At 21.4% G+C, this 57,671-nt stretch carries 48 protein-coding genes and 1 other RNA gene (1 of these 49 only partly in view); 30 read left to right on the forward strand and 19 right to left on the reverse strand.

All coding sequences use genetic code 11. The features are described 5' to 3' along the window. From ndhC to RJT25_RS00575, 13 genes are all read left to right on the forward strand, one after another. Positions 1-46: the final stretch of an NADH-quinone oxidoreductase subunit A gene (ndhC, locus tag RJT25_RS00515; RefSeq protein ID WP_343126638.1), read on the forward strand. The gene continues 296 nt to the left of window position 1, outside the view; the window shows 46 of its 342 coding nt (coding positions 297-342); its start codon lies off the left edge, out of view; its stop codon occupies positions 44-46. A gap of 78 nt (positions 47-124) precedes the next feature. Continuing rightward, on the forward strand, positions 125-772 hold the full coding sequence (locus RJT25_RS00520) for an NADH-quinone oxidoreductase subunit B (protein WP_343126639.1): 648 nt from the start codon (positions 125-127) through the stop codon (positions 770-772). A gap of 162 nt (positions 773-934) precedes the next feature. Further along, a complete protein-coding gene (nuoC, locus tag RJT25_RS00525) occupies positions 935-2,692 on the forward strand; it encodes an NADH-quinone oxidoreductase subunit C/D (protein ID WP_343126640.1) in 1,758 nt (585 codons plus the stop codon). A gap of 34 nt (positions 2,693-2,726) precedes the next feature. Continuing rightward, positions 2,727-3,197: an NADH-quinone oxidoreductase subunit NuoE gene (gene nuoE / locus RJT25_RS00530; protein WP_343126641.1), complete on the forward strand. Its 471-nt coding sequence runs from the start codon at positions 2,727-2,729 to the stop codon at positions 3,195-3,197. Further along, a complete protein-coding gene (gene nuoF / locus RJT25_RS00535; protein WP_343126642.1) occupies positions 3,194-4,501 on the forward strand; it encodes an NADH-quinone oxidoreductase subunit NuoF in 1,308 nt (435 codons plus the stop codon). Before nuoE ends, nuoF begins: the two co-directional genes overlap by 4 nt. A gap of 112 nt (positions 4,502-4,613) precedes the next feature. Further along, positions 4,614-7,355, forward strand: a complete 2,742-nt coding sequence (nuoG, locus tag RJT25_RS00540; protein WP_343126643.1) for an NADH-quinone oxidoreductase subunit NuoG — start codon at positions 4,614-4,616, stop codon at positions 7,353-7,355. Further along, on the forward strand, positions 7,352-8,326 hold the full coding sequence (gene nuoH, locus RJT25_RS00545) for an NADH-quinone oxidoreductase subunit NuoH (RefSeq protein ID WP_343126644.1): 975 nt from the start codon (positions 7,352-7,354) through the stop codon (positions 8,324-8,326). The genes nuoG and nuoH overlap by 4 nt, the downstream gene beginning before the upstream one ends. 12 nt (positions 8,327-8,338) lie before the next feature. Further along, positions 8,339-8,881, forward strand: a complete 543-nt coding sequence (nuoI, locus tag RJT25_RS00550; RefSeq protein WP_343126645.1) for an NADH-quinone oxidoreductase subunit NuoI — start codon at positions 8,339-8,341, stop codon at positions 8,879-8,881. 20 nt (positions 8,882-8,901) lie between these two features. After that, entirely contained in the window at positions 8,902-9,423 is a 522-nt protein-coding gene (locus tag RJT25_RS00555) for an NADH-quinone oxidoreductase subunit J family protein (RefSeq protein WP_343126646.1), read from the forward strand. A gap of 5 nt (positions 9,424-9,428) precedes the next feature. Next, a complete protein-coding gene (gene nuoK, locus RJT25_RS00560) occupies positions 9,429-9,731 on the forward strand; it encodes an NADH-quinone oxidoreductase subunit NuoK (protein ID WP_343126647.1) in 303 nt (100 codons plus the stop codon). Further along, positions 9,728-11,593: an NADH-quinone oxidoreductase subunit L gene (locus tag RJT25_RS00565; protein WP_343126648.1), complete on the forward strand. Its 1,866-nt coding sequence runs from the start codon at positions 9,728-9,730 to the stop codon at positions 11,591-11,593. The genes nuoK and RJT25_RS00565 overlap by 4 nt, the downstream gene beginning before the upstream one ends. A gap of 94 nt (positions 11,594-11,687) precedes the next feature. Next, the gene (locus RJT25_RS00570; protein ID WP_343128846.1) at positions 11,688-13,199 is read left to right on the forward strand and encodes a complex I subunit 4 family protein; all 1,512 of its coding nucleotides are present in this window, start codon (positions 11,688-11,690) and stop codon (positions 13,197-13,199) included. Between the two features lie 10 nt (positions 13,200-13,209). Then, the gene (locus tag RJT25_RS00575) at positions 13,210-14,679 is read left to right on the forward strand and encodes a proton-conducting transporter membrane subunit (protein ID WP_343126650.1); all 1,470 of its coding nucleotides are present in this window, start codon (positions 13,210-13,212) and stop codon (positions 14,677-14,679) included. Between the two features lie 135 nt (positions 14,680-14,814). Here the strand turns inward: RJT25_RS00575 and RJT25_RS00580 are convergent, their stop codons facing one another. Continuing rightward, positions 14,815-15,759 (reverse strand): ribose-phosphate pyrophosphokinase, encoded by a 945-nt coding sequence (locus RJT25_RS00580; RefSeq protein WP_343126714.1) that lies wholly within the window; start codon positions 15,757-15,759, stop codon positions 14,815-14,817. Between the two features lie 435 nt (positions 15,760-16,194). Between RJT25_RS00580 and prfA the strand changes: the two genes are divergently transcribed. The 6 genes from prfA (at position 16,195) to pta (ending at position 21,341) form a co-directional block, all read left to right on the forward strand. Further along, complete coding sequence (prfA, locus tag RJT25_RS00585) at positions 16,195-17,265, forward strand: peptide chain release factor 1 (protein WP_343126651.1); 1,071 nt, start codon at positions 16,195-16,197, stop codon at positions 17,263-17,265. An 18-nt stretch (positions 17,266-17,283) separates the two neighbouring features. Beyond that, on the forward strand, positions 17,284-17,451 hold the full coding sequence (locus RJT25_RS00590) for a hypothetical protein (protein WP_343126652.1): 168 nt from the start codon (positions 17,284-17,286) through the stop codon (positions 17,449-17,451). Between the two features lie 5 nt (positions 17,452-17,456). Then, the gene (prmC, locus tag RJT25_RS00595; protein ID WP_343126653.1) at positions 17,457-18,119 is read left to right on the forward strand and encodes a peptide chain release factor N(5)-glutamine methyltransferase; all 663 of its coding nucleotides are present in this window, start codon (positions 17,457-17,459) and stop codon (positions 18,117-18,119) included. Positions 18,120-18,206: 87 nt separating this feature from the next. Continuing rightward, a complete protein-coding gene (locus RJT25_RS00600; RefSeq protein WP_343126654.1) occupies positions 18,207-19,016 on the forward strand; it encodes a tetratricopeptide repeat protein in 810 nt (269 codons plus the stop codon). A 96-nt stretch (positions 19,017-19,112) separates the two neighbouring features. After that, positions 19,113-20,315, forward strand: coding sequence for an acetate/propionate family kinase (locus RJT25_RS00605; RefSeq protein ID WP_343126655.1), 1,203 nt, complete (start codon positions 19,113-19,115; stop codon positions 20,313-20,315). A gap of 24 nt (positions 20,316-20,339) precedes the next feature. Further along, positions 20,340-21,341 carry a phosphate acetyltransferase gene (gene pta / locus RJT25_RS00610; RefSeq protein WP_343126656.1) on the forward strand — a complete coding sequence of 334 codons (1,002 nt, stop codon included), beginning with the start codon at positions 20,340-20,342 and terminating at the stop codon, positions 21,339-21,341. A gap of 247 nt (positions 21,342-21,588) precedes the next feature. Here pta and gyrA read toward each other — a convergent pair whose 3' ends face one another. From gyrA to ssrA, 4 genes are all read right to left on the reverse strand, one after another. Beyond that, positions 21,589-24,093 (reverse strand): DNA topoisomerase (ATP-hydrolyzing) subunit A, encoded by a 2,505-nt coding sequence (gyrA, locus tag RJT25_RS00615; RefSeq protein WP_343126657.1) that lies wholly within the window; start codon positions 24,091-24,093, stop codon positions 21,589-21,591. A gap of 226 nt (positions 24,094-24,319) precedes the next feature. Continuing rightward, a complete protein-coding gene (locus RJT25_RS00620; protein ID WP_343126658.1) occupies positions 24,320-24,922 on the reverse strand; it encodes a peroxiredoxin in 603 nt (200 codons plus the stop codon). Between the two features lie 147 nt (positions 24,923-25,069). Then, positions 25,070-25,621: a nucleotide exchange factor GrpE gene (gene grpE, locus RJT25_RS00625; RefSeq protein ID WP_343126659.1), complete on the reverse strand. Its 552-nt coding sequence runs from the start codon at positions 25,619-25,621 to the stop codon at positions 25,070-25,072. A gap of 147 nt (positions 25,622-25,768) precedes the next feature. Continuing rightward, positions 25,769-26,155, reverse strand: a transfer-messenger RNA (tmRNA) gene (gene ssrA / locus RJT25_RS00630). Between the two features lie 267 nt (positions 26,156-26,422). Between ssrA and grxD the strand changes: the two genes are divergently transcribed. Next, entirely contained in the window at positions 26,423-26,752 is a 330-nt protein-coding gene (gene grxD, locus RJT25_RS00635) for a Grx4 family monothiol glutaredoxin (protein WP_343126660.1), read from the forward strand. Here grxD and rnt read toward each other — a convergent pair. After that, positions 26,749-27,405, reverse strand: coding sequence for a ribonuclease T (gene rnt, locus RJT25_RS00640; RefSeq protein WP_343126661.1), 657 nt, complete (start codon positions 27,403-27,405; stop codon positions 26,749-26,751). The two genes, grxD and rnt, sit on opposite strands and share 4 nt — an antisense overlap. Positions 27,406-27,957: 552 nt before the next feature. Between rnt and pth the strand changes: the two genes are divergently transcribed. Beyond that, positions 27,958-28,539, forward strand: coding sequence for an aminoacyl-tRNA hydrolase (gene pth, locus RJT25_RS00645; RefSeq protein WP_343126662.1), 582 nt, complete (start codon positions 27,958-27,960; stop codon positions 28,537-28,539). A 56-nt stretch (positions 28,540-28,595) separates the two neighbouring features. Then, positions 28,596-29,684 (forward strand): redox-regulated ATPase YchF, encoded by a 1,089-nt coding sequence (ychF, locus tag RJT25_RS00650; RefSeq protein WP_343126663.1) that lies wholly within the window; start codon positions 28,596-28,598, stop codon positions 29,682-29,684. A gap of 57 nt (positions 29,685-29,741) precedes the next feature. On the opposite strand, the gene thrC is transcribed toward ychF, so the two are convergent. From thrC to dksA, 5 genes are all read right to left on the reverse strand, one after another. Next, a complete protein-coding gene (gene thrC, locus RJT25_RS00655) occupies positions 29,742-31,034 on the reverse strand; it encodes a threonine synthase (RefSeq protein ID WP_343126664.1) in 1,293 nt (430 codons plus the stop codon). 5 nt (positions 31,035-31,039) lie between these two features. Beyond that, entirely contained in the window at positions 31,040-31,966 is a 927-nt protein-coding gene (gene thrB / locus RJT25_RS00660; protein ID WP_343126665.1) for a homoserine kinase, read from the reverse strand. A 32-nt stretch (positions 31,967-31,998) separates the two neighbouring features. Further along, complete coding sequence (gene thrA, locus RJT25_RS00665) at positions 31,999-34,431, reverse strand: bifunctional aspartate kinase/homoserine dehydrogenase I (RefSeq protein ID WP_343126666.1); 2,433 nt, start codon at positions 34,429-34,431, stop codon at positions 31,999-32,001. A gap of 287 nt (positions 34,432-34,718) precedes the next feature. Further along, positions 34,719-35,906, reverse strand: coding sequence for a polynucleotide adenylyltransferase PcnB (gene pcnB / locus RJT25_RS00670; protein ID WP_343126667.1), 1,188 nt, complete (start codon positions 35,904-35,906; stop codon positions 34,719-34,721). A gap of 278 nt (positions 35,907-36,184) precedes the next feature. Further along, positions 36,185-36,637, reverse strand: coding sequence for an RNA polymerase-binding protein DksA (gene dksA / locus RJT25_RS00675; RefSeq protein ID WP_428994267.1), 453 nt, complete (start codon positions 36,635-36,637; stop codon positions 36,185-36,187). Positions 36,638-36,866: 229 nt separating this feature from the next. Here dksA and truA point away from each other — a divergent pair, with 229 nt between their 5' ends. From truA to lpdA, 5 genes are all read left to right on the forward strand, one after another. Beyond that, entirely contained in the window at positions 36,867-37,670 is an 804-nt protein-coding gene (gene truA / locus RJT25_RS00680) for a tRNA pseudouridine(38-40) synthase TruA (RefSeq protein WP_343126668.1), read from the forward strand. Between the two features lie 125 nt (positions 37,671-37,795). After that, positions 37,796-40,393 (forward strand): preprotein translocase subunit SecA, encoded by a 2,598-nt coding sequence (secA, locus tag RJT25_RS00685; RefSeq protein ID WP_343126669.1) that lies wholly within the window; start codon positions 37,796-37,798, stop codon positions 40,391-40,393. Between the two features lie 158 nt (positions 40,394-40,551). Next, complete coding sequence (aceE, locus tag RJT25_RS00690; protein ID WP_343126670.1) at positions 40,552-43,224, forward strand: pyruvate dehydrogenase (acetyl-transferring), homodimeric type; 2,673 nt, start codon at positions 40,552-40,554, stop codon at positions 43,222-43,224. A gap of 13 nt (positions 43,225-43,237) precedes the next feature. Beyond that, positions 43,238-44,497, forward strand: coding sequence for a 2-oxo acid dehydrogenase subunit E2 (locus tag RJT25_RS00695; protein ID WP_343126671.1), 1,260 nt, complete (start codon positions 43,238-43,240; stop codon positions 44,495-44,497). An 88-nt stretch (positions 44,498-44,585) separates the two neighbouring features. Next, positions 44,586-46,004 carry a dihydrolipoyl dehydrogenase gene (gene lpdA, locus RJT25_RS00700; protein WP_343126672.1) on the forward strand — a complete coding sequence of 473 codons (1,419 nt, stop codon included), beginning with the start codon at positions 44,586-44,588 and terminating at the stop codon, positions 46,002-46,004. 154 nt (positions 46,005-46,158) lie between these two features. On the opposite strand, the gene erpA is transcribed toward lpdA, so the two are convergent. The 8 genes from erpA to map form a co-directional block, all read right to left on the reverse strand. Continuing rightward, the gene (gene erpA / locus RJT25_RS00705) at positions 46,159-46,503 is read right to left on the reverse strand and encodes an iron-sulfur cluster insertion protein ErpA (RefSeq protein ID WP_343126673.1); all 345 of its coding nucleotides are present in this window, start codon (positions 46,501-46,503) and stop codon (positions 46,159-46,161) included. Between the two features lie 225 nt (positions 46,504-46,728). Then, positions 46,729-47,883 carry a cell division protein FtsZ gene (gene ftsZ, locus RJT25_RS00710; protein ID WP_343126674.1) on the reverse strand — a complete coding sequence of 385 codons (1,155 nt, stop codon included), beginning with the start codon at positions 47,881-47,883 and terminating at the stop codon, positions 46,729-46,731. A 48-nt stretch (positions 47,884-47,931) separates the two neighbouring features. Beyond that, positions 47,932-49,188, reverse strand: a complete 1,257-nt coding sequence (gene ftsA, locus RJT25_RS00715; RefSeq protein ID WP_343128847.1) for a cell division protein FtsA — start codon at positions 49,186-49,188, stop codon at positions 47,932-47,934. A gap of 414 nt (positions 49,189-49,602) precedes the next feature. Beyond that, a complete protein-coding gene (rsmH, locus tag RJT25_RS00720) occupies positions 49,603-50,526 on the reverse strand; it encodes a 16S rRNA (cytosine(1402)-N(4))-methyltransferase RsmH (RefSeq protein ID WP_343126676.1) in 924 nt (307 codons plus the stop codon). A gap of 66 nt (positions 50,527-50,592) precedes the next feature. Then, positions 50,593-51,063: an acetolactate synthase small subunit gene (gene ilvN / locus RJT25_RS00725; RefSeq protein ID WP_343126677.1), complete on the reverse strand. Its 471-nt coding sequence runs from the start codon at positions 51,061-51,063 to the stop codon at positions 50,593-50,595. Between the two features lie 13 nt (positions 51,064-51,076). Further along, positions 51,077-52,795 carry a biosynthetic-type acetolactate synthase large subunit gene (ilvB, locus tag RJT25_RS00730; RefSeq protein WP_343126678.1) on the reverse strand — a complete coding sequence of 573 codons (1,719 nt, stop codon included), beginning with the start codon at positions 52,793-52,795 and terminating at the stop codon, positions 51,077-51,079. Between the two features lie 282 nt (positions 52,796-53,077). Then, a complete protein-coding gene (gene dapD, locus RJT25_RS00735; RefSeq protein ID WP_343126679.1) occupies positions 53,078-53,920 on the reverse strand; it encodes a 2,3,4,5-tetrahydropyridine-2,6-dicarboxylate N-succinyltransferase in 843 nt (280 codons plus the stop codon). Between the two features lie 127 nt (positions 53,921-54,047). Next, positions 54,048-54,830: a type I methionyl aminopeptidase gene (gene map / locus RJT25_RS00740; RefSeq protein WP_343126680.1), complete on the reverse strand. Its 783-nt coding sequence runs from the start codon at positions 54,828-54,830 to the stop codon at positions 54,048-54,050. Between the two features lie 294 nt (positions 54,831-55,124). On the opposite strand from map, the gene rpsB reads away from it, so the two are divergent. The 3 genes from rpsB to frr all read left to right on the forward strand — a co-directional run bounded on the left by rpsB (position 55,125) and on the right by frr (position 57,396). Then, positions 55,125-55,826 carry a 30S ribosomal protein S2 gene (rpsB, locus tag RJT25_RS00745; protein WP_343126681.1) on the forward strand — a complete coding sequence of 234 codons (702 nt, stop codon included), beginning with the start codon at positions 55,125-55,127 and terminating at the stop codon, positions 55,824-55,826. Between the two features lie 28 nt (positions 55,827-55,854). Further along, on the forward strand, positions 55,855-56,661 hold the full coding sequence (gene tsf, locus RJT25_RS00750; protein WP_343126682.1) for a translation elongation factor Ts: 807 nt from the start codon (positions 55,855-55,857) through the stop codon (positions 56,659-56,661). A gap of 177 nt (positions 56,662-56,838) precedes the next feature. Next, entirely contained in the window at positions 56,839-57,396 is a 558-nt protein-coding gene (gene frr, locus RJT25_RS00755) for a ribosome recycling factor (RefSeq protein WP_343126683.1), read from the forward strand. The last annotated feature ends 275 nt before the right edge of the window (positions 57,397-57,671 follow it).

Here is a 57,671-nt window from a genome sequence, read left to right on the forward strand (position 1 = left end):
TTTATTAATAACTTTATTGTATTTAATACGGATTAAAATTATTTAAGCAAATTATTTTAGTATTTGAAAATTTTTAATAATTTTAATTTAGGTATTTTTTATAATATTTTAAAATGAGTATTTTATGAAATATACATTAACATCAGCTATATATAAAAATAATGCAAGAATAAAAAAAAAAAAAAATACACTAAATCCATTTAAAGAATTTATAAAAAAAAATTATTTTTTTGGAAAATTATCACAGTATTTACATAATTTAATTAATTGGGGGCGTAGAAATTCTTTATGGCCTTATAATTTTGGGTTATCTTGTTGTTATGTTGAAATGGTCAGCGCTTTTACTTCAGTACATGATATTTCACGTTTTGGATCAGAAGTATTACGTACTTCTCCTCGTCAGGCTGATTTTATTGTGATAGCAGGAACGCCATTTTTGAAAATGGTGCCTATAATACAACGTATTTATGATCAAATGTTAGAGCCTAAATGGGTAATTTCAATGGGTTCTTGTGCAAATTCAGGTGGTATGTATGATGTATATTCTGTTGTTCAAGGTGTTAATAAATTCTTACCAGTAGATGTTTATATTCCTGGTTGTCCACCTAGACCAGAAGCGTATATACAAGCTTTTATTTTATTACAAAATTTGATTAAATTTGAAAAAAGACCTTTATCCTGGATTGTAGGAGATCAAAATGTTTATCAGGCTAATATGAAATCAGAAAAGTTTAAAAGAAGAAAAAAACGTATTTTAATGAAAAATATTTAAAAAAAAATATTTTTTATTAAGAAATATTTTTAATTATAAATTTTAAGAATATATTTATTAAAGATAGTGTTATGTAAAATTTTTAGAAAATATGAAAAATATAACATGTTAATTTTTTAGTAAATTTTTAAATTTTAGAAAATTAGTGAGAATCAGTTAAAAATGTTAGAATATTTTAAAAAACCTATTATAAAGAAATTATTTCAAAGATTTGGAAAATCTTTTTTTTTCATACAAGAGACTCTTTTAGATTTTCCAGTATTATGGATTTCAAAAGACAATTTAATTCAAGTTTTAAAATTTCTTTATTTTAATCAACCTAATTCTTATAATTTTTTATTTGATTTGCATGGTGTAGATGAACGTTTACGTAAAAATAGAAAATTTTTACCGAAAGCTGATTTTTCTTTATTTTATCATATTATTTCTTTTATAGATAATAGTGATATTATGTTAAAAATTGCATTATTTGAAAAAAATTTAATAGTTCCTACAATTACTTCTATTTTTTCTAATGCAAATTGGTATGAATGTGAGATTTGGGAAATGTTTGGAATAAGATTTTGTGGTCATCCAAATTTACGTCGTATTATTATGCCTAGTTATTGGAAAGGTTTTCCTATGCGTAAAGATTATCCATGTCGTGCTACAGAAAATCAAAATTTTTTTTTAGATTCAGAATTTGAAAAAAAATCTATGGAATCTTTAAATTTTAAACCTGAATCATGGGGTTTAAAAAACATAAATACTGGATTTGAATATATGTTTTTAAATTTAGGTCCTAATCATCCTTCTTCTCATGGAGCTTTTCGAATTTTATTATTACTAGATGGAGAAAAAATTGTTAATTGTATGCCAGATATTGGGTATCATCATCGGGGAGCTGAAAAAATTGCAGAACGTCAAACTTGGCATAATTATATTCCTTATACGGATCGTATTGAATACTTAGGGGGATGTGTTAATGAAATGCCTTATATTTTAGCAGTCGAAAAATTAGCAAATATTATAGTTCCTAAAAAAGTTGAAATTATTCGTATTATGTTATCGGAATTATTTCGGATTAATAGTCATTTATTGTTTATTTCTACATTTATTCAAGATGTAGGAAGTATGAGTACAGTTTTTTTAGCATTTACTGATAGACAAAAAATTTATGATATTATAGAAATGATTACAGGTGCACGAATGCATCCTGCATGGTTTCGTATTGGGGGTGTAGCAAAAGATTTACCTAAAAAATGGCATCTAAAGCTTAAAAAATTTTTAGAGTGGATTCCTAAAAGATTAAAATTTTATACAAATATAGCGTTAAAAAATAGTATTTTAATTTCTAGATCTAAAGGAGTTGCTAGTTATATTGCAAAGGAAGCAATAGAATGGGGTATTACTGGAGCTGGTTTAAGGGCTACTGGTATAAATTTTGATGTTAGAAAATCACGTCCTTATTCTGGATATCAAAATTTTGAATTTGAAATTCCTATTGGATCAGGGATCAGTGATGCATATACTAGAGTTACTTTAAAAATGGAAGAAATATATCAAAGTTTACGAATTTTGCAGCAATGTTTAGAAAATATGCCTTCTGGACCATTTAAAGCTGATCATCCTTTAACTACACCTCAAGAAAAAAAAGAATCTTTATATAATATAGAAACTTTAATTACTCATTTTGTATCTATGTCATGGGGTATTGTTTTAAATCCAAATGAGAGTTTTCAAATGGTAGAATCTACAAAAGGTATAAATAGTTATTATTTAATTAGTGATGGGGATATTTTTAGTTATAGAACTAGAATACGGACTCCTAGTTTTCCTCATTTACAGCAAATTCCATCAGTTATTCAAGGTTTTTTAATTTCTGATTTAATTGTTTATTTAGGTAGTATTGATTTTGTGATGTCAGATGTAGATCGTTAAATGTATGTAAAATTTGAAGGTATAGGAAAATTTTATGTGTAAATTAAATACAAAAGAATTATCTCAAATAAATGAAATTAAAAAACATTATAAATACCCTCAAGCCTCTTTAATTGAAGTATTAAAAATTGTGCAAGAAAATAGAGGTTGGATTTCTGATTTTATGGTTAAAGAAATAGCGTATATTTTAGATATTTCTAGTTGTGAAGTAGATAGTGTAGCTACTTTTTATAGTCAAATTTTTAGAAAACCAGTAGGAAGAAATATTGTACGATATTGTGATAGTGTTGTATGTTTTTTAAATGGATATTTAAGTATTAAAAAAGCTTTGAAAAAAACTTTAAAAATTTCTCTTGGGCAAACAACAAAAGATTTTAGATATACATTATTACCGACTTGTTGTTTAGGAGCATGTGATCAAGGTCCAGTTTTAATGATTAATAAAGATTTAATTTGTCATGTTAAAGTAGCAATGATTCCTAAAATTTTGGATATTTATAAATGAAAAATATTAAATTAAACCCTGAAACTCATCCATTAACTTGGCGTTTAAATTCTGTTATTTCTCCAATTTGGATTCATGAATATATAAAAAAAAAAGGATATCAAGCAGTTTTAAAAACTTTAAAGAATTTTGAACCAAATGAAATTATTCAATTAGTAATTCAATCAGGCTTAAAAGGTAGAGGGGGAGCTGGATTTCCTACAGGAGTAAAATGGAATTTAATGTCAAATAATAAATTAAAAAAATCTCGTTATTTAATTTGTAATGCTGATGAAATGGAACCAGGAACTTATAAAGATCGTTTTTTATTAGAAAATTTACCTCATCAATTAATAGAGGGGATGATTATTGCTGCTTTTGCGCTAAATGTAAAGTATGGATATATATTTTTAAGAGGAGATTATTATACTGCTGAAAAAAATTTAAATAGAGCATTAAGTGAGGCTAAAAATAGCGGATATTTAGGAGATTATATTTGTAAAAGTAATTTTAGTTTTCATTTGTTTTTACATACAGGTGCTGGACGATATATTTGTGGTGAAGAAACTGCTTTAATTAATTCTTTAGAAGGAAAACGAGCTAATCCTAGATATAAACCTCCTTTTCCGGCTATATCAGGTTTATGGGGTAAACCTACATGTATAAATAATGTTGAAACTTTATCTAATATACCATCGATTATTTTGTATGGAAATACTTGGTATCATAGTTTGTCTCAGAGTGTAGATACAGGTACAAAATTGTTAGGATTTTCTGGATTAGTAAAAAAAGCAGGTTTATGGGAATTACCTTTAGGGATTACAGCTAGAGAAATTTTTGAAAAATATTCTGGTGGCATGAGATCTGGTTATATTTTAAAAGCTTGGCAACCAGGAGGCGCGGGAACTAGTTTTTTAATAAATAAACATTTAGATGTTAAGATGGATTTTATAAGTTTACAGGAAATTGGTAGTAGATTAGGTACAGGATTATCTATGGCCATAGATACTTCAGTAAATATGATATCATTATTAATAAATTTAGAAACGTTTTTTGCTCGTGAATCTTGTGGTTTTTGTACTCCTTGTCGAGATGGATTACCTTGGGTGGTAAAAATTTTAAAAAAGTTAGAAAGAAAACATGGATCTTTAGATGATATAAAATTATTAGAAGAAATTTCTGAAAATTTAGGTCCCGGAAAAACTTTTTGTGCTCATGCGCCAGGAGCTGTTTCTCCTTTAAAGAGTGCAATAAAATATTTTCGTACTGAGTTTGAAGCTGGTACAATTTTGTTTCCAAAATATTTTCAAAATATTTTAGTATAGTTTAGGTTTTTAATTTATAAATTTAAAATTTAATAAATATTTTTTTAAAAAATTATTTTTTTTAAAAAAAATAAAAAATTTATTTAGAGAAATTTTGGAGAATAGATAATTTATGTTTTCAATTTATATTGATGGAAAAAAATTTTCTATCGAATATCAACAAAATTTATTAGAAGTTTTTTTATCTCTTGGTTTTAATATTCCATATTTTTGTTGGCATCCTTGTTTAGGGAGTATTGGATCTTGCAGGCAATGTGCAATAAAATTATATCGAAATAAGGAAGATAATATTGGAACAGTAGTTATGTCTTGTATGATATCTGTTTATCCTGAAATGAAAGTTTCAATTTTAGATCCTGAAGTTACAAAATTTAGGAAAAGTATAATTGAATTTATGATGTTGAATCATCCTCATGATTGTTTAATATGTTCTGAAGGAGGTAAATGTCATTTGCAAGATATGACAATCTTAAATAAACATTATAAAAGACGTTATCATTTTAAAAAACGTACTTTTTCTAATCAATTTTTAGGTTTTTTTATTAAACAAGAAATGAATCGTTGTATTACATGTTATAGATGTGTGAGATATTATAAAGATTATGCAGGGGGTAAAGATTTTGGAGTATATGGGGTTAGTAATAATATATTTTTTGGACGTTTAGAAGATGGATGTTTAGAAAGTGAATTTTCAGGAAATTTAATTGATATATGCCCTACTGGAGTATTTACAGAAAAAGAAAATAAAAAAAAATATTCTCGAAAATGGGATATTAAATATACTCCGAGTATTTGTCAACATTGTAGTATTGGATGTAATATTAGTATAGGGATTCAATATAAAAAAATGTGTAGTATTGAAAATCGTTTTAATTTTGATATTAATCAACATTTTTTATGTGATTTGGGGCGTTTTGGGTATAGTTATTTAAATAATCAAAAATTTTCAAAATTACCTATATTATTTTCAAATAAGGAAAAAAAAAGAATATTATATGAAGATGCGATAAAATTAATTTTACAATGGAAAAAAAAAAATTTATATAATATTGCCGGGATAGGGTCATCAAGAGCTAGCTTAGAAAGTAATTTTGCTTTATATAATTTAGTAGGAAAAAAAAATTTTTCTTCTGGAATGCCTAAAAAACTACAAAATTGTATTTCTTTGATTACAAAAATTTTAAAAAATAGTGATATTACTATTCCTACTATTTCAGAAATTGAAACATATGATGTTATTTTAATTTTAGGAGAAGATTTAACACAAACAGCTTCTCGTGCAGCTTTAGCTGTTCGTCAAGCTATAAAAAATGTTTTTTTAAGAAAAAAAAATATTAATAATATTGAATCATGGAATTCAGAAGCACTTAAAACTATTTTTCAAAATAAAAAAAATTTTTTATTTATTACAAATACTGATATTACTAAATTAGATGATATTAGTCAATATAGTTATTATGCCCCAGTACATGAACAAGTAAAATTTGGTTGTTTAATTTTAGAGTGTTTACAAGAATTATATTTAAAAAAATCTTTAAATATAAAAAAATATCCTTCAAAAGTAATTGAAATTTCTAAAACTTTAATTCTAGCAAAAAAACCTTTATTAATTTCTGGTTCTAGTAATTTAAATATTTCTTTAATAAAAATCACTTATAATATAGCTCTTTTTTTAAAGAAGAAAAAATTTTTAGTGGGTTTAGCTTTATTTGTATCTTCTGTAAATAGTATTGGGGTTTCTATATTTAATGGAATACCTTTAGAAAGTATTTTTAAAAGAATATTAAAAAGAAAAATTAATTTTTTGATTATTTTAGAGAATGATCTTTCTAGATTTTTTACATCAAAAAAAATAGTTAAAATAATGCAGTTTGTTAAAAATATAATTATTTTTGATCATCAGAAAAATAAAATAACTAAAAATTCTAATATTTTTTTTCCTTGTGCAAATTTTTCTGAAAGTACAGGAACTGTAATAAATTATGAAGCTAGAGCTCAAAGATTTTTTAAAGTTTATAATTATAACATTCATAAGAAAAAAAAAATTCTTTTAGAAAGTTGGAAGTGGATACAAGCTATTAAGAAAGAAGAAACTCAGATTATTACAATTAAGAATTATAAATTAGATCAATTGTTATCAAAATGTATAAATATTTTTCCTGAATTATATTTTTTAAAAAAAGCCTCTCCAAGTTCTTCATATCGTATTTTTCATCAAAAAATTTTACGTTCAACAAAACGTGTTAGTGGATTAACTTCTTCTTTAAATATAAATTCTTCAAAATATTTAAATTCTCAAGATTTAGATTCTATGTTTACTTTTTCGACCGAAGGATCAAATCAAACTGGAGAAGATTTTTCGCATATTCCTTTTTCGTGGGAACCTCGTTGGAATTCTTTACAATCTTTTTATAAATCTAAAGCATATTCTTTAAAAAAAAAACTAAAAAATAAAAATGGAAGTTTGTTATTTTCTCATATGAAAAAAGATTTTAATTTTATGTTACCATTTTTTTCAAAAATTTCTTCGTCTTCTCAAATTTCTAAAAAATTTATAATAATACCTTATTATAAATTGTTAGGAAGTGAAGAAATAAGTCAAAATTCTTTTGAAATTAAATGTATTAATATGAAGAGTTATATAGTTTTAAATTTTTTAGACAGTTTATTATTAGAATTAAAAAAAAATGATTGGATAGAATTTACAATCTTATCTAAAAAATTTAAATTTCCTATTTTATTATCAAAAAAAATTAATTCTGGGTATATTGGATTTCCTATTGGTATTTTAAATTTACCAATTTCTTTTATTGGACGGAGAATTTCAAATTTTAAAAAGGTGATAAAGAAATGATTTTCTTTAGTATATTAACAAATTTTCTGTATAAATTTTTTATAATTTTTATAGTTTTGATATGTATAATTTTTTGTGCTTCGATGTTAAGTATTGTTGAAAGAAAATTTTTAGCTTATTTTCAAAATCGTATTGGTCCGAATCGAGTTGGATGGAACGGATGGCTTCAATTATTAGCAGATGGTATAAAAATTTTATTTAAAGAAGATTGGATTCCTCCCTTTAGTGATCAGTATATTTTTTGTATTGCTCCTTTAATTTCTTTTTTGACATTGTTATTTGTATTATTTACTATTCCAATAAAAAAAAATTTTTTTATTGTAGATTTAAATATTGGTATATTATTTTTTTTTATGATGACTTCAATTTCTGTTTATGGAATTTTATTAGCAGGTTGGTCTAGTCAAAATAAATATTCTTTATTAGGTGCAATTCGAGCTTCTGCTCAAATGTTAAGTTATGAAATTTTTTTAGGTTTATCTACAATGGGAGTAATTGCTCAATCTGGTTCATTTAATTTAATAAAAATTATTAATAGTCAAAAAATAATATGGAATGTTATACCTCAATTTTTTGGCTTTATCACTTTCTTTATTGCAATTTTAGCAATTTGTCATCGACATCCTTTTGATCAACCAGAATCAGAACAAGAATTGTCTGATGGATATCATATTGAATATTCAGGAATGAAATTTGGAATGTTTTTTATTGGTGAATATATTTCAATGATTACTGGTGCTTCTATGATTACAATTTTATTTTTTGGCGGTGGAAATGGTCCTATTTTTCCTGAATATGTTTGGTTTATTTTAAAAACTTTTTTTTGTATATTATTTTTTATTTTATGTCGAGCTTCTTTACCTCGCCCTAAATACATTCATGTTATGAAATTTAGTTGGAGAATATGTTTACCATTAACATTATTAAATTTATTTTTTACTGCTTTTTTTATTTTATATTTTAAAAAATAATTAAGGAAATTTATGTTTATTAAAATTTTTTTTTTACAAATATATAGTCAGATTCGTAGTTTATATTTAATATTTTGTAATATTTTTCAAGCTTCTGAAACTCGATTATATCCAGAAGAATCTTTAAAATTATCTTCAAGATATAGAGGTAGAATTGTATTAACTCGAACTAAAACTGGAGAAGAACGTTGTGTAGCATGTGGTTTATGTGCCGCTGTATGTCCTGTTTCTTGTATTTCATTACAGAAAACTGAAGATAAGACTGGTCGCTGGCGTTCTGAATTTTTTCGTATTAATTTTTCTAGATGTATTTTCTGTGGTTTATGTGAGGAAGCTTGTCCTACTTTAGCAATTCAATTAATTCCAGATGTAGAATTAGGTGATTATGAATATAAAAATTTAATATATGAAAAAAAAGATCTTTTAATTTCTGGAACTGGAAAATATGACGATTATGATTATTATAGCTTTTCAGGAGTTACTTTAAAAAAAACAAAAATTAAAAAATTTTTTCATAAAAAAAAAAATGTAGATATAAAATCTTTATTACCATAATTAAATATGAGGATTTTTTTATGAATTTTTTATTTTATTTTTTAACTTTTTTTTCTATTTTTTTTACAGTATTAGTATTATACGTTCGTCATCCAATGTATATGTTATTATTTTTTATTTTATCTTTATTTTCTATTTCTGGAATATTTTTTTTAATTGGGGATTTTTTTGTTGGAGCAATAGAAATTATTATTTATGCTGGAGCTATTATGGTTCTTTTTTTATTTATTTTAATGTTAATTAATATAAAAAAAGAAAGTAAAAAAAAAATTTTCAAAAGAAAAAAAATTTTATATTATATAATTTTAATTATTTTTTTAGTGTGTTTTTTTTGTTATAACATATTTTTTTTATTAAATTATTGGAATATAAAATTTTTTTATAAAACTTTTTCTTTAAAAAGTATTGGTATTTATTTATTTCGTAAACATCTTTATATAGTAGAATTATCTTCGTTAATTCTTTTTACAGCAACAATTTTAGTATGTTTTTTTATCACAATATATAAAAAAAATTTATTAATTTCTAAACAGGATAAATAAAACAAATGATTTCATTATATAATAGTATTTTTTTTTCCTTAATATTATTTTTCTTAGGATTTATCTCTTTAATTATACGAAGAAATTTTTTTTTTATGTTAATTAGTTTAGAGATTATGACTAATTCTATTGCATTTTTATGGGTGATAGTAGGAAAATATTGGGGAAATATTGAAGGTCAAATTATGTATATAGTAATTGTTACTATAGCAGCTTCTGAAGCTAGTGTAGCTTTAATGATAATGTTGAATATTTATCAAAAATATAAAACATTGAATATTAATAAATTAAGTGAGAATAATAAATGATATTTGTGCCTTTAGCTGTTTTGTTTCCTTTTATAAGTTTTTTATGTTTAATTTTTAATCAAAATTTTTATTCAAAAAAAAATGTTTGTATAATTGGAGTATTTTTTGTTTTTTTGTCATTTTTATGTTCCTTAAAAATTATTTTTTTTTTATATTTTAATCCTCATATAATAAAAATTCCATTATGGACGTGGTTAAAATATAAGCAATTTAGTATCAATTTTAATTTTGTTTTAGATCGGAAAGTTTCATTATTAATTAGCATGGTGACATTAGTTGGATTTTTAGTAAATATTTTTTCGATTTGGTATATTCGTAAAAAAGATAATATTTCGAAATATTTTGCATATACAAATTTGTTTATTACTTGTATTGAAATTTTAATTTTATCTGATAATTTATTATTAATGTATTTTAGTTGGGAAGCTGCTGGATTTTGTTCATATTGTTTAATAGGATTTTATTCTGATAATATTAAAAATGGATATTCTGCATTAAAAGCTTATTTATTAACACGTTTTTCCGATTTTTTTTTATTGATAGCTATATTTTTAATTTTTTATAAATTTCATAATTTAAATTTTTTAGTATTAAAAAATATTTTTTTGAAAAATAATTTTATTTTTAAAAATTCTTTTTACAATAATAGTATTGCTTTATTTTTATTATTAGGAGCAATTGGTAAATCAGCTCAAATTCCATTCCATGTTTGGTTATTAGATGCAATGGTTGGTCCTACACCAGTATCTGCTTTGATACATGCAGCTACTATGGTGACAGTAGGAATTTATTTAATTATGAAAACTTTTTATTTTTTCATAATTTCTCCTTATATTTTAAATTTTATGACTTGTATTGGTATTATTACTTTATTATTTTCTAGTTTTACTGCAATTTTCCAAAACAGTTTAAAAAAAATTTTAGCATATTCTACTATTAGTCAATTAGGTTATATTTTTGTAGCATTAGGTCTTAAAAATATTCAAGTTGCTTTTTTACATTTATTTTTTCATTCTTTTTTTAAATCTTTATTATTTCTTTCTGCTGGTTCTATAATAAAATTAATGAATTATGAACAAAATATTTTTAAAATGAGAATTTCATATAAAAAAATTAAAATTATTTATTTTAGTTTTTTAATTGGTTGTTTGTCATTGTGTTCTTTTCCTTTTTTAACTTCTAGTTTTTATAGTAAGGAAAAAATTTTATATTTAGCTTGGAATTCTAAAAATTTTTGTTTGTTTTTTTTATTATTATTAGGTATTTTTTTTACGAGTGTATATACATTTCGTATGTTTTTAAATGTTTTTCATATGAATATTTCAAAAAAATTTTTATTTAAAAAAAATAGTGTTTTTCAAAATATTCCATTAATTATATTAAATATTTTGTGTTTTTCAGAAATATATTTTATAGTTCAAAAATTTTTATATCCAAAAATGTTTTTTTCAGAATTTTGTTTTTTTTCATTCTATATTATGTTTTTTTCATTTTTTGTTTCTTTTTTAGGATTTTTTTTAGTATATTTTTTTTATATAAATCCTAAAAATTCATTTTTTATTTTTTTACAAATTTTTTATCAAAAAACAATACAAAAAATTGTTTTAAAAGATTGGTATTTACAATTTTTTTATGAAAAAATTTTTTTTTATATTTATGAAAGTTGTTTTATTAAAATTAAAAAAAAAAAATTAGAAAAATTTTTTAATATTTTTTCTTATATTATTTTTTTTTTAAATAAAAAATTTTTGAAAATAGAACAAAAAAATATGTTTGGGTATTTTGGAGTATTAATAACTTTTTTATTCATAATTTTTTTTATATGTTTTATTAATAGTTTTTATTTATTTAATAGATTTTAAAATAATATATAAGAATTTTTTCTTTTTTAATTAAAAAATTTTAATAATTATTATATTTTTTATAAGTTTTAAATAAGATTAGGAGTTTTTTAAAATGTTGTTACTTTTTTTTATTTTTGTACCTTTCTTTGGTGCAATTTTTTGTTTATTCTTTTTAAGAATATCTAGTAGATTTCCTATAATTTTAACATTTTTTATTTCTTGTAGTTGTTTGTTATTATCTTGTTTAATATATTATAAAAAATTTTTTGTATTAACTGTTGGAGAAAGAAAAAATTTATATTTATTAGAATATTGTCATAAATGGATTCCAGAATTTGGTATTACGTTTCATTTTAGATTAGATGGTTTGTCATTATTAATGATTATTATGACTTCTTTTTTAAGTTGTATTGCTGTTTTGTGTGATTGGCGTAAAAAATATAAAAATTCTGGATTATTTTATTTTTTATTCTTATTAATATTATGTAGTTTATTAGGATGTTTTATATCTGAAGATTTATTTTTATTTTTCTTTTTTTGGGAATTGTCAATTTTTCCTGTATATTTTTTAATTTTATTATGGGGCGATAAAAATCTTGACATTAAATTTTTACATTATACTTTAAAAAAGTTTCTTATTTATGCTCATATATCTAGTGTACTGTTATTAATATCTATCTTATATTTAGTACAAATATATTATGAACAAACTGGATTATTAACTTTTGATTATTTGATTTTGAATAAAGTAATTTTATCTCAAAAAATAGAATTTTTATTAATGTTAAGTTTTTTTTTATCTTTTATTATTAAAACTCCTCTTTTTCCTTTTTTAGATTGGTATTCTGAAATTCAGATATGCGCTCCAACCAGTGGTTCAATAAATATTTTATATTTTTTATTAAAAGTTTCTCTTTATGGGTTTTTACGTTTTAATTTATATATGTTGTCACAACATAGAGTTTTGTTTTCTAAAATTGGGATTTTTTTAAGTATAATAACAATTTTATATAGTATTAATAAAATTTTTACGTTAAAAAATATAAAAACAATTATTATATATTTATCTGTTATACATATTGCTATTATTTTTTATTCTTTAAATTATTTAAATAATTTTTCTTTACAAGGATCTGTTTTGTCTCTTTGTTCTTATTCTTTAACTACTGCTGCTTTATTTATGTTATTAGGATTTTTAAAAGAATATTATCAGACAAATAATTTTTTAGTATTTAAAAATATTTCTAAAGTTCTATCTAAATTTTCGTCTTTTTTCTTTTTTTTTATTTTTTCAAATATAGGTCTTCCCGGAACAGGTAATTTTAGTGGAGAAATTTTAATGTTTTTAGGATCATTTTTTTTTTCTCCTATCTTAACTACATTTATAATTTTTAGTTTATTATTTTTATCAGGTTTTTTACTATATATTATAGTACAAACATATTATGGATCTTACAAAATTATAAAAATTTTTAAACAATTTACTTTTCTTACATACTTAATATTATTTTTCATAATTTTTTTGATTTTTTTTATTGGTTTATTTCCTTGTATAATTTTAGATCTTTCAGAATATTGGATAGATTGTATATATAAAAAAAATTTATTTTTTATTAAGAAATAAGGTTAAAGAAATGATATTAGATAGTTTAAAAAATTTTATACCAATTTTTTCTATTTTTGTTTTGATGTTTTCAATTATAATAATTTTGTTAAATAAATCATTTTATAAAAATTTTTTAATAAATTATTATATTGTTTTAATAAGTTTAGTTTTTTGTTTTAGTTTTTTATTTTTTTCAGATTATAAAATTTTTTTATGTTTGTCTAAATTTATTATTTATGATGATTATTCGAGAATTTTTTTTGGTTTATTATATATTTCGGGTTTTTTTTCTTATTTTTTTTTATATCATTTTTCTATTTTATCTAATGAAGAAAAAGATGAATGTTGTTTATTGCTTTTAATTTCTATTTTAGGCGGAATTCTTGTAGGATTATCAACTAATATTATATTATTTATTATGGGATTAGAACTATTATTTTTACCTTTGATTGGATTAATAAATTTTTCTAATACATCTTATAGTTTAATTGTATCTTTAAAATATTTTTTTATTTCTATATTAATGACTTTGTTATTATTATTGGGATTTTCTTTATTATATTTAATTTTTGGTAATTTAAAAATTTTTTCAATTTTTTTATATTTTTTTTCGGGTTTAAATTTTTTTACATATTTCTTAATGATAATGAGTATATTATTAATAATTTTTTCTTTATTTTTTAAATTATCTTTATTTCCTTTTCATTTTTTTATTTTAGATATATATAAGTATGTTTTTTCTCCTATTTTAATATATTATTCGGTAGCTTCTAAAATTTCTATAGTATTATTTTTAGTTCGTTTTTTTTCTAAAATTTATTATTTAAGAAATGTTTCTATTTTGTATCAAATATTATTTTTTGTTTTAATGATTTCTATTTTTTATGGAAATTTTATGGCGTATTTTCAGAAAAATATTAAAATTGTATTAAGTTATACTTCAATTTCTCAAATAGGAATTATTTTAATGATATTGTTAAATAATCCTTTTTTAAGTCAAATTTTTCCAGAATTTTTAATAGGTGTTATGAGTTATATTTTAGGTATTATATGTTTTTTTAGTATTTTAAGTATTATTGAGTATTTTCAAATTACACAAAAAAAATTATTAATAGATAGTAATTCTTTAATTGGATTATTTTGGTATTCTCCTTTTTTAGGTAGTGCTTTAGTTGTTTTATTTTTTTTATTTTCTGGTTTTCCTTTAACTTTAGGATTTTGGAGTAAATTATATTTATTGCGATTTTCTATACATGAGAATTTATGGTATTTATTAGGATTTTTAGGAATAAGTAGTTTTTTTAGTATTTTTTGTTATTTACCTTTTTTAAAAAATATTTTTATTTATCCTATTAATTTAAATGAATTTTATATTAAAAAAAAATTTAAAATTTCATTTATTTTTTTAATAATAATTTTCTTTTTAATATTTTTTTTAATTTTTTTAGGGTTTTTTCCATTTTCTTTTATATATATATTTTTTTTAAAAAAAATATAATATTTTTTTATTATATTTTTTTAGTATAAATTTTTTATTATATAAAATATTTTTATCTCTCAAATATTTTTTTGAGAGATTTTATTGCTCAAATTATTTTAATATTAAAAATTTTTTATGTAATGTATTTAAATTTTATAAAGATTTTTCAAACATTTCGGAGATAGATTTTTCTTGATGTATTCTTCTGATAGCTTCCGCTAATAAAGGAGCTACAGTTAAGGTACGTATATTTTTTAATTTTTTTATTTTTGAAGATAATGGAATAGTATTGCATACTATTATTTGGTCAATTTTAGATTTTTTTAAATTTTCTATTGCGTTTCCTGAAAATACAGGATGTGTAGCATAAGCAAAAATTTTTTTTGCTCCTTTTTTTTTTAATTCTTCTGAAGCTTGATATAATGTAGAACTAGTATCAATCATATCATCTATTAAAATACAGTTACGATTTTTTACATTTCCAATAATGTTCATTACTTGAGCAACATTAGTTGCAGGTCTTCTTTTGTCAATAATAGCAATATCAGAATTTTTTAACAATTTTGAAATTTCTCTAGCACGTATAATTCCTCCAATATCAGGTGATATAATAATTGGTTTAGATAAACCAATTTTTAAAATATCTTTTAATAATATAGAACTACCAAACATATTATCTATTGGTATATCAAAGAAACCTTGTATATGTTCGGCATGTAAATCTATTGTTAAAATATGATTGATACCTACATTAGATAATAAATTTGCTATTACTTTTGCTGTAATTGGTACTCTAGAAGAATGTATTCTACGATCTTGTCTTGCGTATCCAAAATATGGAATCACAGCTGTAATTTTACGAGCTGATGCTCTTTTTAAAGCATCCGCTATAATAATTAATTCCATTAAATTATCATTTGTAGGAGCACATGTAGATTGAATTAAAAAGATATCATTTCCTCGAATATTTTCGTTAATTTGAACACTAATTTCTCCATCACTAAATTTACTAACTTTTGATTTTCCTAAATGTATGTTTAAACATTTAGAAATATTTTTTGCTAATTCAGGAATTGAATTACCAGTAAACAATTTTATTTCTGACATATTAGAACCATGAATTTAATTAATAAAATAGAAAAAATAATATTTTATATTTTTTCTTTTTTTTTTAAAAAAATAAAAGAAAAAATTTAATATTGTGTTTTTTTTAAAAAAAAATAAATATTGAGATTTCAGGATTTTAAAATATTTTTTTTGTAACATAAAAATTTATTGTATATCAAAGAAAATTGTAGCATATTTAAAATATAATTTTTATTTTTTCAAAAAAATATATAAAATTTAAAATTTATAATTTTTTAGTGTAATCTTTTTTTTAAAAAATATATAATAAAAATTTCTTTTACATATATTGAATTTTAAGTTATATTATTATAATTTATATTTTCTAAAATTTTTTTAAGATTTTTTAAGATATAAAATATATAGAAAATTAATATTTTATTGTATTGAATAGGATATATAATTTTTATGAATAAGTCTATAATAGAAAAATTAGAAAATTTATCTAAACGTTATAAAAAATTAGATAAATTATTAAAAAATAATTATATGAAATTAACACGTCATGAATATACTAAATTTTCTAAAGAATACGTAAATTTAACTTTTTTATATGAAAAATTTATACTTTGGAAAAAATCTTTAGAACAAATTAAACAAACTAAAATATTATTAAATGATTCTGAATTATCAGATTTAGCTCAAAAAGAATTAATTGTTTTAAAAAAAACTCGAAATCAATTATCTTCTCAAATTAAGTCGCTTTTAATTCCAATTGATCCTCAGGATATTCGTAGTTGTTATATTGAGATTCGTGCCGCTACAGGAGGTAATGAAGCCGCTATATTTTCAGGAGATTTATGTAAAATGTATTTACGTTATTCTGAATCTCAAAAATGGAAATCAGAAGTCATAAGTCAACATATAGGTGAACATGGTGGATATAAAGAAATTATTTTAAAAATTATAGGAAAAGGAGCTTGTGGAAAATTAAAATTTGAATCGGGAGGTCATCGTGTACAAAGAGTTCCCAAAACAGAATCTCAAGGACGTTTGCATACTTCTTCGTGTACAGTTGCAGTATTACCAGAATTTAAAAAATTTAAAGAAGTTATTTTAAATTTTTCAGATTTAAAAATTGATACTTTTAGGTCTTCTGGTGCGGGAGGGCAACATGTAAATACTACAGATTCAGCAGTTAGAATTACACATCTTCCTAGTGGATGCGTTGTAGAGTGTCAAGATGAACGTTCTCAACATAAAAATAAAGAAAAAGCTTTAGGAGTATTAAGTTCAAAAATATATTCTGAAAAATTACGTCAAGAACATAAAAAAAATTCTTTACTTCGTAAAAGTTTGTTAGGTACTGGAGAGCGTTCTGATAGAAATCGTACGTATAATTTTCCACAAAATCGTGTAACAGATCATCGTATTAATTTAACTTTATATAGATTAGAAGAAATTTTATCAGGAAAATTAGATTTGTTAATTAATCCTCTTTTACAAGAGTATCAAGCAGATATTTTGTTAAAACTTTAATATTGAAGGAAATATTTTATGAAAATTGTAGAATGGTTAAAATATTCTAAAAAATTTTTAAAATTTAGTTCTAGTCCTCTTTTAGATGCTCATATTATTTTAAAACATATTTTGAAATTAACTACAATAAAATTCATTTTATTATCAGAAAAAAAAAAATTACAAATACTGAATTTAAAAATTTAGATATTTTGTTAAGACGTAGAATGTTAGGAGAACCTATTGCATATTTAATAAATCAAAAAGAATTTTGGTCATTAAAATTTTATGTAGATGCTAATGTTTTAATTCCACGTCCAGATACAGAATTATTAATTCAAGAAGTATTAAAAAAAGTACAGAATTCTTCTTTAAAGATTTTAGATTTAGGAACTGGTAGTGGTGCTATTGCTATATCTTTAGCATTAGAATGCCCGTATTGCAGAATTTATGGTGTTGATAATAATTTAAAGATTCTTCAAATAGCTAAAAAAAATTCTATATTTTTGAAAGCCAACAATGTTCAATTTATATATAGTGATTGGTTTTTAAATTTGTATAAAAAAAAATTTCATATTATTGTATGTAATCCTCCATATTTATCAATCTTACGTTTTAAAAATTTAAGATCACATTTATTATATGAACCATATTCTTCATTAGTTGCGGGAGATTCAGGTTTAGAAAGTATTCAAATAATTTTAAATAATGCTCCTAATTATTTATATAATCGTGGATGGTTTTTTTTAGAGCATTGTTTTAAACAAACTTTAGCAGTAAGACATTTTTTTAAAAAAAACAATTTTTCTTTTGTAAAATCTTATATAGATGAGAGTGGTCGTTACCGGATTACTCAAGGAAGATTTTATTATTAATTAAAAATTTAAAATTTTTATAATATACTTTATTAGATTTTAAGTTTTTAATATTTTTTTTAAAGAAAATAAATATTTGGAAAATATATGATAGATTTTAAAAAAATTGATTTTTCTAGTATATCCATGTTTGAAATTATAGTAGACGTTATGTCTGAAATTAAAAAAAATTTTTTAAAAAATTTAGTAATAGATTCGATGAATCAAAAAATTTTTGAAATAAAAGATTTAGTTACTGAACAAAAAATTTTATTAAAAAAAATTAAAATTATTTTAAAATTTTTTTATAAAATTTGGAAATTTCGAGAAGTAGAAGGTAAACATAAGATTTCTGAAATTTTATGGTTTGATAATGTATTTAAAAATCTTCAAGGTACTTCTTTTTCTTTAGGAATTATTTTATTACATTTTTTTTTTTATTTTAATTTACCTGTATATCCTGTATTATTTCCAACTCAATTAATTTTAAGAGTTGAAGAAGATAAAGAAAGTTATTATTTTATAAATCCTTTTAATGGAGATTTTTTAAATTCTCATATCTTAGATGCTTGGTTAAAAGGAAATGTAAGTCCAACTTCACAATTATCTTTATCTAATTTAAAAATTTCTAAACCTGTAAAAATTATTCAAAAATTATTAAATATTTTAAAAATTGCATTAATTGATGAAAAAAAAATGGATCTTTCGTTAAAAGTTAGTGAAATTTTATTAAAATTATATCCTAAAGATCCTTATGAAATTCGTGATAGAGGGTTAATATTTTCTCAATTAGATTGCCATCATGTTGCTTTAAAAGATTTAATATATTTTGTAGAGAATTGTCCAGAAGATCCGATTAGTGAAATTATTAAATCTCAAATACGTACTATTGAAAGAAAAATTATTCTTTTTCATTAAATATTTTTTAAAAAAAAATGTATATGGAAATATATTTTTTAAAAATTAAAAAGAAAATTTTTTATATATTAATATAAAATTTAATAGGATAATTTTGTGAAAAAAAAAAAGATTTTGGTTTTAAATTGCGGAAGTTCTACTATTAAATTTTCTATTTTTGATGTTGAAGAAAAAATTTTTTGTTTGATAGGAATAATAGATAATTTAGGAACAAAAAATGTATGTGCTATTTGGAAAATTTTTAATAATAGCGAAGAAAAATTTTTTTTTCAAAAAAATCTTTCTTATGAAAAAAGTTTGAAATTTATATTTGAGTTATTAAAAAATAAATTTTTTGAATATTATAGAAATATTATTGGTATTGGTCATCGTGTAGTGCATGGAGGAGATAAAATTTTTAAAACTGAACAAATTACTTCTAAAATTTTAAAACAAATTAAATTGTCAATTAATTTTGCTCCTTTACATAATCCTAAAAATATTCTTGGTATTGAAAGTTCTTTGAAATTTTTTCCACATTTATCTTTATGTAATTTTGCTGTTTTTGATACTATGTTTCATCAAACTATTCCAAAAGTATCTTTTTTATATGCGATTCCATATTTTTTTTATAAAAATTATAAAATTCGTCGTTATGGAGCGCATGGTATTAATCATTTTTATGTGACAAAAAAAAGTGCATTATTATTAAAGAAAAATATAAATACAATAAATTTAATTAGTTGTCATTTAGGAAGTGGCGCTTCTATTACTGCGATTCGTAATGGAAAATCAATTGATACTTCTATGGGTTTAACTCCATTAGAAGGTTTAATTATGGGGACGCGATGTGGAGATATAGATCCATCTATTATTTTTTATATGTATGAAATCTTAGGATTTTCAATTTTAAAAATTAAAAAAATATTAACTTATAAATCTGGTTTATTAGGCATAAGTGAATTAAGTAGTGATTTTAGAATATTAGAAAAACAATATAATATTAATATGAAAATAAAATTTGCTATTAAAAGTTTTTGTTATCGTATTTCAAAATATATTTCTAGTTATATGGTTGCATTAAAAGGTAAATTACATGCTTTAATTTTTACTGGTGGTATTGGAGAAAATTCATCATTTATTAGAAAAAAAATTATTAAAAAAATACATTTTTTAGGATTTAAATTAGATGTTGTAAAAAATGTAAAAAGAAATTTTCTTTATTATCATAGTATCCATAAAAAAAATAGTATACCTATTTTTGTTATTCGAGCTAATGAAGAAAAAATGATAGCAGAAGAGACGTTAAGATTTTTATAATTTTTAAATTAATATGGTTGATGTATGAAAATTAAAGTTTTAAAAAAATTTAAAGAATTTTTAAAAAAAAAAGTTCAAAGAAATAAAAAAGTTATTATTTTTCCTGAAAGTTATAATAAAAAAATTTTACAGGCAGTATCTATTTGTATAAAATTTAAATTAATGCAGTGTGTTTTAATAGGTAATAAAACTAAAATTTTTTTTTTAGCTCATTCTTTAAATATTTTTTTAGGAAATAATATAAAAATTATTTCTCCTGAAAAAATATATTTAAAATATGTAGATCGTTTAGTTTTTTTACGAAAAAAAAAAGGCATGAATGTAGAGTTAGCAAAAAAAATATTGTTCAATAATTATATTATTTTATCAATTATGATGTTAGAAAATAATGAAGTAGATGGAGTAGTTGCTGGAATTGAGCATACAACTGATGAAATAATTCGACCTGCATTACAAATTTTACAAATTTTTAAAAAAAATTCTTTTGTATCTTCTATGTTTTTTATGTTATTACCTACAAAAATTTTATTATATGCAGATTGTGCATTAAATATTAATCCTAATATTTTAGAATTATCTCAAATTTCTATTCAAACAGCAAATACGGCTACTTTAGTAAATATAAAAGCTAAAATTGCAATTTTATCTTATTATACTGGATATTGTAAAAAATACTCTATTAATAAAAAATTAATTCAAGTTATTCACACTGTAAATAAAAATAGACCTGATTTATTAATTGAAGGACCTATTCAATATGATGCTGCTGTTAGTCCTGAAGTATCAAAATTAAAATATCCTAATTCAATTTTAAAAGGAAAAGCTAATGTTTTAATTTTTCCTGATTTAAATTCTGGAAATATTACATATAAAGCTGTGCAGCGTTCTTCTAAAATAATTTCAATAGGACCTATATTGCAGGGTTTAGAAAAACCCGTCAATGATTTGTCACGCGGGTCTTCAGTATACGATATTGTATATACTGCAATGATTACTGCATTGCAAAGTCGTAAAGAGAAATCTTAAAATATAAATATTATATATTTTTTAAATATTTTTTTTATTTATATTTTATATTTTTTATTTTATTTTTTATATATGCCTCTCTTTTTTAGGTAATATTTTTAAAAAAAATATGTGATTTAAATGTTTTAAATGTAAAATTTTATATTTGAAAAATAAATTTTATATTTTTAAAAAAATTTTTAGATTTAAAAGTATTATAATAAAAAATTAAGGGGCATATATGAAGTTTATTATAATTTTGAATTTTTTATATATTTTCATCGCTAACTTTTTGTAAAGCAACAACTTTTTCTTTTTTTGTAGTTCGAATTAAAATTACTCCTTGTGTATTTCTTTTTAAAATTGCAACTTCAGAGACTCTAGTTCTTACTAAAGTTCCAGCGTTTGTAATCATCATTATTTGATCATTTTTTTGTATTGGTAAAGCACCGATGACAACTCCATTTTTAGGAGTGACTTTAATAGAAATAATTCCTTTTGTGGCGCGAGATTTTATAGGAAATTCTTTAATATGAGTTTGTTTTCCGAATCCATTTTCTGTTACAATTAAAATTTTGTCATTTTTTTTAGGAATTAATAAAGACACTACTTGATCATTTTTTTCAATTTTCATTCCTTTAATTCCAGCTGCTGTTCTTCCCATTTTTCTTACTGTTTTTTCTTGAAAATGAACAACTTTTCCTTTAGATGTAAATAACATTACTTGATTCGAACCATTAGTTAAAGAGACTCCAATAAGTTCATCATTTTCTCGTAATTTAATAGCAATTATACCGGAATTTCTTGGTTTTTTAAATTGTGTTAATGTTGTTTTTTTAACATATCCATATGTAGTAGCCATAAAAATATTAAAAGAAGAAGGATATTTAGATAGTGGTAAAATTGTAGTTATTCTTTCAGTTTTATTTAATGGTAAGAGATTTACTATCGGTTTTCCTCGAGCATGTCGACTAGTTTCTGGTAATTGGTATACTTTCATCCAATATATGATGCCACGACTAGAGAAACATAAAATTGTATCATGAGTATTTGTAACTAAGAGACTTTGAATATAATCTTCGGCTTTAGTTTTTGCGGCAGATTTACCTTTTCCTCCTCTTTTTTGAGCATTGTATTCTGTTATAGGTTGATATTTTACATATCCTGAATGTGATAAAGTAACAACGACGTTTTCTTTTGGAATTAAATCTTCCAGCAGTATTTCTGCAGTATTTTTTAAAATTTTTGTTTTTCGTGAATCTGAAAATTGTTTTTTTAAAAGTAATAATTCTTTTTTTATAACTGAAGTAAGTTTGTGAGGAGTAGATAAAATTTCTATTAGTTTATGCGTTTCTTTTTTTAAAAACAAATATTCTTTTTGAATATTTCGATTTTCTAATGTGGTTAATTTATGTAATTTAATTTCTAAAATAGCGTTAATTTGTTTTTCACTAAAAAAATATTTTTCGTAAATTAGTGTGTTTTTTTTGTGTTCATGAAAAGTATGAATATATTTTTTAGAGATTTTCCAGGATATATTTTTTAATTTTATGTTTGCTTCTTTTTTTGTTAGAGAAGTTTTTATAATTTTAATAATTTTATCAATATTAGATAAAGCAATTGTAAAACCTTTTAAAATATGTAGTCTTTTTTTGTATTTTTTTAATTCATATTGAGAACGACGAAAAATTATTTTTTGTCGATGAATAAAAAATTCATGTATAATATTTTTTAAAGTTAAAATTTTTGGTTGTCCGGAACATAATGCGACCATATTAAATCCAAAAGAAATTTGTAAAGATGTTAATGCATATAATTGATTGAGAATTAAATCTGAAATTGCTTCTTTTTTCATTTCAATAACAATTCTCATTCCATCTTTATCAGATTCATCTCTTATTGTAGAGATACCTTCTATTTTTTTATCTTTAATTAATTCTGAAATTTTTTTTATTAATCGTGTTTTATTTACTTGATATGGAATTTCATGAATAATAATAGATTTCTTTTTAGTTTTTGGATTTGTTTCTAAAGAATTTTTAGAACGTATAGAAATTTTTCCTCGACCAGTTCGATAAGCTTCTTCAATACCTGAACATCCATTAATAATACCTGCAGTCGGGAAATCTGGTCCTGGAATAAATTTCATTAATTTTTTTAAAGAAATATTATTATTTTCTATATAAGCTAAACAACCATTAATAATTTCTCGTAGATTATGAGGTGGTATGTTAGTAGCCATACCTACAGCAATACCGGAAGATCCATTAATTAATAAATTAGGTAATTTAGAAGGTAAAATTTCAGGAATTTTTTCTGTACCATCATAATTAGGTAAAAAATTAATTGTATCTTTATCTAAATCACATAACATTTCATGTGCTATTTTAGACATTCTAATTTCAGTATACCTCATAGCGGCAGCAGAATCTCCATCAATTGAACCAAAATTTCCTTGACCGTCAATTAGTGTATAACGTAAAGAAAAAGATTGAGCCATTCGTACGATTGCGTCATATACTGCGGAATCACCATGCGGATGATATTTTCCAATAACATCGCCTACAATTCGAGCAGATTTTTTATGAGGTTTATTCCATTCATTTTTTAATATATTCATAGCAAATAAAATTCTTCTATGCACAGGTTTTAAACCATCCCTAACATCGGGCAAGGCTCGACCAATAATAACTGACATAGCATAATCTAAATATGAATTTTTTAATTCTTTTTCGATGTTGACGGGAGTAATATTTTTAAAATTTTCTTCCATTAATTTTGATTCTCTACAATATAAAGATTTTATTAATAATAAAAAAATTATATCATATTTATTATATTATATAATCAGAGGATTTTATTTATTTTTAAAAAAATATTTTTGTAAAATAAAAACAAAAATCAGATATATGATTTTAGTAATAAAATCTGATTTTTGTTTCTAATTTTTTTTAAAAAATTAATTATTTTTATATATTTTTTTATAAGAAAAGATTTTTTTAATTATTTATATATTTTTTTGTGAGATATTTTTTGATTCCTTGAGTTGAAGCTTTAATACCTATCGCTCCTGGTGTCCAATTTGCTGGACAGACATCACCTGAATTTTCATAAAATTTTAATGCATCAATAATACGAATTAATTCATGAATGTTTCTTCCTATAGGAAGATCATTAATTGATTGATGTCTTATAATATGATTTTTGTCTATTATAAAAGATGCTCTTAATGCAATCCCTAAATTTGGATGTTCAATTCCATAAGCAGTTTGAATAGTACGATTAATATCAGAAATTAAAGGATACTTCATCTTTCCTATTCCACCGTTTTTTAAGGGTGTATTTAACCAAGCTTGATGTGTGTATACGGAATCTATAGATATTCCTAATATACATACATTTCTTTTTTGAAATTCTGAATATAAAATATTAAATTCTAATAATTCTGAAGGACATACAAAAGTAAAATCCATAGGCCAAAAGAATAATATAACATATTTTTTTTTAGTATAATCAAACATATCGAAATTGTGAATAATTTCTTGATTTGGTAATATTGCGGAGGCTATAAAATTAGGGGCTTTTTGTGAAGTTAATATCATTTTTATCCTTAAAATTAATAAAACTAAAAAATTTTTTAAAATTATATAAAATAAATTTTTTGGTATTTTAAAAATATTTTTATAAAATATTTTAGTTTAATAAAAGAAATTTTTTATATTTTTTTTTAAATAAATTATTGTGGTAAATTATTCTATAATTTTTACTATAGCTTTTTGAATAATTTCTTTTTTAATTATATAACCATTTTTTAAAATTTTTATAAGATTTTTCTTATTTTTTTTAGGATTTTGTAGTATTGATTGATCTAAAATTTGATGTATATTTTCATTATATGAAACATTACTTTGATTAATAAGTTCTATTTTCCAGATTTTTAAATTTTTTTGAAAAGATTTTTGAGTTAAATAAATTCCTTTAATAATAGGATTTTTTGTTTTTTTTTTTTCTTTTGCATAATCTAAAAATTCTATAATATTTTGGAGTATAGGATTTAATTTTTTAAAAAAGTTTTTAAATATTGTATTTTTAATAATTGAAATTTCTTTTTTTGTATTTTTTTTAATATTTTCTAGGGTTGCGTAATATCTTAATTTAAGATTTTTTAAATTATTTTTTAAATCTTGAATTTTAGTTTGACATTCTTCTTCTGTTAAAAGATTTTTTTTTTCTTCTTTTAATAAAATTTTTGATTTATCATTTTTTTTTATATCTTTTATGGTTTTTTCTTTTTGTATCATATTTTTATCTTATATAAAATTTATACTGTAGATTTTATAATTGTATTTAGAAAAAATTTTTATATTAAATTTTTTTGATTATATTTTTTTTAAAAAAAAAATATTTTTTTAAAAAAAATATTATTTATATTTTAAAAATTAAAAATTTTTTGGAGCTGGCGGGATTCGAACCCGCGTCCAAAAATATATTATTTTTTTTTGTTCTACATGTTTAGTTTACTTTTTTTTTCATTATCTAAAATTTAGTAAACAAAATTTTAGTAATAAATCTGATTTTTATTTTTTATATTTAGTATTAGAAAACTAAATACTTTTTTCTTGATTTTCTGTAACCTTTTATATTTTTCTTTTTTATACAAGAATAAAGATAAAAAAATAAAAAAGAAAAAAAGGGCTTTATAACAATTTTTAAGCTGCTAAAGCGTATTCCTGTTGTGTATTTGCGAATATAATTATATGGTTTTTTAACGAGGCAAACCAAATCCTCGACATGCTCAAAAAATTTATATATTCTGTCAATTCCAAAACAACCCCTTAATTAATATTAAAAGAATTTTAATATATTTTTAGATTTTACACAATATTTATATTTGTTTTTTAAAAAAAAATTATATAAAATATAAAAATTTTAAAAAAATTTTCATAAAAATATTTATTTTAAGAATATAATTAAATATGTATTATTTTTTATTTAATTTTAATATAATATTTTAAATTTTTTAGTATAATAAATTTTATTATATTTTTTTTAGTAAATATTTATTTTTTATATTTTTTAAATTTTATAGATGGATAGAAAAAATGAAAAAAACTATTGCTCTTATTAAAAATCAAATACAAAAAAATTTAGTTTTATTGTATATGAAAGGTACTCCAGAATGTCCAAGTTGTGGTTTTTCTTCTCAAGTAGTTCAAATTTTGAAAAATTGTAAAATCAATTATACATTTGTTAATGTTTTAGATAATCTGAATATTCGAAAATATTTACCTCAATATTCGCAATGGCCTACTTTTCCACAATTATGGGTTAAAGGAGAATTACTTGGTGGCTGTAATATTATAGTAGAAATGTTTCAAACGGGAGAATTATTAAAAGTTTTTAAAAAATATAATGTTTTAAAGAAAGATTAGATTTTTTTAAAATGATTAATATTAGGTGGCCATCCGCCTAATCTTTTCCAACGATTAACCAATTCACAAAATAATAAAGCAGTTTGTGTGGTATCATATAATGCTGAATGAGCTTGATTTGTGTCAAATGGAATCCCGGATATTTTACAAGCTTTAGCTAACACTGTTTGTCCTAAAATTAATCCACTTAAGGATGCTGTATCAAAAGTTGTAAATGGATGAAATGGATTTTTTGAAATTCCGGTTCTTTCTATAGCAGCCATTAAAAAAGTATGATCAAAATTGGCATTATGTGCTACAATAATAGCTCTTTTGCAGTGATTTTTTTTAATTTCTTGATGAACTAATGTAAAAATTTTTTTTATTGCTTTATATTCACTGATTGCGCCTCGTAATGGATTAAAAGGATCAATTTTATTAAAAGCTACAGATTCGGCTTGTATTAGTGACCCTTTAAAAGGTTGGATATGAAAATGTAATTTTTCGTCTGGTTGTAACCATCCATTTTCATTCATTTTTAATGTAATAATAGCTATTTCTAATAATGCATCAGTTTGAGCATGAAATCCAGCACTTTCAATATCAATTACTACAGGAAAAAATCCTCTAAATCTATAACATAATGAAAATTTTTTTTCATTTTTTATTGGCATAATTTTCTCTTTTTTATATTTTTTTTTTAAAAAAAATAATTATATATATTTAATGTATTTTAAAGAATTTTTAAATATAAAAAATATTTTATAAATTTAATATTATATTTCTTAGTATAAATCATTTTTTCAAAATCTAGATATATTTTAAAAAAAATTTATAAAGATTCTAAATATTATGTTAATTTTATTTTTGTATAATAATTTTAAATTTAATATTAATAAAAAATTAATAGTATTATATTTTATGAAATATCATATAATATAATTAAAATATATTTTTTAATTTAAAAAAATATTTTTCATTAATATAATTTTTTATTTAATTTTTTAATATTTTTAAATAAATAAAATTTAAAAAATAATTTAATATATTATATGAAGTATGTTTTATTTTTTAAAATTAATCATTAATTTTATATAAAATTGCTTAAATTTTATTTATTAAAAATATATAAAAAAGAGTTTTATAATTTTTTAATTATAAATATTTTTATAATTTTTTAAGATGTATTTAAATTTTTAAAAATTTTGGATGAAAAAGGTTTATTATTGAAAGACATTAAAATGATTGTAGGATTAGGAAATCCTTTAAAAAAATTTAAAAATACCCGACATAATATTGGAACTTTTTTTATATATTATATTTCAAAATTTTATCATGTTTCTTTAATTTTTAACAAAAAATTTTCAGGTTATACGGGAACATTAATATTAAATAATCATAAAATTCATTTATTTATTTCTGATAGTTTTATGAATATTAGTGGCATTTCTGTTTTTTTATATGCAAATTTTTATAAAATTCTTCCAGAAGAAATATTAGTTATTCGTGATGAATTAGATTTAAAACCTGGTAGTTTGATAGTAAAATATAGTCAAGGTCATAATGGACATAATGGGATGAGAAATATTTTACAAATTTTTTCGAAAAATCATTTTTTTTTACAAATGCATATTGGAATAGGTCGTCCGATATTTAAAAGTGAGATTTGTTCATATGTTTTAAAATATCCAACTTCTTTAGAAATAAAAAAAATTGATAGTGTTATTAATAAATTTTTACCTTATTTATCTAATTTGATTTTTGGGAAATTATTAAAAACATCAAAAAAATTTTTTTTATCAATTTAAAATTTTTTAAAAAATATAAAAAAATATTCATAAAATCTTCTAATTGAGAAAATATCGTGGGTTTAAAATGTGGAATTGTAGGATTACCAAATGTTGGAAAATCTTTATTTTTTAATTTAATTACTGAATCAGAAGTAGCTTCAAAAAATTTTCCTTTTTGTACTATCAAACCTAATATTGGTTATTCTATTATTTTTGATCAGAGAGTTGAAGATATTTTTAAGATTATTCCTTCAAAAAAAAAAATTTTTTCTTATCTTGAAATTTATGATATTGCTGGATTAGTTAAAGGAGCTTCTCAAGGAGAAGGATTAGGTAATCATTTTTTAGATAATATAAAAAAAACAGATGCCATTATTCATGTGGTAAGATGTTTTGTGGATGAAAAAATTACTCATATTTATGGAAGAATTGATCCAATAAAAGATATTGAAATTATTAATATAGAATTATTATTAGCGGATTTATCTCTTTGTAAAAATTTATTATTTCAAGTTAAAAAAAAAGTTTTAGAAAATAAAAATTTTGAAGAAAAAATTAAAAAAATATTAAAACGTTGTTATTCTTGTTTAAAATCTGGAATTTTTTTATTTTTATTAAAATTTACAAATTTTGAATTGAATATCATATCTAGATATGGTTTTTTAACTTTAAAGCCTACAGTATATCTTTTAAATATTTCAGAAGATAGAAAGAAAAACGTTTGTTTAAAAAAAGTATTAAGCTTTATTAAAAAATTAAAATGTTTTTCTATAAAAATTAAATTATTTTTAGAAAAATTAGAAAATCAAAAAAATTTAAATAATTTTAAAAAAAAAGATTTGAGTTTTAAAAAATATAATAATTCTTTAAAAAAGATTGTACGTATAGGATATAAATTATTATTTTTAAAGACTTTTTTTACTGTAGGTATTAAAGAAATAAAAGCGTGGACTATTCATATTGATGCTACAGCAAAAGATGCTGCACATATGATACATAGTGATATTGGAAAAGGATTTATACGGGCTGAAATTATTTCTTATCAAGATTTTATTAAATATAAGGGTAAAAATGGTGCTAAAAAATTCGGAAAGTTACGTTATGAAGGTAAAAAATATATTTTAAAAGATGGTGACATTGTTAATATTTTATTTCATATATAAATTTTTTATTTTTTAGAGAGACATAATTCACCTGTCTCTCTAAGAATAATTATTTTTTTAAAATTTTTCTAATAAAATTTTTTTTAATTTTTCAAAATTAGGTTTCATGAAATGAGATAACATTTTTTTTTTATTGTATTTTTTTAAAATTTCAGGTAATTTTAAATTTATTTTTAAAATATTTTCTACAATATTTTTAAATTTTGTTGGATGAGCTGTACCAAAAAATAAGCCATAATCTGTTTTTTTAATTTTTTTTTTTAATAAATAATATGCAATTGCGGCATGTGGTTCTGAAATATATCCTAAATTATATAATTTTTTTAATGTATTTTTAGTATTTCTTTCTGAAACACTTCCGTATTTAAGTGATTTTAGTGACCATTTTTTTTTTAGAAATAATTCTTTTACACGAGGCCAATTATTAGGGCGACTAATATCCATTGCATTTGAAATGGTAGAAATTGTTTTTTTAGGATTCCAAATTCCAGTTTTTAAAAAATTAGGAACTGTATTATTAGAATTTGTTGCAGCAATAAAATTTTTGATTGGTAATCCTAAAGATTTAGCTAATAATCCTGCTGTTAAATTTCCAAAATTTCCACAAGGAACTGAAATAATTAATTTTTTATGGTATTCGAAGGGAGTTTTTGAAAATGCTTCAAAATAATAGCAAATTTGAGCTAATAATCGACTGATGTTAATGGAGTTTGCGGAAGTTAATATAATTTTTTTTTTTAAGTCTTGATCATTAAATGCTTTTTTTACAAGATTTTGACAATCATCAAAACTTCCATTAATTGCAATAGTATAAATATTATTTCCTAACGTACAGAATAATTTTTCTTGAAGTGTGCTTATTTTTTTGTTTGGATATAATATGATTACTCTTATGTTTTTCATTTTATAAAAAGCATGCGCCACAGCGGCTCCTGTATCCCCTGAAGTTGCTGTTAAAATGGTCATAGGAGTATTTTTAACATTTAAAAATTGTAATATATTTGCCATGAATCTCGCTCCAAAATCTTTAAAAGCTAAAGTTGGACCGTGAAATAATTCTAAACATGCTATATTTTTTGAAATAGATTTTAAAATTGGTTTTTGAAATGAAAAAGATTTTTTTACAATATTTTTTAGATCTTTTGAAGAAATTTCGTCATGAAGAAAATAAGATAATATTTTTGTACTACGATCAATGAAATTTAGGTTCATAAGATCTGTTAATGTTTGAGTATTTAATTTTGGGAGTTCTAAAGGAAAAAATAATCCTTGTTTTTTTCCTAAACCTAATTGAACTGCTTTTGAAAAAGATACTTCTTCATGAGAATCTTTTAAATTGTATAATCTCATTAATTTTACCTTAGTTGTATTGCGCCATTATTATTAATTTTACAAATATATACAAATCCTTTTTTATTTTCTAAAAAATTTTTTTTTAACCATATTTGGGAGATTTCTGCGATTTCAGAATTATTACAGATTGAAAAAATTGTTGGTCCAGATCCAGAGATATGACATGTTTTAGCTCCTATTTTTAAAAGATTTTTTTTAACAATATCAAATTTTTTTAAGAGAGGTATTCGGTATGGTTCAGCAATTAAATCTTTCATCATTTTTAATGCTAATTTTTCTTGTTTAGTATATAAAGCATGAATAAAAGTAGATAAATTTCGATTTTGTTGAACGCAAATTTCTCTAGAATATCTGTGAGGTAAAATATCGCGAGAAATTGATGTAGATAATTGAACACCAGGCCAAGCAATAATCCATAACCAATTTTTAAATATAGGAATTTTCTGACTAATTTTTTTTTTATTAATAATAAGTTGTACTCCCCCTAAAAAACTAGGAGAAACGTTATCATAATGTATACTTCCTGAAATGTATCCTTCTAATTTTCCCATAATTTTTAATAATTTTTTTTTGGATAATTTTGTTTCAAAAAATTTATTTAATGCTAGAGTACTAGCGACTATTGAAGAAGCACTGGATCCTAATCCAGATCCTATTGGTAAATTTTTTTCTAAAATAATTGTAATTGGAATTTTTTTTTTTAATATTTTACAAAAAATTTTCCAAGTTTTATAAATAATATTTTTTTGAAAATTTTTAGGTAATTGATAAGAAAATTCTCCAATATTATAGATTTCTAATTTATTTGATGGTTTAATTGTTACGCAGTCACCTAGTAAAGAATTATTTATTGGGGTAATAGCGGCACCAAGAATGTCAAATCCTACACCAATATTTCCAATAGAAGCAGGCGCATAAATTTTTATCATGATTTTATAACATTCCTTTTTGAAAATTTCAGTTATATATTTAGTACATCTGAAAAAATTCCTGCAGCAGTAACATTTTTTCCTGCACCATATCCTCTTAAAATTAATGGAATAGGAGAATAATATTTAGTATAAAATATAAAAATATTTTCTCCATTTTTAATTTTATGTAAAGGATTTTTTTTTGAGATATATTTTATTTTTACTTTACAGGTTCCTTTATTTGTAATACTACCAACAAATCGGAGTACTTTTTTATTTTTTTGGGCTTTTTTATATTTTTTAAAAAATAGAGAATCCAAAGTAGTAAGTTGTAGCATTACTTGTTTAATGTCTGTGAGTTTTAAAATTTCTTTAGGTAAAATTTTTTCTATTTTAATATCCGATAATTCTAAAGAGTATCCTATTTCACGAGCTATAATTAATAATTTTCTTGCGATGTCGATTCCAGATAAATCTTCACGTGGATCAGGTTCAGTGTAACCTAATTTTTTAGCATTTTTTACTGCTTTAGAAAAAGAGAAACCATTTTCTAATAGTCCAAATATATAGGACATAGAACCAGATAAAATACCATAAAATTTTTCTAATTTATCTCCAGTTAATAATAGATTTTTTAAATTTTTGATAATAGGTAAACCGGCGCCTACATGAGTTTCATAAAAAAAATTTTTTTTATAGATAAAAGAAGTATTATGTATTTTTTGATATTCTGTAAAATTTATTGTATTAGATTTTTTATTAGCTGAAACAATATGAAATCCTTTTTTAAATATTTTAATATAATTTTTTGCAATTTCTAAACTAGATGTACAATCTACAAAAATAGGATTTGGGATATTAAAATCTTTTGGTAGATTTAAAATTTTTTTTAAATTAAATTTTTTTAGAGATTTTTTTTTAAAAATATGTAAATTACAGTTTTTAATATGATTTTGGTGAAAAAGAAATTTTTTTGAATTAGAAATTAAATGTACATAAATTTTTATATTTTTTTTTTTTAAAGATTCTTTTTGTATGTTTATTTGTTTTAAAAGAGTTGACCCTATATTTCCAATGCCAATCAAAAAAATATGTATTTTTTTAATAGACAAAAAAATATTATTATGTAAATTTTTAAAAATTTTTAAAAAATAAGAACTTTTTAAAATTATTAAAAATGAATAATTGTATAAATTATGAGAAATTTCAATAATAAAATTTCTATATATTTGTATAGTTTCAAAAATTTTTTTAATAACATATTTTTTTTTGTAAAAATTAGAACTAATAATTGCAATTAAACTTAAGGAATTTTTTTCTTGGATGTATAATATTTTTTTTGTAGTTAATTCTTTAAAAAATATTTTTTTTAAAAATTTTAAAATTTTTAAGGAATTTTTTGTAGGAATATATATAAATATTTTTTTATATGTACGAGAAAATTTTAGAAAAAAAATTTTTATATTATGTTCATGTATTTCTTTTGTGACATAAGAAAAATATTTAAAAATATTAGTTATATGAGAAATTTTAATAATAATTTGTGAAATATGATGAATATATGTAACTCCTTTAACAGTATCTTTTTTTTTAATTTTATTATTAATAATAGTCCCTAAATTATTAGGATTATTAGTATTTTTAATGATACAGGAAATATTTTTTTTTTTTAAAGGAGAGATAGTTTGCGGGTGTAAAATTTTAGCTCCAAAAAAAGATAATTCTTGAGCTTCTTGATAGGATAAATGTTTTAAAAAAATTCCAGTAGAAAGTTTTTGTGGATCACAAGTATAAACACCATTTACATCAGTCCAAATTTCGCAATTTTTAGCATTTATACATACTGATAGAGCGGCAGCAGAATAATCTGATCCATTTCTTCCTAAAACAACTAATTTTTTTTTAAAATTACCTGCAATGAATCCAGGCATTAATATAATATTTTTAGATGGTATTTTAAGTTTTAAGATATTTTTTTGAGAAATTCTTAAAATAATTTTAGATTTTAAATAACTTCCAGTAGTAATAAAACTTTTTTCAGGACGAATAATGGTAATAGGAAATTTATAAGTACTTAAAATATTTTTCATGATGTCAACAGATATTTTTTCACCTATACTAATAATTTGAGCTTTAATAAAGTCTGGACATTTTTTTAAAGTTTTAATTTTTTGATATAAATTTTCTAAAAAATGACATCTTTTTTCAAGTTTAGTTTTTAAATTTTTATATTGAATAGTATTTTTTAAAATTTTTATAGAATTAATAATTTTTATACAAAAAAAATAAATATATTCAGTATTTTTTTTTTTTTTTTGAAAAGTTTCAGGAATAGAATTTACTAAAAAGTTTGTAAGTGTAGCAGGAGCAGATAAAACAACACAAATTTGTTCTTTTTGGATTTTTTTTAATATAATTTGAGAAACGATTTCAAATTTTTTTGCATTAGCAAGTGAAGTACCCCCAAATTTTAAGACCCTCATAATTTTTTTAATCCTATATAAAATGTTTTTTAAGCATGATTTTAAAATCTATAAAAATTTTTATAAATATTTTTAAAATAATTTTTTTTAAAAAAAATATAATATAAACGAAAAGATATAAAAAATTTTGTAAATATGAATAGAATAATATTTAGATTATTTGTGAATTTATGAATTTTATTATTATTTTAATATTGAGAAAAAATTTTATAATTCAATAAAATAAAAGTATATCATATTTTTATAGTTTTTAAATGTTGTAAGATTTTATGATTTTAAAATTTTTTTTAATTTTTCCATTTATTTAGAATTTTTTTAAAATGATTATTTTTTTCAGTTAACATACGTAAATTAAATAATTCTAAAGCATGAACAAAGTTAATATTTTTTTTTTTAGTATAATGTAAATTTTCAATATATTTTTGATATTTCCAAATTTTTGAAATAGAATGTAAAATATTTTTAGGGATACCCAACATAGTTGACATTTTTTTTAAAATTTTTTTTACTGAAATTAGATATGCATGAGTATTAGATAACTTATGAATATTTGTATAATTTTGAATTTTTTCTACTAAAAGATACCATAAAAATGCGGAAAATAAGAAAGAAATATTATTTAAAGTTTTATTATTTAAAACATGTAGATCATTTTTTTTGAAAGCTTTTTTAATGATTTTTTTAGAAAAAATTTTATATTTTTTTTTAATATTTAAAAATAAAATAGGTAGTAAATGTTTTATTAAATTATATTTTTTTAATTTTTTGTAAGTTTGATAACCGTTTCCATAACATAATAATTTAATTGATTCATTAAATAACCTTGAAATAGGAATATTTTTTAATAAATAAGATAATTTTTTTAATGGTTGAGCTGTTTTATTAGTAATTTTCATATGAAATTGAACAGAAAATCGTATTACACGTAACATACGAACTGGATCTTCTCTATATCGAGTTTCTGCATGTCCTATTAAACGAATAATTTTTTTTTTTAAATCTTGTAAACCTCCAACATAATCATAAATACATAAGTTTTTAACATTATAATATAATGCATTAATTGTAATATCTCGTCTATATACATCTTCTTCAATATTTCCATAAAAATTGTCTTTTAATAACATACCATCAATATTTTTCTTTTGAAAATTTTTATTTTTTTTGATATTTACAGTATATGTGGTACGAAATGTAGAAACTTCAATAATTTCATTTGAAAAGAATAAATGAGCTATAATAAATCGACGTCCAATTAGTCTACAATTTTTAAAAATTTTTTGTATTTCATTAGGAGTTGCATTAGTAGAAATATCAAAATCTTTAGGGCGATTTTTTAACAATAAATCTCTAATACTTCCTCCCACTAAATAAGCTTCATATCCTAATTTATTTAATCGATATAAAACTTTGATAGAATTTTTACTAATTTTTTTGAAATTTATGAAGTATTTTTTTTTTATAATCAAAGTCATTTTGATAGTTTTATAAATAATAATATGAGTATGATTTTTGAAAGATTTTCTCTTTAATTTATTATTTTTTTTAATAAAATGTTAATAAATTTTTTATATTTTTTAAAATTCTGTAGAAGAATTAAAATTTTTAATAAATTTTATATTTTTTTTATTTTGTAAAATTTTAAGATGTGATAAAATTTTTATAATATTTTAATATATCTAGAAATATAAAATTTTTAATTTTTAATTTTTTGTTATAAAAAAAATTTTTTATTAAATATTTTTTATAATTTTTATCGATATATTTGTTTTTTTTTTAATTCTTCTAATGTTTTACAGTCAATACATAAATTTGCAGTAGGTTGAGCTTCTAATCTTTTAATTCCTATTTCAATATCACAAATTTTACAATATCCAAAAGTAAAATTTTCAATTCTTTTAAGAGTATTATTAATTTTTGTAATAATTTTGTATTCTCGGTCTCGATTTTTTAATTCTAAATTTATTTCTTCTTCTTGTGATGCGCGATCGATAGGGTCAGGTAAATTAATTGATTTGTCTTGAAGATTAGTAATATTTTTAGATAGTATTTTTAAATTTTTTTTTTTCCAAGTTTCTAAAATAATTTTAAAATGTTTAATTTGTTTTAAATTCATATATTTTTCATTTTTTTTTTGTTGATATGGTTTTAAGCCAGCTTGTGATAAAATATTTAAAGAATTTTGATATATATTTTTTTTTTTCATTTTTTTAATCTTATATATTAATGTTATGAAAAGTTAATTATTAATATTTTAAATTTTTTTTAATAGAATAAGAATACATATTTTTATTATTATGATTTTATAAAAAATATTTATATATTTTATAAAAATATTAAATTGAGAATATATAATATATTTTTTTAAAATTATATTAAAAAAATATTTTTATAAAAAATATTTTAAAAATTATATCATAAAATTAGGATTAAATATGAAATTTGTTTGTGGTGTACAATATAATGGAAGTTTATATAAAGGATGGCAAAAACAACATTCTATACCTACTATTCAGTATTTTTTAGAAAAAGCTATATCAGAAATCGCTAATCATTCTATTCATGTAATTTGTGCTGGACGCACAGATAGTGGGGTGCATAGTTTTGGGCAAGTAGTACACTTTGAAACTCTAGCAAAAAGAAGTTTAATTGTATGGTTTCGAGGAATTAATGCTTTATTACCAAAAGATATTACCATATTATGGATTAAAAAAATTTCTAAAAATTTTAATGCAAGATTTTCTGCAATAGCACGTTTTTATCGATATATTATATTTAATCATACTTTACGTTCTAGTTTTTTTCTAGAATATTATTATTATGTATATAAATTTTTAAATATCTTTAAGATGAAAAAAGTAAGTCAATATTTATTAGGTGAACATAATTTTTTAAATTTTGAAGGTAGCCAGAAAAATTTTAAAAATTGTACATATCGTAAAATTTTTAAAATATGTATATTTCGTATAAAAAAATTTATTATTATTGATATAGTAGCTAATTCTTTTTTGTATCATATGGTGCGAAATATTGTAGGAGCTTTATTATTAGTTGGATTATCAAAAAAATCTGAATTTTGGTTTAAAAATCTTTTATATTCAAAAGATTCTGAAAAAGTTTATACAACAGTTCCTGCATGTGGGTTATATTTAATGGCAGTAATTTATCCGGATTATTTTGGTATCCCAATATATTTTTCAAAAGAAAGATTTAAAGATTTTTTTTCGTTTTTTTATTAAAAAAAATAAAAAAATATTTTTAACATTTTTTTTTAAAAAAATATAATATTTTATTATGAATCTTTTTGTAATCTTAAATTATGAAAATATTTATATCACATTATTAAAGATATGAGACTTGGTAAATGTTAGGTAAATTTTTTAAAGAATTTTTCATAAGTAGTAATCAAAAAATTTTAAATTCTTTTCAACCTTTAATTGATAAAATTAATAAATTAGAAGATTTTTTTAGTAAGTTAACTGATCAAGAATTGCATGATAAAACTTTAGAATTTCGTAGACGTTTTCGAAATTCTGATACTTTAGATATGTTATTACCTGAAGCTTTTGCAACAGTACGTGAAGCTAGTAAACGTGTTTTAGGAATGAGACATTTTGATGTTCAATTATTAGGAGGAATTGTTTTACATTATCAAGCAATTGCAGAAATGCGTACCGGGGAAGGAAAAACTTTAACAGCAACTTTACCTTCTTATTTGCATTCTTTAGCTGGTAAAGGTGTTCATGTAATTACAATGAATGATTATTTAGCTGAACGAGATGCAAAAAAAAATAGTATTTTATTTAATTTTTTAGGTGTTTCAGTTGGACTTAACATACATGGATTATCTGCTTTAAAAAAGAAAATTGCATATCAAGCGGATATTACATATGGAACAAATCATGAGTATGGTTTTGATTATTTACGTGATAATATGATTTTTCAACATTCGGATAAAGTTCAAAGAACATTATATTACGCATTAATAGATGAAGTTGATTCTATTTTAATTGATGAAGCTAGAACTCCATTAGTTATTTCAGGTGCAATACAAGATAATACTGAATTATATAAAAGTATTAATACTTTAATTATTTTTTTGATTCCAAAAAATTTTTTAAATAAATCTTTAAGTGTTAAAAAAAATAAAAATTTTATAATCGATTATAAAAAACGTCAAGTACATTTAACTGAAGCGGGTATGAAAGAAATTGAAAATTTATTAGTAGAAAAAAAATTTTTATCCAATATTGATTCTTTATATACTCCTAAAAATATAAATTTATTATATCATATTTTAATTGCTTTACGTGCTCATTTATTATTTTTTAAAAATATTGATTATTTAGTTATAAATAAAAAAGTAATTATAGTTGATGAACATACAGGTCGTATTGTACCGGAAAGACGTTGGTCTGATGGTTTACATCAAGCTATTGAAGCAAAAGAAAATATATTTATACATAATGAAAATAAAACTTTAGCTTCAATTACATTGCAAAATTATTTTAGATTATATGAAAAATTATGTGGAATGACGGGTACAGCGATTACCGAAGCATATGAATTTAATTCTATTTATAATTTAAATACTGTTGTTATACCCCCTAATAAACCAATGATTCGTAATGATTTGTCAGATTTAGTCTACATTACTGAAAAAGAAAAAATAAAAGCAATAATTCAAGATATTTGTCAATGTGTAAAACGTAAACAACCTGTTTTAGTTGGTACTGTATCAATTGAAAAGTCTGAAATTATTTCTAATTTATTAAAAAAAAAGAAAATTATTCATAATGTCTTAAATGCAAAATTTCATTCTCAAGAAGCACAAATTATTGCTTATGCAGGTCAATTATCAGCAGTTACAATTGCTACAAATATGGCTGGTCGTGGTACAGATATTGTTTTAGGTGGTTCTTTTTTATATGAAATTAAAGATTGTAATTTAATGAATTTAAAGAATTTTCAGATAATACAAAAAAAAAATTGGAAAAAAAAACATAAATTAGTTGTTAAAACGGGGGGTTTACATATTATCGGGACAGAACGGCATGAATCTCGACGAATTGATAATCAATTATGTGGACGTAGTGGACGACAAGGAGATCCGGGATCATCTAGATTTTATCTTTCTTTAGAAGATTCTTTAATGAAATTATTTATTTCTAAAAAAACAATTCAAATGATGTATTCTTTAGGTATTACTGAGGCGCAAGTAATAGAACATCCATGGGTTAGTAAAGCTATTGAAAATGCTCAAAAAAGATTAGAAAATCAAAATTTTAATTTACGTAAACAATTATTAGAATATGATGATATTTTAAATGAACAAAGACAAGTAATATATCATGAACGCAGAAAAATTATGAATAGTAAAAATTTAAAATCATATATTTTAAATTTGATTAAAATTGTTTTAGTTAATATGTTAAAGAAATTAATTTATGTTAAAGAGTTTAAATTTTTGAATGTTTCTAAATTATCTTATATTTTAAAAAAAAAATTTTATTACACCCGTACTTTAGACATTATTATAAAAAATAATAAACTTATTAATTCTAAAATATCAATTTTACAAGATATTTTAATAAAAGAAATTTTAAAACATTATATATATCAAATAAGATCTATAGAATATAAATATAGTTCTATTATTGAAAAACATATTATTTTGCTAATATTTGATTTTTTTTGGCAAGAACATTTAAATATTACAGAATCTTTACGACAAAGTATTCATTTAAGAAGTTATGCTCAAAAAAATCCAAAACAAGAATATAGACAGGAATCATTTTTAATTTTTAAAAATATGTTACATAATATTAAAGAAGATATTGTTAAAAATATTTTTAAAATTTTTTTTATAGATTTTCCAGAAAAAAAATTTTTATATCAAAATTGTATTTTACATAAGGATTTTGAAACTTTAAATTTATTATTAAAAAAAATAAAATTATAAAAATAAAAATTTTAATAATTTTTAAAAAAAATATATGAGTAGTATTTTAAATTTTATATTTTTTAAAAAATTTATAAAATTTTTTTAATAATGTTTATATATTATATAGAAAATATTATATTTTTAGAAGATAAAGTATTAATATAAGGATTTTATTTATGATAACTAATATTTTTCATGATATTGATCCTATAGAAACGGATGAATGGATTAAATCAGTTGAAAATGTTTTATTAAAAGATGGTAAAGAACGTATTATTTTTTTAATACATAAAATTTTAAATATTTTATTAAAGAAAGGATATAAAAATATTTTAAATTTTGAGGAGTTTAATTTTTTAAATACCATTCATTTAGATGATGAACCTAAATATCCCGGAAATTTAGTTTTAGAAAAAAAGATTTGTTCTTTTGTGCGTTGGAATGCAGTGATGTTAGTGTTAAGAGCTTCTAAAAAAAATAAAGATTTAGGAGGTCATTTATCTTCTTTTCAGTCTTCAGCTCTTATTTATGAAGTTTGTTTTAATCATTTTTTTAGAGCTTCTAATGAATTTGATAGTGGAGATTTTATATATTTTCAAGGACATATTTCTCCTGGAATTTATGCTAGAGCGTTTTTAGAAGGACGATTAAAAGCTTCTGAATTAGATTATTTTCGTCAAGAATCATATCAAAAAGGTTTATCTTCTTATCCTCATCCTAAATTAATGCCTCATTTTTGGCAATTTCCAACAGTTTCTATGGGTTTAAGTGCTATTTCGTCTATTTATCAGGCTCGTTTTTTAAAATATTTATTTAATCGAAATTTAAAAGATACATCTCGTCAAAAAGTGTATGCTTTTTTAGGAGATGGGGAAATGGATGAACCAGAATCTAAAGGAGCTATATTAATAGCAGCTCGAGAACAATTAGATAATTTAATTTTTGTAATTAATTGTAATTTACAAAGATTAGATGGTCCTGTATTTGGAAATGGAAAAATTATTCAAGAATTAGAGAAATTTTTTTTAGGAGCCGGATGGTATGTAATAAAAGTTATTTGGGGAAGTAAATGGGATATTTTATTAAAAAAAGATCATTTAAATTTTTTAAAAAAGTTAATGATTGAAACTGTAGATGGAGATTACCAAACATTTCGTTCTAAAACTGGAGAATATATTCGAAAAAATTTTTTTAATAAATATTTTGAAACTTCTCAATTAGTAAAAAATATGACGAATGAAGAAATTTGGAATTTAAATCATGGCGGTCATGATGCAAAAAAAATTTATGCTGCTTTTAATTTGGCATTAAAGATACAAAAAAAACCTGTTGTAATTTTAATACATACGATTAAAGGATATGGATTAGGCTCTTTAGTTGAAGGTAAAAACAATTCACACCAAATTAAAAATATGAATTTTTCTGATTTAAGGAAATTTGCAAAACATTTAAAAATTTCTAATATATCAATAAATTTTGAAGAACTTCCATATTTACAATTTTCTAGTTCTTCAGATGAATTTAGATATTTACATAATCAACGAAAAAAATTATACGGTTATTTACCTAAGCGTTTAAAAAAATTTTCTGAAATTTTGAGTTTACCTACTTTAAATGATTTTTCTTCTTTATTAAAAAATTTTTTAAAACCTTTTTCTACTACTATGGCTTTTGTTAAGATTTTAAATATTTTATTAAATTTTGATTTTATTAAAGATAGAATTGTACCTATTATTGCTGATGAAGCTCGTACATTTGGGATGGAAAGTTTATTTCGAAAAATAGGGATTTATAATTTTCAAGGTCAAAAATATATTCCAGAAGATCAAGGGAAATTATTATGTTATCGAGAATCAAAAAATGGTCAAATTTTACAAGAAGGTATTAATGAATTAGGGGCTGCTTCTTCGTGGTTAGCTGCAGCTACTTCTTATAGTACGAATGATTTTCCTATGATTCCTTTTTATATTTTTTATTCTATGTTTGGATTTCAAAGAATTGGAGATTTATTATGGTCTGCTGGAGATCAACAAGCCCGAGGTTTTTTGATTGGAGCAACGTCTGGACGTACTACACTTAATGGAGAAGGATTACAACATGCAGATGGTCATAGTCATATTTATTCTTTAACGATTCCTAATTGTGTTTCATATGATCCCGCTTATCATTATGAGTTAATAGTTATTATTTATAATGGTTTATATCGTATGTATGGTGTGAATCAAGAAAATATTTTTTATTATATTACGACTATGAATGAAAATTATTGTATGCCTTTTTTAAAATTATCTACTCAAATTCAAAAAGGTATTTGTCAAGGAATTTATTTATTAAAATATTTTCCTGGAAAAAATGGTGTAGTACAATTATTAGGATCTGGAGCTTTGTTAAGAATTGTAAAAAAAGCTGCAAAAATTTTAATGAATCAATATAATATTTCTTCTTATGTGTATAGTGTGACTTCATTTACTGAATTAGCGCGAAATGGTCAAGATTGTACTCGTTGGAATTTTTTAAATATTAATTTAAAACAAAAAATTCCTTATGTAACTTCTGTTTTAAAAAATTATCCTACAGTTGCAGTTACAGATTATATGAAAATTTATGCCGAACAAATACGAGCTTATATACCTTCTTCTTTTTTTTATGTATTAGGTACTGATGGTTTTGGACGTTCAGATAGTCGCAAAAAATTACGTAATTTTTTCGAAATTAATGAAGGTTATATTGTAAGTGTATCTTTATATTTATTGATTCAACAAGGAGTAAAAATAGATTCTCAAATTTTATTACAAGCATTTAAAAGTTTTGATATTTCTTCAGAAAAAAGTAATCCTAGAGTAATGTAAGAGAGAAATATTTATGAATATAAAAGTTTATGTCCCTGATATTGGTTTAGAAAATGTAGAAGTTATTGAAATTTTTGTTAAAGAAGGTGAGATTATATCAAAAGAAAAAATTTTATTAATAGTTGAAGGACAAAAATCTTCTATAGAAATTCCTTCACCTATATCTGGTAAAGTTCAAAAAATTTTAGTAAAAATTGGTGATATTGTTTCTTGTGGAACATTAATAATGTTATGTAAAGAAAATAAAAATTCTATTGTAAAAAATTTTTTTTTAAAAAAAAATTCAGAAAAATTTAAAAATTCTGTTAAAATTCATAACAAAAAGGTAAAAGATATTTCGAAGAATTTTTTTTTAAATCAAGAATTTTTTTTAAAAAATTTGATTTATGCTTCTCCTTTTATTCGTAGATTAGCATATTTAAAAGATATTGATTTATCAAAAATTATAGGTAGTGGACGTAATGGTCGTATTTTAAAAGAAGATTTAATAAAATTTCATAATGTTCAAAATTTTAAAAATCTTAATAAAAAAAAAATTAAAAATCATAAATCTGATAATAATCATATTTCTAAATTAAAAAATATTTATTTTTTAACTTCTATACAAAAAGCATCTGGTTATAATTTATTAAAAAATTGGAAAAATATTCCTCATGTTACTCAATTTGATGAAGTAGATATTACAGAATTAGAAAATTTTCGTAATTCTGAGAGTTTAAAAAATTTTAAAAATATTAAAAATTTTAAAGTTACTTTATTATCATTTATAATTAAAGTTATTGGATTTGTTTTAAAGAAATTCCCTTTATTTAATAGTTCATTAGATTTAAGTAATCATAGTGTTATATTACATAATAACATAAATATTGGAATTGCAATGGAATCTTCTGAAGGATTATTAGTACCTGTTTTAAAAGATATACCTAATAAAAATATTTTTGAAATAGCTAAATTATTAAAAAAATTTTCGAATAAAGTTCAAAAAAAAAAAATTTCTATATTAGATATGAAAGATGGCACTTTTACAATTTCTAGTTTAGGAAATTTAGGAGGTACTGGATTTACACCAATTATTAAATCTCCTGAAGTAGGTATTTTAGGAATATCTAAGGCTCAAATTAAGCCTATTTGGATAACAAGTAAATTTGTTCCGCGTTTAATTTTGCCATTTTCTATGTCGTATGATCATAGAGTTATTGATGGTGCAAATGCAGTACGTTTTATGGTTTTTTTTAAAAAATGCCTTACTGATATTCGACTTTTATTATTATAATATTTGAGATAGTAGAGATTTTTTTTAAAAAAAATATTTAATTATAAATTGAATTTTTTTTATTAAAAACTAACAGAGTGTATAAATTATGAAAAAAACTATACATACAAATGTAGTTGTTATAGGTGGAGGAGCTGCTGGATATTCTGCAGCATTTCGTTGTGCAGATTTAGGGTTATCTGTAGTTTTAATAGAAAAATATGGTGTTTTAGGAGGTACTTGTTTAAATGTAGGATGTATTCCTTCAAAATCATTATTATATTTAACAAAATTAATTAAAGAAATCAAAATTTTAGAAAAAGAAAAAATTTTTTTATCTAAAAAAAAAAATATTAATATAGAATTTATTTTAAAATGGAAAAATAAAATTATTTCTAATTTATTAAAAGGTTTAGACCATTTATTAAAACAAAGAAAAATTCTTTTAATTAAGGGTTTTGCTAAGTTTTCTGAAAAAAATAAAATAGAAATTTTTAATAATTTTGAATATCAATATATTATGTTTGATTATGCTATTATAGCATCAGGATCACATCCTGTAAAAATAAAAAATTTTTTAGAAGATGATTATCGTATTTGGGATTCTACTGATGCTTTAAAGATTTCTAAAATTCCTAAAAATTTATTAATTGTAGGAGCAGGTATTATTGGATTAGAGATGGCTACAATTTATCAAGTTTTTGGAGCAAAAATTCAGATTATTGATACTTCAAAAAAATTTATGTCCTTTTTAGATGTTGATATTTGTGATTTTTTTTTAAAAAATTTTCAAAAAAAAGTTTCTATATCTTTAGAAACAATAATGCTTAATACGAAATTTAGTGATGAAGGCATTGAAGTTAGTACTCAACATGTAAATGGTTTTTTAAAAAAAAATATATATGATAATATATTAGTAGCAATAGGTAGACGTCCTAATATTTATAATATGAATTTTGAAATTTTTCCGATTAAACTTAATGATTTAGGGTTTATTGAAGTGGATAATCAGTTACGTACTAATATTTCTAATATATTTGCTGTTGGTGATGTAACTGGTCAACCTATGTTGGCTCATAAAGGAATTTATGAAGCTCATATTGCAGCAGAAGTGATTTCAGGAAAAAAATATTATTTTAATCCTTTAGTAATTCCTAATGTAGCTTATTGTGATCCTGAAATATCTTGGGTAGGTATCACTGAAAAAGTAGCTAAAGTGAAAAATTTAGATTATAAAGCAATTTCTATTCCTTGGAAATTTTCAGGAAGAGCTTTATCTTCAAATTGTGCTCAGAATGGTATTACTAAAATTATTTTTGATAATAAAACTCATAAAATTTTAGGGGCTATTATTGTAGGTCGTAATGCAGGTGAATTAATTTCACAGATCAGTATTTCTATAGAAATGGGTTGTGTCGCAGAAGATTTATCTTTAATAATTTTTCCTCATCCTACTTTATCAGAAACAATTAGTTTAGCAGCTCAAAGTTTTTTAGGGTGCGCTACGGATATTTTAAATGTCATATAAACATATTGGGATTTTATATAAATATTTTTAAAATAATTATTTTTTTTAAAAAAGTATTTTTAAGAATAATTTTTTGTAAATTATTTATAGGGAGCAGGTCAGTTTCCTGCTCTAAAAATTTTTATTATTTTTTTTATAAATTTTTTAAAAAATTTTAAATACTAAAAGAAAGTCCACATCCGCAGGTTGTTTTTGCGTTTGGATTAAAAATAGTAAATTTTGAACCTTCTAAATTTTCTATAAAATCTAAGGTTCCTCCTGATAAATATTGTAAACTAATAGAATCTATTATAATAGCATTATTTATATTAGTACTAATAATATCATCTTTATTTTTTTTTTTGTCAAGTTTGAAACCGTATTGAAATCCACTACAACCTCCTCCTGTAATATAAATTCGTAATTTAAATTTAGTATTATTTTTAGTATTTAAAAGTTTTCTAATTTGTTTTTTAGCAGAATTTGTACATTTTATGAAAGAATTATATTGTTTATTCATTTTAATTTTCTATTTTTAAGATTATAAGTATTATTTTAAAGATAAAAAATATATTTGTAAAATATATATTTGATTTTATTTAAAAACAAAAAATTAATAAAGTTTTGATATAAAAAATTTTATTTTTATTATATCTGGGTTAACTGTTTTAAAAAGTTTCTTAATTAAAAAATAATTAATACAGATAACCCAGTAATATAAATTTTAAAAATTTTTTTTTATATTTTATTTTTTTTTTCTTAAAAATGCTGGAATATTTAAAAAAGATTTTTCATGTTGATTATTGTATATTGATGTATTTGATTGTTTAAAATTAGAAGCATTTTTTGTGATTTCCAATTCTGAATTTTCTTCTGAATTTTTATAAATATTCTTTGAATTGGTATGCATATGTGTATTTTGTAATCCTGTAATTTCAGATCCATTTTCCATTCCAATGCCAGTTGCAACAACAGTTACTCGTAAAGTATTTTCCATTTTAGGATCTAAAGAGGTTCCTATTACTACTGTTGAATTGTCAGATGAAAAAGAACGAATAGTATTTCCAACTATTTCAAATTCATCTAATCGTAAATCAAATCCTGCGGTAATATTAACTAAAATTCCACGTGCACCAGATAAATCTATATCTTCTAATAAAGGACTTGAAATTGCTATTTCAGAAGCTTCTTCAGCTCTTTTTTCTCCAGAAGATGTTCCAGTTCCCATCATAGAATATCCCATTTCAGACATTACAGTACGAACATCTGCAAAATCAACATTCATTAATCCTGGTCTGGTAATTAATTCAGCTATACTTTGTACTGCTCCTTTTAAGATGTTATTTGCTGCTCCAAAAGCATCAAGTAAAGAAATTCCTTGATCTAAAACTTTTAATAATTTGTCATTTGGAATTATAATTAAAGAATCTACATATTTAGAAAGTTCTTTTAATCCATGTTCTGCAAATAACATTCTTTTTTTTCCTTCAAAACTAAATGGTTTAGTGACTACAGCTACAGTTAATATTCCTAGTTCTCGAGCTACTTCCGCTATTACGGGTGCAGCTCCTGTACCTGTTCCTCCTCCCATTCCGGCTGCAATAAAAATCATATCTGCTCCTTCTAAAGATTTTTTTAATATTTCTTTATCTTCTTCTGCAGATGTACGTCCTACTTCGGGATTAGCTCCGGCACCTAAACCTTTAGTAATACTATTTCCTATTTGAATAGTTTGACCTACTTCAATTGTACGTAATGCTTGAGCATCTGTATTAACAGCAAAAAATTCTACACCTTCAATTTTTTCTCGTACCATATGTTCTACTGCGTTACTACCTCCTCCTCCTATCCCAATAACTTTAATAATAGGTTCATGATTAAATTCTACAGGTTCAAACATTTTAAATTCCTTAATATAAGAAGAAAATAAATTTTTAAAAAAATAATTTTAAAATTCTTTTTTAAACCAATTATTAATTTTTTGTAACCATTTTTTAAAAAATCCATATTTTTGAGAAATAATAGGAGAAAATTTTTGATCATTTTTACTTTGTATAAGTAATCCTATTGTAGTAGAATATTCAGGAGACATAATTTCTTTTGGTATTTCTAAAATATTTTGTGAATTTCGAATTTGTACTTTATTGTTAAAAATTCTTTCAGAAAAAATATTTAAATTTGGAATTTTAGCAGCTCCACCAGTAAAAATAATACCTGAATTTAATTTATTGTTTAAAAAATGGTGATTTTGTAAAGATGTTACTTTTAAGATTTCACAATTTATTAAGTTAAGTAATTCTAAATATCGTGGTTCTATAACTTCTATTAATGAATTTTGATGAAAGCTTTGTTTTTTTTGCTCGTTATATCTTGGTATTTCAAAAGTTGTTGGTGTATTTAATAAAGAAGATAATAAACTTCCATATTTTATTTTAATTTTTTCTGCTTCAGAAAATGTTAAAGAAAATGCATATGCAATATCGTTAGTAACTAAATTTCCAGCATAAGGAATTACAGCGCTATGTCTTAAAATTCCTGAAGTGTAAATATTTATATCAATAATTTCACCTCCAATATCTACCATGCATACACCAGAATTTTTTTCTTCAGAAGTTAAAATTGATTGGCTAGAAGCTAGTCCAGAAAAAATTATTTTTTTTACTCGTATTTTACATTTTTCTATTGCTTTAATAATATTTTTCTTAATATGACAATCGGTTGTAATTAAATGTACATTAGCTTTCATGCGCATTCCAGATAATCCAATAGGATTATGAATACCTTTTTGTTGATCAATTTCATAATCTTGGGGTATAACATGTAAAATATGATGATTATTTTGTATTTTAACAGATTTAGCTGTTTTAATAACATTTTTAATATCTTCTTTTGTTACTTCACCGGATAAGATTGGAACAATTCCAATTTCATTTTGACATTTTATTTCTTTATTTGATAAAGCTAAATAAATAGATTTAATTTTACAATTTGCCATTTTTTCGGCTTTATATAAAGATTTTTTTATACACTCTACTAATTTTTCTAGGTTATTAATAATTCCTTGATATATTCCTTGAGTGGGAGAAGTTCCGAAACCAATAATAGTGATACGATTTTTTTCTAAGATTTCTCCAATTAAAATAGAAATTTTTGTTGCGCCAATTTCTAATCCTGCAATCAACTTTTTTTTTATGGTACTTATCATGTTCTGTAGCCTTAGCTAGAGTATTATAATGTTATATTCTATATATTGTATATTAATATTTTATTTGATAGTTTAGGTATTAGATGTTTTGTATTTTTAAAAAAAATAATTATTACATAATTTATATTTTTTATAAAAATTTTATTATAATATTTTTTTTAAAAAAAATTTGGCATTTTTTAAATTTCTAAATTTTGATTAATTTTTGAATTATTTAAAATTTTATTTTATTATTTTGATATATTTTTTAAAATTTTATAAAAAAAAATTAATATAAAGATTTTATCATATCTAAAAAAATATAAAAAAATATTTTTTTTAGAATTTTTTAATGATATTTAATTTAACTAATAAATATTTTTTAAACATTTTTTTTAAGATTTTTTTTTAAAAAATTTAATAATTTATAAAAAATTATAAAATTTCTGCAGTTCTTAAAATTGCGCTTCTAGCGCGTTTATTATTAATTATTTCTAATTTTGTAGGTTTAATACGTTGAATATTTTTTATTTTTTTTTTATTTTTTTTTTTTAATTGTAATTCATTAATTGGTAAACCCATTGGAATTTCAATAGCAGAACTATTTTTTTTAAAAAATTTTTTGACAATTCGGTCTTCTATAGAATGAAAGCTAATAATCGATAATATAGCTCCTGGTTTTAAAATTTTTAAAGATATTTTTAAGATCTTTTTTAGTTCTTTTATTTCTTGATTTAGAAATATTCTTAATGCTAAGAAGGTTCGAGTAGCAGGATGTTTTAACATATTTTTGAAGGGTATAGTTTTCTTAATAATTTCAGCTAATTCTAATGTATTTGAAATGGGTTTTTTTTTATGATGTTTAAAGATTTCAAAAGCAATTTTTTTTGAATATTTTTCATTTCCAAATTTATATAATATTTTTGTAAGTTTTTTTTCTGAAATTTTATTTAATAATTGTAATAAAGATATACCAATTTGAGGATTCATTCTCATATCTAAAGGTCCTTTTTTTTGAAAAGAAAATCCTCTTTTGGGATTATCAAGTTGAAAAGATGAAATTCCAAGATCCAAAATTAGTCCATTAATTTTTTTTTTTAGATTATAGTTTAATATATGTTTTTGAATATTAGAATATTTATCATTAATTAAAATTAATCGAGGATCTAAAATTTTTTTTCCTATTTGATATGCTTGAGGGTCGGTGTCTATACCTAATATCATACCTTTTTTTCCTAAATTTTTTAAAATTTCTTTTGTATGACCTCCATTTCCAAAGGTCCCATCTATATAAATTCCATTTTTTTGAACTTTTAGAGATTGGATAGTTTCTGTTAGTAAAACTGGTATATGTTGCATATTTTTTCTTTTTTATAAAAATGTTAATTTAAAAGGATTTTTAAATTTTTAAATATTGTTTAAAAATTAAATTTCAAATATTGCGGAATTTATATATTTTAAAATTTTAATTTTTTTTTTAATCTTATAAAAAATTTTTTGAATTTTAGATATAGTGTCAGAAAATTTTATTATGTATATATTATTTCTGATATGTATGATTTCTCCATTATATTTATTTAAGATTTTTGTAATTTTTTTTTTAATAATTTCGTTTTTGATTAAAATTTTTATTAAGAGAATTTCTTGTTTTATATAATCAGAATATTTTATTTGTGTAACTTTAATTACATTAATTAATTTTTTTAGTTGTTTTTTAATTTGTTGAATAATATTTAAATTTCCTGACGTATAAATAGTGATATTAGACAATAATTTTGTATGAGTAGGAATAACAGTTAATTTTTCAATATTATAACCTCTTTGAGAAAATAATCCAATAACACGTGATAATGCTCCAGCTTCATTTTCTAATATAATTAATAAAACATGTTGCATAATAATATATTCCTTATTTACAAAAAATCATATCGTTCATTCCACCATTTTTTATTTGCATAGGATAAATATGTTCTAAAGGATCAATATGCACATCTAAAAATACTAAAGATCCTTTTTTTACTATTTCTAAAGATTTCTTTAATGTATTTTGAATATCTTTTTTTTTTTTTAATAAAATTCCGATATGTCCATAAGATTGAGATAATTTAATAAAATTTGGTAATGATTTCATATATGAATGCGAATGTCTTCCATTATATATTAAATCTTGCCATTGTTTTACCATTCCTAAAGATTGATTGTTTAAATTTATAATTAATATTGGTAAATTATATTGTTTTGCAGTAGAAAGTTCTTGTATGTTCATTTGAATACTTCCATCTCCAGTAATACAGATGACAAGATGTTCTGGAAAGGCTAATTTTATACCTAATGCTGCCGGTAATCCAAAACCCATTGTTCCCAAACCTCCGGAATTAATCCAATGTCTTGGTTTATGAAATTTATAATATAATGCAGTAAACATTTGATGTTGTCCGACATCGGATGCAATATAAGCTTTTCCTTTTGTTAATAAATATAATTCTTTAATAATTTTTTGAGGTTTAATAATATTTTCAGATTTTGATAAAATTATATTTTTTTTATTTTTCCATGTATTAATAGATTTCCACCATTTTTTTATTTTTTTTTTATCTATATGATATTTTTTTAAGTATATTATTTTTAAAATTTTTTTTAATATTTTTTTAGCATCTCCAATAATATGAATATCAGCGTGTATAGTTTTAGAAATTGAAGTTGGATCGATATCGATATGAATAATTTTAGCATATGGACAGTATTTTTCTATATTGTTTGTTGTTCGATCATCAAATCGAGTACCAATTGCTAAAATAACATCTGAATTGTGCATTGCCATATTTGCAGAATAAGTTCCATGCATTCCTATCATAGATAAATTTTGGGGATGATTTCCCGGAAAAGCCCCTAAAGACATTAAAGTTAAAGTAACGGGAATATTTAAAATAGTAGCTAATTTATATAATTCTTTGTAACTATTAGAATGTATAATGCCTCCTCCCGCATAAATAATTGGTTTTTTAGCTTTTATTAAAATTTTTATTATATTTTTAATTTTTGTATAAGAGATTTTTTTTAAATAAAAATATTTTTTAATATCATTTTTTTTTGAAAAATAATATTTTTTTTTAATTTTTTGATTTAAAATATCTTTTGGTAAATCTATAACAATAGGTCCTGGTCTTCCTGTTGTGGCTAATAATATAGATTTTTTCAAGATATTAGGAATATCAATAGTTTTTTTAATTAAAAAACTATGTTTTACAATAGGACGAGAAATACCTATCATATCACATTCTTGAAATGCATCTGATCCAATTAAATTAGAAGCTACTTGTCCAGAAATAATTAATAATGGAATAGAATCCATATATGCTGTTGCAATACCTGTAATAGAATTTGTGGCTCCAGGACCTGAAGTAACCAATACTACCCCTATTTTTCCTGTTGCTCTAGCATATCCATCAGCCATATGAACAGCAGCTTGCTCATGGCGAACTAAAATATGTTGTATTTTTTTACATTGTAAAGTTTTAAAAGCATCATAAATATCTAAAATTGCTCCTCCAGGATATCCAAAAATTTTTTGAATCTTTAAATCGATTAAAGATTGAATAACCATTTCTGCGCCAGATAATAAAATCATTATATAATACCTTAAAGTTAATAAAAAAATATAAAATATTTTTTTATACAAAATATTGATTATATAAATAAAATATTTTTAATAAAAAATTCTATTTTTTTTTGAAAAATTTTTATAAAATTTATAATTTATTTCATAAAAATTGTTTTTTTTAATTTTAGAAAGAAATATTTTTGAAAATTTTTTATTTTTTTTTATAAAACAAAATTTTTATTAGAAAACGAATCCGCTTAAAAAGCGGATTATAGATATATTGTATTTTTTATTGAAAAATTTTATATTTTATGAAACGTTATACAAAATTTGTTTTTCACGTAATAAAGAATTTAGTTCTGTTTTTTGTAATGTTTTTTTGTCTACTTTTTTTACAATTACAGCGCAATATAATTGTATATTTTTATTTTTTGTAACAATAGATCCTGGTACAACAACAGAATATTTAGGAATTTTTCCATACGAAATTAAATTTTTTTCTCTATCATAAATTTTTGTACTTTGTCCAATGTAAACTCCCATTGAAATTACAGATCCTTTTCCGACGATAACTCCTTCAACAATTTCTGAACGAGCACCAATAAAACAATTATTTTCAATAATAGTAGGATTATTTTGGATAGGTTCTAAGACACCACCAATACCTACACCACCAGATAAATGAACATTTTTTCCTATTTGCGCACATGATCCTACAGTAGCCCAGGTATCAATCATAGTATTTTGCCCGATATATGCACCTATATTAATAAAACTAGGCATTATAATTACATTTTTTTCAATGAAAGATCCAAATCTTACAGTTGCATTCGGTACAATACGTACCGAGTCTTTTAAAAATTTTAGTTTATTATAATTAGAATATTTTAAAGGAATTTTATCATAATATGTATCATGTAGTGTTTTAATAACATGATTTTTTTTATTAGATAAATACAATAATACTGCTTTTTTAATCCATTGATTAGTTTTCCAGGAATTTTGAATTTTTTCTGCAACTCGAATTTTTCCTATATTAAGATAATCAATTACAGATTCAATATTTTTTTTTTCTTTTACTGAAATTATGTAATTTTTATTTTTTTTTTTTTCGTAAAAAATTTTTTCAATTTTTTTTTTTAATTTAATCATGTTATTATATAATCCTTATATAAAATAATAATATAAAATATTTTTAAAAATTTTTTAATAAATATTTCTACATCTTTTAAAATGTAGTAATATATATAAGATATTTTTTTTTAAAATATAAAATATTTTAAATATTATATAAATGAGAGGTAATTTTTTCATTTTTTTGCCAAGTTAATATTTCACATCCTGTTTTTGTAACTAAAATAGTATGTTCATATTGTGCAGAGCATTTATTATTTAAAGTTTTTACGGTCCATCCATCTTTTGAAATTTTTGTTTGAGAAGTACCAATATTTACCATAGGTTCAATTGTAAAAGTCATTCCTTCTTGTAAAATAATATTATTTTCAAAATTTTTATAATGCAATACTTGCGGTAATTCATGAAAATTTTTTCCAATACCATGTCCGCAATATTCTTTTACAATAAAAAAATTTTTTTTTTCTACATAGTTTTGTATTATTGCTCCAATTTCTTTTAAAAAAATTCCAGGTTTAATATGAGACAATGCTAAATATAAACTTTTTTGTGTTATTTTACATAATATTTTATTTTTTTCAGAAATTTTTCCTACAAAATACATTTTAGAAGCGTCACTATAATATCCATTTTTTATAACAGCTATATCAATATTTACAATATCTCCATTTTTTAAAAAAATATTTTTATTAGGGATACCATGACAGACAATTTCATTTTTAGAAATACATATAGATTTTGGAAAACCTTGATATCCTAAACATGCTGGTATAGCTTTTTTTTTGATAATATATTGATGACAAATATTATTAATTTCATTTGTACTAATATTTGGTTGTATATATTTTGTAATCATTTGTAATGTATCAGCTGTGATTTTTCCAGCTATTTTCATATTTTGAATATCTATTTTATTTTTTATTAACATTTTTAAAGTTCTTTATGAGTATAAAAGTATTTAATATGCATTTTTTTAAAAGATTTATATATTATTTATTAAGAATATATTAACATGTATTTTTAAAAAAAATATTTAATAAATTTTTTAGTTGATCTTCTTGAGAATAATATTTTAAATAAGAATTTATAATTAAAAGTTTAAAAATTTTAAGATTAAATGTTTTTAAAATATTTTTATAATAATATTTTTTAAAAAAAATATTTTTTATTTTTCTATAAAAAGATTTATGTATAGTTTATTAATTTAAAAGGAGAAAGTTTAATGGAAAATTTTTCTATGAAAAGTTTTATTAAAGCGGGCGCTCATTTTGGGCATCAAACTAGATATTGGAATCCAAAAATGAAACCATTTATTTTTGGGATACGTAATAAAGTTCATATTATTAATTTAGAAAAAACAGTACCTTTATTTAAAAATGCTCTAAAAGAATTAAAAAAAATTTCTTTAAATAAAGGAAAAATTTTATTTGTAGGAACTAAAAAATCTGCTAATAAAATTGTAAAATCGTCTGCAATTTTTTGCAAACAATTTTATGTTAATCATCGTTGGTTAGGTGGTATGTTAACAAATTGGAAAACAGTCCGTCAATCAATTAAACGCTTAAAAGATTTAGATATTCAATCAAAAGATGGTACATTTGAAAAACTTACTAAGAAAGAAGTATTATTAAAATTTAGATTAATGAAAAATTTGGAAAAAAGTTTAGGAGGAATTAAAAATATGGGGGGATTACCAGATGCTATTTTTGTGATTGATGCAACTCATGAGCATATTGCTATTAAAGAAGCTAATAATTTAGGAATACCAGTTTTTGCAATTGTAGATACTAATTCTAATCCAGATGGAATAGATTTTATAATTCCAGGTAATGATGATGCTATTCGCGCTATTAAATTATATTTAAAAATTGTTTCAGAATTTTTAAAAATTGATCAAATACAACAAACATCATTAATTTTTTAATTTTTTTTAATTAAAAGAGTATTAATTTATGAAAAAAATAAATATTACTTTAATCAGGAAGTTAAGAGAGAAAACAGGTTCTGGTTTATTAGATTGTAAAAAAGCTTTAATAAAAGCAAATGGAGATTTTCAAAAATCTTTAGATTATTTAAGAACTTCAGGGATTTGTGTAGCATTAAAAAAAAGTATTAAAGAACCTAAAATTGGAAAAATTTTTTTATATTGTAATTATATGGTATCTATATTAATACAATTAAATGCTGAAACAGATTTTGTTGTAAAAAATAATTTGTTTATAACTTTAGGTAATGAAATAGTAAAATATGCTGGAGAAAATTTTATTTTTGAATTAAAAGAAATACGAAAGTTTTTTGATAAAAAAATTATTGCTTTAATTAATAAAGTAAAAGAAAATATTACTTTGAAAAAAATTTATTTTCTAAAAGGAGAATATGTAAGCGCCTATATTCATAGTGGTCGTATTGGCGTGTTATTAAAATGGAATTCTGTTTTAAATGCAGAAAATTTAGAATTAGGAAAAAAAATAGCTATGCATATTGCAGCTTCACATCCTTTATATTTACAAAAGGATTCGATTCCATCTGAAGTTTTTTTAAGAGAATATAATGTACAGATGGAGTTAGCAAAAAAAACAGGAAAAAAATCTTTTTTATTAGAAAAGATTGTGAAAGGTCGTATGAAAAAATTTCAAAATGAATATACTTTATTAGAACAAAATTTTATTTTTAGTAATAAAGAAACTGTAAAAAATTTTTTAAAAAATAAAAATTTTATTATTAAAGAATTTATTTATGTTTCATTAAAAGATAAATAATTTTTATTATTTTTTAAAAAATAAAATATAATAATATTTTAAAAAAATATAAAAAAAAATATTTTTTGGATGATTTTTCGAATGTTATGTTAAATTTAATTTTATATATATTAAACATGTAAAATTTTTTTTAATATTTTTTTTAAAAATGTATTTAGACAATTAGGAAAATTAATTATGTTAAATAAAATAAAAAATTTTTTACATATACGTATGAATAATTGTGTAAATTTATTTCAGAAAGATTTAAAAAAAATAAGAACTAATACAATTTCTCCAGATTTAATAGAAAACATTACAATTAATTATTTTGGTACTGTAACTCCTTTAAAAAAATTATCTAATATTGTTGTTCAAGATTCTCAAACTTTAAAAATTACAGTTTTTGATAATTCAATAATTCCTATGATTAAAAAATCGATTTTTAGTTCAAATTTAGGAATGAATCCTATTTCTGAAGGTTCTGATATTCGTGTGTATATGCCCCCTTTAACTGAAGATCGAAGATTAGAGTTAATTAGAATTATAAAAAATGATGCTGAAAATACACGAATTTTTATTCGTAATTTAAGAAGAGAAGGAAAAGAAAAAATAAAAAAATTATTAAAAAATAAAGAAGTTACAAAAGATTGTTTTTATATTTTTCAAATAGAGATTCAAAAAAAAACAAATTTTTTTATGAAAAAAATTGATTCTATTGTGCTCTTAAAAACTAAAGAATTAATGAAAATTTAGTTTTTTAACTTTAGTTAAAAAATTAATGTATTTTTAAGATTTTTTTTTAAAAAAGTTATATATTTTAAAAAATGTTAAATGATATTTATTTAAAAACATTTTAAGATTTAAAAAATTTTTTTAAAAAAAATATATTTTTTTAAAGTGATTTATATATTTTTTAAGAAAATAATTTATAAAAAAAATTTTTTATAATATAAATATTCAAAAAACAATATTTTTTAAAATTTTTAAAATCATATAACTAAATTTTATAGTTTTTAAATTTTTAAAGA

Source organism: Buchnera aphidicola (Nippolachnus piri), assembly GCF_039383305.1.
Lineage (GTDB): Bacteria > Pseudomonadota > Gammaproteobacteria > Enterobacterales > Enterobacteriaceae > Buchnera_F > Buchnera_F aphidicola_AZ.

Bases quoted from the DNA above. Each gene is read 5' to 3' on its own strand.
- nuoK (WP_343126647.1), top strand. From the start codon at position 9,429: ATGATTTCATTATATAATAGTATTTTTTTTTCCTTAATATTATTTTTC.
- lpdA (WP_343126672.1), top strand. From the start codon at position 44,586: ATGAAAAAAACTATACATACAAATGTAGTTGTTATAGGTGGAGGAGCT.
- RJT25_RS00620 (WP_343126658.1), bottom strand. From the start codon at position 24,922: ATGATATTAACTTCACAAAAAGCCCCTAATTTTATAGCCTCCGCAATA.
- gyrA (WP_343126657.1), bottom strand. From the start codon at position 24,093: ATGGAAGAAAATTTTAAAAATATTACTCCCGTCAACATCGAAAAAGAA.
- nuoH (WP_343126644.1), top strand. From the start codon at position 7,352: ATGATTTTCTTTAGTATATTAACAAATTTTCTGTATAAATTTTTTATA.
- prfA (WP_343126651.1), top strand. From the start codon at position 16,195: ATGAATAAGTCTATAATAGAAAAATTAGAAAATTTATCTAAACGTTAT.
- ilvB (WP_343126678.1), bottom strand. From the start codon at position 52,795: ATGATTTTATTATCTGGCGCAGAAATGGTTATTCAATCTTTAATCGAT.
- RJT25_RS00520 (WP_343126639.1), top strand. From the start codon at position 125: ATGAAATATACATTAACATCAGCTATATATAAAAATAATGCAAGAATA.
- secA (WP_343126669.1), top strand. From the start codon at position 37,796: ATGTTAGGTAAATTTTTTAAAGAATTTTTCATAAGTAGTAATCAAAAA.
- thrA (WP_343126666.1), bottom strand. From the start codon at position 34,431: ATGAGGGTCTTAAAATTTGGGGGTACTTCACTTGCTAATGCAAAAAAA.
- ilvN (WP_343126677.1), bottom strand. From the start codon at position 51,063: ATGCAACATGTTTTATTAATTATATTAGAAAATGAAGCTGGAGCATTA.
- RJT25_RS00695 (WP_343126671.1), top strand. From the start codon at position 43,238: ATGAATATAAAAGTTTATGTCCCTGATATTGGTTTAGAAAATGTAGAA.
- nuoI (WP_343126645.1), top strand. From the start codon at position 8,339: ATGTTTATTAAAATTTTTTTTTTACAAATATATAGTCAGATTCGTAGT.
- grpE (WP_343126659.1), bottom strand. From the start codon at position 25,621: ATGATACAAAAAGAAAAAACCATAAAAGATATAAAAAAAAATGATAAA.
- rpsB (WP_343126681.1), top strand. From the start codon at position 55,125: ATGGAAAATTTTTCTATGAAAAGTTTTATTAAAGCGGGCGCTCATTTT.
- RJT25_RS00565 (WP_343126648.1), top strand. From the start codon at position 9,728: ATGATATTTGTGCCTTTAGCTGTTTTGTTTCCTTTTATAAGTTTTTTA.
- aceE (WP_343126670.1), top strand. From the start codon at position 40,552: ATGATAACTAATATTTTTCATGATATTGATCCTATAGAAACGGATGAA.
- tsf (WP_343126682.1), top strand. From the start codon at position 55,855: ATGAAAAAAATAAATATTACTTTAATCAGGAAGTTAAGAGAGAAAACA.
- RJT25_RS00570 (WP_343128846.1), top strand. From the start codon at position 11,688: ATGTTGTTACTTTTTTTTATTTTTGTACCTTTCTTTGGTGCAATTTTT.
- rsmH (WP_343126676.1), bottom strand. From the start codon at position 50,526: ATGCAACATATACCAGTTTTACTAACAGAAACTATCCAATCTCTAAAA.
- truA (WP_343126668.1), top strand. From the start codon at position 36,867: ATGAAATTTGTTTGTGGTGTACAATATAATGGAAGTTTATATAAAGGA.
- RJT25_RS00555 (WP_343126646.1), top strand. From the start codon at position 8,902: ATGAATTTTTTATTTTATTTTTTAACTTTTTTTTCTATTTTTTTTACA.
- nuoE (WP_343126641.1), top strand. From the start codon at position 2,727: ATGTGTAAATTAAATACAAAAGAATTATCTCAAATAAATGAAATTAAA.
- thrB (WP_343126665.1), bottom strand. From the start codon at position 31,966: ATGATAAAAATTTATGCGCCTGCTTCTATTGGAAATATTGGTGTAGGA.
- nuoG (WP_343126643.1), top strand. From the start codon at position 4,614: ATGTTTTCAATTTATATTGATGGAAAAAAATTTTCTATCGAATATCAA.
- ftsA (WP_343128847.1), bottom strand. From the start codon at position 49,188: ATGATAAGTACCATAAAAAAAAAGTTGATTGCAGGATTAGAAATTGGC.
- ftsZ (WP_343126674.1), bottom strand. From the start codon at position 47,883: ATGTTTGAACCTGTAGAATTTAATCATGAACCTATTATTAAAGTTATT.
- dapD (WP_343126679.1), bottom strand. From the start codon at position 53,920: ATGATTAAATTAAAAAAAAAAATTGAAAAAATTTTTTACGAAAAAAAA.
- dksA (WP_428994267.1), bottom strand. From the start codon at position 36,637: ATGAAAAAAAAAAATATATATCAAAATTCTTTAAATATTTTATCACAA.
- nuoF (WP_343126642.1), top strand. From the start codon at position 3,194: ATGAAAAATATTAAATTAAACCCTGAAACTCATCCATTAACTTGGCGT.
- nuoC (WP_343126640.1), top strand. From the start codon at position 935: ATGTTAGAATATTTTAAAAAACCTATTATAAAGAAATTATTTCAAAGA.
- erpA (WP_343126673.1), bottom strand. From the start codon at position 46,503: ATGAATAAACAATATAATTCTTTCATAAAATGTACAAATTCTGCTAAA.
- grxD (WP_343126660.1), top strand. From the start codon at position 26,423: ATGAAAAAAACTATTGCTCTTATTAAAAATCAAATACAAAAAAATTTA.
- frr (WP_343126683.1), top strand. From the start codon at position 56,839: ATGTTAAATAAAATAAAAAATTTTTTACATATACGTATGAATAATTGT.
- RJT25_RS00600 (WP_343126654.1), top strand. From the start codon at position 18,207: ATGATAGATTTTAAAAAAATTGATTTTTCTAGTATATCCATGTTTGAA.
- pta (WP_343126656.1), top strand. From the start codon at position 20,340: ATGAAAATTAAAGTTTTAAAAAAATTTAAAGAATTTTTAAAAAAAAAA.
- RJT25_RS00575 (WP_343126650.1), top strand. From the start codon at position 13,210: ATGATATTAGATAGTTTAAAAAATTTTATACCAATTTTTTCTATTTTT.
- RJT25_RS00590 (WP_343126652.1), top strand. From the start codon at position 17,284: ATGAAAATTGTAGAATGGTTAAAATATTCTAAAAAATTTTTAAAATTT.
- pcnB (WP_343126667.1), bottom strand. From the start codon at position 35,906: ATGACTTTGATTATAAAAAAAAAATACTTCATAAATTTCAAAAAAATT.
- thrC (WP_343126664.1), bottom strand. From the start codon at position 31,034: ATGAGATTATACAATTTAAAAGATTCTCATGAAGAAGTATCTTTTTCA.
- map (WP_343126680.1), bottom strand. From the start codon at position 54,830: ATGTTAATAAAAAATAAAATAGATATTCAAAATATGAAAATAGCTGGA.
- rnt (WP_343126661.1), bottom strand. From the start codon at position 27,405: ATGCCAATAAAAAATGAAAAAAAATTTTCATTATGTTATAGATTTAGA.